This is a genomic window from Salipiger sp. CCB-MM3 (assembly GCF_001687105.1).
GTDB lineage: Bacteria > Pseudomonadota > Alphaproteobacteria > Rhodobacterales > Rhodobacteraceae > Salipiger.
Genome location: NZ_CP014595.1, coordinates 2,751,801 through 2,807,534 on the forward strand (window position 1 = coordinate 2,751,801; position 55,734 = coordinate 2,807,534).

Sequence of the window (55,734 nt, forward strand, 5' to 3'; positions counted from 1 at the left end):
ACCACGCCTTTGCGACGGCCTATGCGGTTGAGGCCTGCGTTCGGCCAGACGGTAGCTTTGACAAAGAGGCATGGGCCGGACACCGAAAGGACTTTGAGAGTCATGTGGTCGAAGACTGATTACACGCAAGCTGCCGCGCGGGGGGCCGACGTGGACATCCTCATGTATCACTCGATCTCCGGCGGTGGCGGCGCGACCAACATCGCGGTCGAGGTCTTTACCGCGCAGATGGAGGTTTTGGCGGCGAGCGATGTTCCGGTGATTTCGCTGGACGATCTGGTGGCCGCGCGCAGCGGTGGGCCGCCGGTTCCAAGCCGCTCGGTGATCATCACCTTTGACGACGCCTTCGATGATTTCGCGCGTTCGGCCTTTCCGGTGCTGGAGCGGTTGGGCCTTTCGTCCACGGTCTTTGTTCCGACGGGCCGGGTGGGCGCGTCGGAGACTTGGGCCGGTGCCTCCGACCCTCCGCGCCGCCTGATGGATTGGAGTACAATCCATGATCTCGCGGGGCGCGGGATTTGCTTTGGCGCGCATACGGTCACCCATCCCGATCTCATGGCGCTGTCGCTTGCAGACCAGAGGCGTGAGCTTGTTCAAAGCAAAGAGACACTTGAGGATCATCTGGGCCGGGCCGTGGATCATTTCGCGCCGCCCTATGGGCGCGCCAGTGCCGAGACCCGCCGCGCGATCGCGGCGCATTTCAAAAGCTCCTGCGGCACCCGCCTGGACCGGGCAGGGGCCGAAAGCGACCTGATGGACCTGCCGCGCCTTGAGATGTTCTATTACCAATCCCCCGCGCGCTTTGCCGCTTATCTGAGGGGGCGCGGGCAGGGCTATCTTCGCTGGCGGCAAACGCTGCGCGGCCTGCGCTCGGCGATGGTCAAACCTTGGGCGCAGGGGCCGGGCTCGCTGACAGCAAGGCCGCAAAGCGGCGCGCCCGAGGCCTGAGCTGCCTGATTTCGCTTTCACCTGTCGGGTTTCTGCGCATCAGTCGCACAGCGGCAAAGGCGGCGGGTTCTGCTGCTCTCCACATTTTCGGGTCAGTCCGCTAGATCGGACAAAGTGTCACCGTCTTGCCGTCGTCGCAGCGCGGTAGGCTGAGTTTGCAGGAAAGACGAGGCGACTGACGGTGGGTCTGGGCAAGGGTGGGGCGATGGTGAAACTGGGTATCGAGATTGCGCTGGCCTTGGCGATCCCCGTATCGCTTGCTGCGCCGTTTCTGGGAAACCTCTGGGTCACCGCGCTTCTGTCCAACTTCGTGCCGCAGCTTTTCTTGCTGGCTCTGGTCATCACGCTGATCGGCTGGGCGAGCGACCTGAGCACGATCCGTTGGCTGGCCCTGAGCTTGGCGCTGATCAATGGCGCTGTGCTGGCATCTGATATTGTGCTGCCGCGGCTTGCAAAGCCTGTGGCCAACCTGCCGGACGACGCCCCGCGCCTGCGGGTGATGACCCTGAACATGCTGTTTTCCAGTCGCGACGATGCCGCACTGGCCGAAAAGATCGACGCCGAAAAGCCCGATATTCTGCTGCTGCAGGAAATCACACCAGCGCGGGCGCGGCAAATGTCCGAGATTGCCAGCCGTTTCAGCGATTATGCCCCGCTGGGCAAAGTCTCGCGGATCGGCGACCGTCATGGCACCGTGCTTTTCGCCAATCATCCGATCCTGCAGCATCGCGAACTGACACTTGGCGGCGTGTCGGGGCGGGCCAATGCCGCGCAAGTGCAGGTCGGGCCGGAAACGCTATGGGTGGTCAGTTTCCATACGATCAAGCCGACAACCCCGAGCGGTGCCAAGGTTCAGACCCGCCAGCTCGAAGACCTCGCGCAGTGGGTCAAGGGGATTGAGGGGCCCGTTGTCGTTGGCGGCGATTTCAATGCGACGATCCACATGCCCTCGCTGCGGCACTTCCTGCGCGAGACTGGCATGACGTCCGACATGTGGGCGGACGTTCCGGCCAGCGCCTTCATCGGAACCTTTCCGACGCTGCTGCCGGTGTTTGGTGTCAAGATCGACCACCTGATGCTGCGGGAGGCGCAATTCGACCGTGTTGAGACGGTCGCCGTGCCGGACCGCGATCATCTTGGGCTGATGGCGGACATGTGGCTGGAGCCCAAGTAGGGCTGTCCGCCAATCGCGCTTGCCCGCCGTCAGCGTCAGATTTTGACGAAGGTCCGGTCCCCGTCGATCGCGATGCCCGCCCGATCAAACACGTTGCGCGTGTCAAAGATCATCGGCGCGTGGCGTGCGACGGCGGCGTAATCGACCTCGGTGTGATCGGTGGTCACCACGACCGCATCATAGGCCGCCAAAGTCTCGGCACTCAGGTGGACCGAGATGCGGCCTGCAAGGGTCGGATGGTCGCGCGTCTGCGGCAGCACGGGGAAGTACGGGTCGTGAAAATCGCAGACCGCGCCCATCGCCTCGAGGTGCTGCATCATGTAAAGCGCCGGGCTCTCGCGGGTGTCTTCGACGTCTTTCTTGTAGGCAACCCCCAAGAGCAGCACGCGCGCGCCTTGGATGGCGGTCTCGGCCTTCGTGTTCAGGTCAGAGGCGATGCGGACAGCAAGGTCAGAAGGCGCCGCGGCGGCCCGCACCCGAGCAAGATCGACGATGGGCAGTTCGGAACCAACATCGAGCGCTCGCCATGACAGATAGGCTGGCGACACCGGGATGCAGTCCCCGCCAATTCCGGGGCCGGGATAGAACGGCATAAACCCGAAGGGCTTGGTCGCTGCGGCATCAATCACCGTCCAGACGTCGATCCCCATGGCATCGAGGGCCACCTTCAACTCGTTCACCAGCGCGATGTTGACGGTCCGAAAGCTGTTTTCCACCAGCTTGACCGCCTCTGCGATGGCGCAGGACTCCACCGGAACGGTTTGCGTGACCACCTGCGAATAGAAGGTCTCGAGCAGGTCGCGCGAGACGGAATCGTCGGCGCCGACGATCTTGGGGATGGTGCGGGTCGAATGGGTCTGATTGCCCGGATCCTCGCGCTCGGGCGAGAAGCCAAGGAAGAAATCCTCGCCCGCCCGCAGTCCGCTACGTTCGAGGATCGGACGAAGCAGCGTCGATGTCGCCCCGGGCCAGACCGTGCTTTCCACGACGATCAATTGGCCGGGCCGCAGATGGGCGCTCATGCTTTCGGCGGCGCGGATGATCTGCGTCAGATCGGGCTCGCGTTTGTCCGAAAGCGGGGTCGGCACGCACAGCAAGATGACATCCGCGGCGGTGACAGAGGCGTAATCGTCGGTCGCGGAGAAGCTGCCGCTGGCCACAGCCTCGGCCACGCGGCCTTCCTCGAAATACGAGATCACCTGCGCGCCACCGTTGATGGCGGCCACCCGCGCTCGGTTCAGGTCCAGCCCGGAGACGGCGAAGCCGCTTTCATGGACGGTCAGGGCCAAGGGAAGGCCGACGTAGCCAAGGCCTATGACCTTGACCCGTGCGGTCCGCTCCTCGATTTTGGATTTCAGAAGGTCTGCAGGCGAACCGCAGCCCTCGAGTGCAATCTCAATGACGCTCATTGGCAATTCTTCATCGCAATAAATGAGAAAATTCTGGCTCAAATCGAAGTCAAAATACGTCAATAAATACTCAGACAGTATCGGGTCTCATCTTACGCGCGGCAAGCATTGATTCCGGCGCTGAAACTGTAGCGGGGGGCGTAGCCAAGCCGTGCTTGGGCCTTTTCGATGCTGACCGAAGGGTCCGATGCATAAAGTTCAAGCGCCGCGTGATCCGGTCGCACCGGTCCGGACGGGCCGCGCAATTGTTGTGCCCGCGCGACGAGGCTTTCGAACCTTTCATGCCCCAGCACCTTGCGTCCGGCGGCGCTGATGCGCGCGGCCAGCGGCGGGCGGGTGGTGGTCTGTAAGATCGGCGTTGAACCTGCTTCGGCTGTCAACTGACCGAGGGGCTCCAGAATGACCTCACCTTGACCTGCAAGACCGCAGATCGCGTGCCAGTAATCGGCCCATGATGGCGTGTCCGGACCCGAGATGAGAAACCGCTCGCGCCCCGGATCGGGCAGGATCGCGGCGCGCAGGGCTGCCTGAATCACATCGCCCACAAAGACCGCCGCACACCGCCCGACCGGCTCGGGCAGCACCACACCACCTTGGCGCATGGCGGCGATGGGGCGCTCGATCCAGAGGCTGCTTCCCGGGCCGTAAACGATTGCCGGCTGGAGGATAATGGCCGGTAGCATGCCGTTCATTAGGGTCTGGTCCATGCTGCGTTTGGCAATGCGATAAGGGTCATGAACTGGGTTGTCGCAACTGCCGGATTCGGTGACCGGCCCCTTGGGCCAAGCATCATAGACGACGGCGGATCCCGCATGAATGAAGCGCTCGATCCCGGCTGAAATTGCGGCGTCATGGAGCGCGTCGAATGCTTTGAGATTGTCCTCGGCACCGGCGCGGACGTCATAGGCGAAATTGAACAGCACCTGCTGCCCGCTCAGCGCGCCGGCAAGCGCGGCGCCTGCCTTCAAAGGCACGACGCGCGCGCGGGCACCAAGCGCCTCCATCGCGGCGCGGCCGTGTGACCCGCGGTGAAGCGTGGTGACCTTGGCTCCTGAGGCGAGGAGCGCCCGGACCAAAGCGCCGCCGATAAAGCCGGTGGCGCCGGTGACAACCACGGGCACTCCGACAAGTTCATGAGCAGGAAATGTCTCTGGGGGCAGGAAATTCGGCACGTGGTTCGATCTTCCTTTTCTGAAATTAGTTAATTTACTAGGATCGGGTTATTGGTTCCTTTTTGAGCAAATTTTAGAACGATCAAGCCACAGCTTGCGGGTTTTTTCAATTTCAACCCTCGGCACGCCGCCCGATTTCGAATCAGTCGCCCGGAGAATATGCGGCGCTGCAGCGAGCAGGGGGCTGCATCATTTGCCGTATCATTTCGCGGTACGTGCAGGCTCGGACTGATCGGATTTTCAGATGTGAATTTCCAGCGGCGGGGACGTCATGAAGCTTATCGATCAATTCATTGGACGACAAATTCGCAAACCCAGCGGGCTGCCGGGAAGGCTGCTGGGCCATCTGATGGCGAACGAGCATATGGCGCTTGTTGATTGGATGCTGGAACCGCTCGAAATTTCGGAGTCGGATCGTGTCCTCGACGTCGGCTGCGGCGGCGGCATGACACTTCGGAAACTCCAAAACTTGGTGCCAGAGGGGTTTGTTGCGGGGCTCGACTATGCGCCCGCGATGGTGGCGCAGGCCCGGGGCCGAAATAAATCAGCCATCGCTGCGGGAAAGATGGATGTGGTGCAGGGCGATGTCGCCGCGCTGCCCTTCGACAGCGCCTCTTTCGACATCGTTGTGGGGGTCGAGACGCTCTACTTCTGGCCCGACCCGTTGGCGGGGCTGATGGAGATACGCCGCGTCCTGAAACCCGGCGGGCGTGTCGCGCAGGTGATGGACATCAGCAAACCCTCGGCGGAGGCCGCAGTGCCGGAAAATGTCGCAGAGCGCATGGGCTTTCGCGTCTACGCCGGAGAGGAGCTTACCGCGCTGCTGACCGAGGCGGGCTTTGTGGAGACGCGCTTCACCGCCATCCCCGAGCGCGCCAAGGGCTGGCTCTGCGCCTATGGCACAGCCCCGGCGTTGTCCTGACCGCCCCTCAGACTTGGAAACAGTGAGTGAAGGCAGTGAAGATCTTACAGGTTGGAACGGAGTTCGGTGTCGGCGGGATTGCCCGCCATGTGATCGACCTGACCCATTGGCTGCGCGAGCAGGGGCACACCGTCTATATAGCGGGCGGCGCGGACGCATTGCTCGACAGCAGCAAGGACCCCGATTTCCTGACGGTCCCGCTGGCGACGGTTTCGGCCTCGGGGGGCGGGATGCTGTCGCGGGTGATGAACATGCTCCGCTGCGCCCGCGAGTTGCGCCGCTGCATCCAGAGCCATCCGGTTGATCTGATCCACTGCCACGAAAGCGCCCCCGCGCTCGTCACCCGATTGGCGACGCTGGGCATGGGGATCCCGGTGGCCGTCACCTATCACGGATCCGAGCCCGAGCGCGTGAAGGCCTTTGGCCGGATCGCCAACCAGAGCGCGAATATCGTCATCACCCCCAGTCGCCGCTGTGCGGATGAGCTGCACGACATCGCGGGCGTGCCAAGATCGAAGCTGCGGGTGGTCGGGCTTGGGGTGAAGTCCGCGCCGCCCTCTGACCCAAAGGCGGTGGAGCGCCTGCGCGCCGAGCTTTTGGGCCCGGACGGAAATGTCCTCGTGATCCTGCTCGCGCGGGCCTCGTATCAGAAGGGCCTCGATATTCTCATCGACGTGGCGAAGGCCGTAGCTCAGACCCGCAGCGATTTTCGCTTTGTGGTGGCAGGCATCGGGCCGCTTTTCGATGAGATGCGCGCCCGCGCCCGTGCCGAAGGGGTCGATCCCTATGTGACCTTTATCGGCGAGACCCACGAGCCCTATCTGTATCTTCGGGCGGCGGACATTGATCTGCTGACCTCGCGCTGGGAGGCCCTGCCGATCTCGATTGTCGAGGCGTTCCGCGTCGGGCTGCCGGTCATTGCATCAGACGCGGGCGGCGTGCGCGAGCTGCTGGATGACGAGGTGGGCGCGGTTGTGCGCATCGCCGATGTGCCCGAATTCACCCGCCAGTTGCTGCGTATCGGGTCGGACGCCGCGCTGAGATCACGCATGTCCGAGGCCGCACTTGCCCGCAGCCGGGAAGATCGCTTTGACCCGGCCTTTGTCCACGGAGAATTCGAAAAGCTCTATCGCGAAATGGTGGCCTGACCGCACCCGCGTCCTTCGCGCGCGGCGAGGGAACGCCGCCAAATCAAGGGAACTGCCCATGCTGCACCTGCTCAAGCCAGACCGATCTTTGCCGCGCTCTGCCGGGCGCAGGCCGCCTTGGATCGCGCGTGTTGCAGGGCTTGCGCTGGCGGCCTTTGGTTTGGGGGTGGCGGGGATGCTGGCCTCCTGCTCTGACGTGGTGGAGATCAGGATCGATCCGTCGGAACGGTTCCAGACCATGCGCGGATGGGAGGCGACAGCGGATCTGCCCGACGATCCGACCGACTGGCCGCTTGAGCCCTACCGGATGGATATCCTTGACAGGGCGGTCAATCAGGTCGGGATTGACCGCGTCCGCCTGGAAATTCGCGCGGGCGCGGAGAACCCGACGAACCGTATCGCAGAGTACATGGCGGGCAAGACCACCTATAAAGCGTGGAAGCCAACACAATACGACGCCCAGAACGACAATGACGATCCGCATGTGATCAACTGGGACGGTTTCGATTTTTCGGAACTGGACTGGCATGTGCAGACCTACGTGCTGCCGATGCAGCAGCTGCTATCGCAGCGCTCGGAGCGGCTTTTCGTCAATCTTTGCTATGTCTCCTTCCGCGATGCCGATTTCTTTCAAGCCGAGCCAGAGGAATACGCCGAACTGGTCGAGGCGACCTATAGGCATCTTCGAGACAAATACGGGCTGGTGCCCGACAGTTGGGAGGTCATTCTCGAGCCCGATCTGCCGCGCGGCGGATGGACCGGAACTCAGATCGGCGAAGCGATGGTGGCCAGCGCCCGGCGGCTGCAGGCAATGGGGATCGAGCCTGCCTTCGTGGTGCCCTCGGTCACCAATATGGCCAATGCGGTGCCTTACCTCGACGAGATCGGGGCCGTTCCCGGGGCGCTCGAGCATGTGGTGGAGGTCTCTTACCACCGCTACAAGGGCCGCAGCCCGCGCACGCTCGGGCGCATCGCGACGCGCGCCGCCGAACTGGGGATCGAGACCTCGATGCTCGAGTGGTGGTTCGGCAAGGGCACCCAGCAGGTGCTGCTCGAGGATCTGACCGTCGGCAATGCCGCGTCGTGGCAGGGGCGGGTGATCAATGGGCTCTTTGACTTCCCCGCCGCCGACTTGGGCGATTTCAGCATGCAGCCCGAGGTGCGCTACACCTCGCAGTATTTCCGGCACATCCGGCACGGCGCGGTGCGGATCGGCGCTGACACCAGCCAAGGGCGGGATTTCTCTCCGGTCGCCTTCATGGGTGCGGACGAACGGGTGACCGTGCTTGTGAACGCGGAGGTTGGCGGCGAGCTTTCGGTGCGCGGGCTGCCGCCGGGGGAGTACCGCACCTCCTATACCACGCAGGATGAACACAGAGAAAGCGAGGACCCCCTGAAGGTCGGCGACGATGGCACGCTTTCGGCGGCCATCCCGAACGCCGGAGTGCTGGTGATCCATGCGGTGCACTAGCCAAATGTTCGGGCCCGAAGGCACGGCGAAATCCCGACCCGGCGACGGAGGGTAGGGGGCAGCGATGTCGACAGAGCGGCAATTCAGCCAAGGCGTCGCATGGATGGCGATCGGCGGGTGGACCGAGCAGGCGTTCAACTTCGCCATTTTTGTCGTGCTCGCGCGCATTCTTGGCGCGGAGGCCTTTGGCCTGCTCGCCATGGCTGCCGCCTTTGTGGTGCTGTCGGAGTTTCTCGTGCGGGACACGCTGTCGGAGTACATCATCGCACACGATGCGCCTGACCCTGACGATCTCAACGCGGTGTTCTGGATGCTGGCGGGGCTGGGCATCGCTCTGGTCGCTGCGCTGGTCAGCGCCGCGCCATGGATTGCGCGGTTCTACGGAGACCCGCAGATCGGCGATCTCATGTCGGCGCTCTCGCCGACCGTGGCGCTTGTGGCCCTCACTGCGGTCCCCGTAGCGCTGCTGCGGCGCGAGATGCAGTTCCGGATTCTCGCGCTGCGTGCCGTGGCGGGCGTGGTCGCAGGCGGCATTGTGGGGCTGGGATTGGCCATAGCGGGGGCAGGGGTCTGGGCTCTGGTTGGCCAGCGGCTCACCGTTGTGGGGGTGAATGTCGTCTTGGCGTGGGGTGCCAGTGACTTCCGCCCGGGCTGGGTCAAACAGCCCGATCCGAACCGCCGCCGCCGCATCATGGCCTTCGGCTATCCGGTGCTGTCGCTGCGCGCTGCCGAGCTTGCCACGGTACAGGTTCCCACGTTGATCCTTGGGGCCGTGGCGGGGCCGCTCGCCACGGGCTATTACGCCTATTCGTGGCGGCTGGTCGAGGCGGCCTCGATGCTGATCGTCACGCCGTTGCGGATGGTGTCGCAACCGGCCTTCGCCAGTCTGCGCCGCGCTGAGGGCTCGGCCAACGCCTTGTTCGACGATCTTGCGCGTCTGGCGAGCCTCTTGGCCTTTCCCGCCTTCACCGGCCTCGCGGTTCTGTCGGCTGCCTTTCTCGCCGTCATCGGCGGCGCAAATTGGATCGCGGCAGCACCGCTGTTGTCGGCGCTTGCGATCGTCGGAGCCCGCAGCGTCGTCGTTCAGATCGAGCAGAGTTTCTGTCTGGCGCATGGCCGTGTCACGCCGCTTGCCGTCACCGCATGGGCCGAAGTGTGCCTGATCGCGCTCGCAATGGCGTTGGCGGCACCTTATGGGGCGGCGTCGATGACATGGGCGATGACGGGCGTGCTGCTGCTGATGTGGGGCGTGCGCATCGTTATCGTGGCGAGGGTCGCGGATCTGCGCCCTCAAATCCTGCTGCGGCGGTACATCGAAGCTGCCGCGCTTGCGGCGCTGGTCGGCGTAGCGCTTGCGCTTTGGTGCCGCGTCGCAACGGGGTGGAGCCCGCTTGCCGTGCTGCTCTCGGGGGTGCTCATCGGTGCGGCGGCGTGCGCCGCGCTCGCCCGCGTCCTGCTGCCGCAAAGCCTCGCCGTCGCGCGCCGCTATACCCTTCAGGCAAAAAGGCGCGGCCCGACCGCCCGCGCTGCGTCAAAACCTGACTTGCCTGCGCCTGACTTGCCTGCGCCCCCCACCACCTCTGGAGATGCCTCATGAGATCCTTGCGCGTTTTGATGTTCACCACCTTCTACCCGCCGTATTCCTTTGGCGGGGATGCGATCGGGGTGCAGCGGATGGCGCGCGCCTTGGTGCAGCGCGGCCATCGGGTGACGGTGGTGCATGACGAGGATGCCTTTCTCAATCTTGGGGGCAAAGCACCCGAAGGGAGCGGCGAGGACGACGGTGTGCAGACCATCGGGCTGCGCAGCGGCGCGGGCGTGCTGTCGAACCTGCTGACCCAGCAATCGGGCCGACCGGTGATGCATCGCGCGAAGCTCAGGCAGATCGCAGAGCAAGGCGCGTGGGACATCGTGTGGTACAACAACGTCTCGCTCGTGGGTGGGCCGGGGCTGCTGGATTACGGCGATGGGCTGAAGGTCTATGAGGCGCATGAGCATTGGCTGGTCTGCCCCTCGCACGTCCTTTGGCGGCATGGGCGCGAGCTGTGCGACGGGCGCGAATGCCTGCGCTGTGTTCTGTCGCACCGCCGCCCTCCGCAGGTCTGGCGCCAGACCGGCTACCTTGATCGTCAGCTTGATAAGATCGACCTGCTGATCGCCAAAAGCGCCTTCAGCCGCGACAAGCACCACGAGTTCGGGCTGCGGCAACAGATGGAGGTCTTGCCCTATTTTCTGCCCGACCTCGACCATGCCGCCACGCCGCCGTTCAAGGGGCATGACCGCCCGTATTTCCTGTTTGTGGGGCGGCTGGAAAAGATCAAAGGACTGCAGGACGTCATCCCGGCGATGGATCGCTATGAGGCGGCGGATCTGCTGATCCTCGGAGATGGGGATTACGCCGAACCGTTGAAGCAGTTGGCCGCCGGGCATCCGCGCGTCCATTTTCTGGGGCGGAAGTCACCGGATGAGCTGGCCGCTTATTACCGCGGTGCTTTGGGCCTGATCGTGCCGTCGGTCTGCTTCGAGACCTTCGGTATCATCCTTATCGAGAGTTTCCGGCTTGGAACGCCGGTGATCGCGCGCCGTCTTGGGCCGTTCCCGGAAATCGTCGAGACGGCGGGCGCGGGGGCGCTCTTCTCCAGCGAAGACGAGGTCATTGAGGCCATGAGCGCGCTTCAGGGCAATGCGGCGCATCGCGATGCGCTGTCTCGCGCGGCACGCAGCGCCTTCGTTGCGCATTGGCACGAAGATCGGGTCATGGCCGCCTATGGCGAGGCGCTTGCTGCGGCGGCACAGCGGGCGGGCCGCCATGAGCTTGCCCGTGCGCTTGAGGGCGGAGCCTTCGAAAACGGGGCGGCTGCGGCGTGATCTGCGGTCGTTACACCTGCGCCGCGCCAATCCGATGCGCATTGGCCATGACCGAGAAGGTAATCGTCGTCGACGGCACCGTCGGCAGCACGCTGGCATCGACGATATGGATGCGCTGCGCCCCCTCTGGCCGGCCCAGCAGATCCGAGGTCGAGGGCGCAGGGGCGTTGGTCATCGGCAGGCTGCTCCCGACGTGAAAACTTGATCCCGGCGGCCCGTCGCGGCGGGCAAAAGTCAGCGCATGCAGCCCGGCAAGGCGCATCGCCCGCGCGAACCGTCCCGAGGCGGCATCAAGCACCGCAGCAGCCTCGGCGCCGGGATGAACTTTGGTATCCAGACGGCCATCGGGCGCAAGGCGCAGGTTGATCCGCGCCGAATGGGTCGAGTGCAGGAATATCTGGGCCACGATCAGCCTGCGCGCCAGGGCTTTCCACAGCGGCGCGCTGCCCGGCAATCGGCGTCCATATGTGGCCTGCATCTCGCGGGCGTAGAAATCGTTCCAGCTGTAGAGCTGCGCGTGCACCAGATACGGAGAGATCGCCGGGTCCGAAAGCTCGGCGAAAAGCTGGGGCAACGTGGTGAAGGGCTGGGCATCGACGGGCTTGGGGGGTGCCCAGTGATGCAGCATCGGCATGAAGGCCTGCTGGCTGTCCTTCAGGGTCAGCGTTCGCCCCCGCATCAGCGGCGATGACAGCAAGATTTGCGATGTCCCAAGCACACCGGCGGCAAGATAGACCCGGTCGCCCTGCAGCGGATCGCACTGAGCGCCCTGCAGAACCACGCCATCTGCGTCTTCGCGGACGCTTTGCACGATCATGCCGGGACTATAGCGGAAATTGGGATGCAGCTTCAGCCCGTTCAGCGTCGCCGTCGCCGACCAGATGTAGCCATAGGGGCAGCCGTGCTGGCACAGACCACATTCGGTGCAATCAGACGAGACGGCCTGCCGGGCCGCGCCGATCCGTATGCCAAGATCGCTCAAGTGGCTTTGCCTGAGGCTGAGCCGGCTCATGATCGTGCGGGCCTGCGGTGTCGGAGGGATTTGCCGGGCGCTCTCGGGCAGAGCGTCGGGGAAGTCTGCGCTTAGCTGATCCCGGGTTCCGGACACGGTCAGCAACTGCGCGACTTTGCGGTAATGGGGCCGCAGGTCAGCCTCGGTGAGGGGCCAATCCGCGATATCCAGCGCGGCATAGGGCAAGACCGCGCTGCCCCAGACATTCGAAAGCCCGCCGACCGCCAGAGACGCCCGCAGATCAACGCCCGTTGGGTCGGAAAAGGTCTCGCGTCCGGGGACCATGGCAAAATCCGAGCCAAAGCGCCGGACCTGGCCATCGCGAGGCGCCTCGTAGCAGGGGGCCGTATAGGCCGCAATGTCTTCGCGGCTCCAACTGTCCCACTGCATGGCACCCAGCTTGTCGCGCGCGGCCAGCGCGGCGGCTTCGGGGCGCCGGCCGCCGTCGAGCATCAGCACTTTGCGGCCCCGCGCCAGCAGGGCCGTTGCCACGGCCACCCCAGAAGGGCCGGAACCGACAACGATATCAGCCATCTGCATGACGACGATAGACCAAGACAGTGCCATCCCCAAGCGTGCCCTTGAAGGCACCGAGCTGGGACAGGCGGCCGCTTTCTTCCTCGGCGGAGAAGGCGGGAAAGGCGCGGAAGACGCGTCCCGGAAAGACCACCACCATGAGCGCGGGGCCGGTGGCCATCGCCGCAGCGTAATCATCTGACGGCGCAAGCATCGTCCAATCGGTGCCGAAATAGCCGTTGAAGATCTGCCCGCCCGGCCCGAAGGTGAAGACCCGTTCCCCCGGGAGCCGTTCGGCGGCAACGAGCCTCACCGCCCCAGCCAGATCCTGTTTGGGGCCGAGGTAATTTCGCAAGGCAAGCGCGGTGGAGGCGGCGACGAGGACAGCCGCGGTGACAGGCATCACCCAAGTGCCGCCGCCCGGCAGCTTTTGGCCGACCCAACGGCAGAGGCTTTGGACCCCCAGCACCGCCAGCAGGACGAAAAAGGCGGAATCGACGAAAAAGAACCGCGGCCAGACCCGCATCCCAAGGCCCACGAGCAGCAGCACCGACAGCGCCACATGCAGGCCGACCGCCGGGGCAAAGAGCGGCGCGGGTCTGCGGCTGGCGGCAGCGCCGAGCAACAGCAGCGCGCTGAGCATCAGCCCGGCGAGCACCGTGACAGGTCCGGCCGCGCCAAGGCCGGTGCGCAGGGCTTCAGCGATGGACCAGAGTGGCGTCTGATACTCGTGCATGACATCGACCGCCGAGGTTTCGGACACCGCAGTCACCGTCTCCAGCAATCCCGGCAGAACGGGCAGGTACAAAAGCGCGCTCAGCGCTAGTCCCAGCCCGTAGCCCACAACCGGCCACAGAAAATCGGCGCCCCCAGCGCGCCCGCGGACAGCTTGCCAAAGCAGCATCGCCAAAAGCAGCAGGCCCTGTGCGGCGAACAGAAAGGCCCCGGTCAGATGGGTGTAAGTGGCGGCGGCCAGAACGATCCCATAGCCAATCCAGAGCCGCGGGCGAGGGGCCTTCACCGCGTGCAGGAACAAGCTCATGCCGACGGTGCCCCAGAACGCCAGTTCCGTATAGCCGCGGGCGTTTTGCGAGAACCATATGTGGTGGTAGGAGACGGCGAGAAGCAGCGCCGTAAGATGCGCGGCATTGGGTCCGCCAATCGGGCGCGCCAGAAACCATGCGGCGGCGATTGCGCCGACGCCAAAGATCATCGCCGGAAGGCGCACCACCCAGTTCGCCTCTCCCAGCGCCTCTGTCGCCAGCTTGACCTCGAGATTGTGCAGGTAGTGATGGTTCATCGAGTAGGAATTGACGAAGTCGCTCCACGGCAGGCTGACATGGGTCTCCATGGTGAGGATCTCGTCGAACCACAGTGGCGCGTCGAGGCCGATCACCCTGAGCGCCAAGGCAAGCGCAAGGATCAATCCGAGCACAGCCAGATCGTAGGAACTTGCGGGCGGGGTTCGGGCCATCTCAGCCCGCCTTCACGGCACGAACCAAGAGCAGCATCTCGTAGTTGGGATCATGCACCGCCAGCTCGTCGGGATCGAGTTCGCCAGCGCCCAGCCCATGCAGGTTGCAGATGCAGGTGAACACATTTCCAACGCTCGAAACCGTGACATTCTCGCGTCCGAAGACCGCCCCAAACAGCCGCCGTTTCGATTGCGAGGTGAAGTGCCAATACTCGCCCCAATCGTCGACACCTTCGCGCCGGGCCACGCGGCTCATGCCGTGCGAGGTGCAGAGCACAACGCCGCCCGGCTTCAGGATGCGGTGCAGCGTTGCGATCGCCTTGTCGACTTCGAAGATCATTTGCAGCGTCTGGGTGATGATGATGCAGTCAAACGTGTTGTCGGCGATCTGTGGCGCGTCGGTCAGATCAGCGACGATGGTGGCCTGCGGGTTGCCCTCGACGTAGTTCAGCACGTCTTCTTGGGTGACCCGGTCACCGCCGAATTTGCGGATATAGGCCGGGTCGCCCATCTCGAGCACGCGTCCGCGGATGTCCTCGGAATGGGCCGCAAGAAACTCTTCGATGTAGAAGCGTTCGATCGTCAGAAGGTCGCGATCCTGCCCAAAAATCGCAGAGATGGGCGAGAGCCGCCGCAAGCCGCCAAAGTTCACAGAGCCCACGGGGACGGATTGCAGCTTGTGCAGGCGCTGCTGCTTGCGCACCCATTTGCGCAGGCTTTCGGGCAGAACCGTCGTCGCGGTGTCGCGGACGGTTTTCTCGATCCATGCGCCCGGGGTCATGTGCGGCCAGTCGCGGTGATGTCGGCACCGATCTGCGAAGGGCCGGTCTTTGCGCTGTTGGAGCGCTTTTCGGCGATGATGTCCTCGATGATGGTCGCCAGAGACCGCTCGGGCCGGAAGCCGGTGACGGACTTCAGCCGCTGCACATCTGGCACCCGCCGCATCATGTCCTCAAAGCCATGAGGATAGACCTCCTCATAGGGGATAAAGCGGATCTCCGAGGAGGAGCCGGTCGCCTCGATCACCTGTTTGGCCAAAGCCTCGATGGTGATCTCGCGGTCATTGCCGATGTTGAAGACCTGACCAATCGCGTCGGGGGTGTTCATCAGCCGCACCAGCGCCTCGACCACATCGAGCGCATGGCCAAAACAGCGCGACTGCTGGCCGTCGCCGTGGATCAGCAAGGGCGCGCCTTCCAGCGCAGCCTGCACGAAATTCGGCAGCACCATCCCATAGCGGCCGGTCTGCCGCGGACCGGTGGTGTTGAAAAAGCGCAGCACGACGACCGGCAGGTCCGCCTCGCGGGCGTAGGCAAGCGCGAGAAATTCATCGAGCGTTTTCGCGCAGGCGTAGGACCAGCGCAGATTGCGCGTGGCACCGATGGTCAGGTCATCGTCTTCATGGAAGGGGATCTTGGCGGCCTTGCCATAGACCTCGGAGGTAGAGGCGATGAACACGGGTGTCTTGTCGATCAGCGCCGCCGTCAGCACGTTTTCGGTGCCGTTGATATTGGTCATCATGGACCGGCTGGGCTGCTCCATGATCACCTTGACGCCGACGGCGGCGGCGAGGTGAAAGACCAGATCGGCTTCGCAGACAAGCTGTTCGACCAGAGGTTTGTCCAGAACGCTGCCTTCGACAAAGCGGACCCGCGGGTCGGCGATCACAGCGTCCAGATTCTCGATCATCCCGGTGGAAAGGTCGTCAAGGATACTGACGTCATGCCCCTCGGCAATCAGCCGCTCCGTAAGGTGGGACCCGATAAAGCCAGCCCCACCGGTCACCAAAATGCGCATTATTCAAATATCCTGAAAGCGTCTAAATAAATCCACGGTAGCATGGCCGCCCGGCAAACGCATAGACCGGCGTTGCGTCTTGGCATCCGGCGGCGCTTTCGTGCGACGTTCCCTGTGAAATATTCAGCACTACCGCCGCGAACGGGTGCTACGGGCGCTATTGCGCGTGCCCCAAACTGCACGCAGCGGCAGCAGAATATCTTTCACGCTTCCCCAAAATGCCCTCACAGCTGCGCAATCCTCGCTGCAACTCTTGAATTTGTTCGAAAGGTGTTGGCAACATTTGGGTGATTAAATCCTGCGCCGCCCTTGGGAGCGACAGGCAAGAAGATTTTAAACAACCGATTTGAATACCGACGGGGGCTGAGTCATGTCAGGCGGCGGAAGGCTTCCCGATTTCCTCATCATCGGCGCAGCGCGCTCTGGCACAACCGCGCTCTATTCCCAGATGCGGCAGGCCCCGGACATCTTCATGCCTGCGCTGAAGGAGCCTAATTTCTTCTCTTACGAGGGCGAGGCGCTGACCTGCCAAGGGCCCGGCGCGGAGTATATCAACAGCTCGATCACCGAGGTGGACGCTTACAGGGCGCTCTTTGCCAAGGCGCCGGGCGGGGCGATCTGCGGCGAGGCGTCGCCGCTGTATCTTTATGCACCGCGCGCGCCCGAGCGCATCCTTCACCATGTGCCCAAGGTTCGCATGATCGTCGTGCTGCGCAATCCCATCGAGCAGGCCTTTTCGCATTTTCTCTACGCCACGCGCCACCGGATAGAGAGCGAGACCGATTTTCTTCGCGTGCTCGATCAGGAGGAGGCGCGTCTGCGCGCTGGCTGGCAGCCGCTCTTCGGCTATTCCTCCTTCCCGCGCTATGGTGAGCAATTGGCTAGATATTTCAGGCTTTTCCCGCGAGAGAGCTTCCTGATCCGAAGGTATGAAGCCTTTCGCAACACGCCCGATGCGGTTCTGCGCGATGCGCTGGCATTTGTCGGAGCCAATCCCGATTTTCAGCCGGTCCAGACCGAAGGGGTCAATGCTGGCGGCACGCCGCGCAATAGGGCGTTTCAGGATTTTCTCATGCGACCGAACCCGATCACCGGCGCGATCGGCCTGGTGGTGCCGCGCGAGACGCGCTGGAAAATCCGCGATTGGCTGGCCGGGTTCAACACGCGCCGCGGCCTTGAGATGCCGGACGCGGCGCGCGCGATCCTGATCGAAAGGCTGCGCGACGACATAGGACGCTTGTCAGATATCCTTGGGGAAGATTTCAGCGACTGGCTCATGTGAGGCATATTTCGCGGGTTTGGCCACGAAGCATGGCAAACCGGCGGGGCGGTTCCATGAAGATCGTAGAACATCAGTCTTTGACAGCGATCTCGACCGAACGGTGGGAGCGGAGTTGGCGAAATTCTGATGTAAGCCCCTTCATATTGTAGTGCCAGGCCTCTCAGCTTAGCACCTATTGAAACCAACCAGCGTCAGAGTTCCGGTCTCGCTGCTGTCACGTGACTTAAGGTAGTCTGCTGAGAAGCGCTCGCGCGACGACATGGTCGCTGTCCTAGCCTGCGATGACGGACAGGCGTAGCGGCGTCTTCGCCTTTCGCAGTTGGTCTACAGCATTGTGTTTACGCCGCCCTTGGTTCGAGCGATCGAGCGACCGGGCCGCCTTCCTTGGCCGTCACGCTGATCGTAGTACGGCGCGCTTTGAGCTGTGTGGCAGCAAGAGCGTCACATCATCACTTGCCACCGCTCCGATGAGTGACCAACGAAACAAGGTGTGAGCGCAAAATCAATGCATCTCAAGCCGAGGTCGAAAGTCTTTCTTCCCGAGTACGCCATCCGGCGGTTCAGCCTGCGATGCGCACGTTCAGCAGGGCGCAGCGCCGCTCGTCGCGGATGACCTGCAGCGCAGCGTCGAGGGCCGGGCGCAGATCGTCCGGCGTCTCGACCGCGCGGGCCCAGGCGTTGCTCGCTTCGGCCACCTTGCAGAAGTCGGGCGCGGGCGCGAGGCCGGTGAGCGGCATCTGGTTGGCGCGGCTCGCGGCACCCTCGGGGTAGAGCCCGGTGACCGAGGCGCGCACCGCGCCCCATTCGGCGTTGTTGAGGATCACGATCAGGATCGGCAGCGAAAGCGCCTCGGCGATCTGATGGCAGGCCACGGGGTTGGCGAACATATAGCTGCCATCGCCGAGCGTGGCGACGCAAAGCCGGTCAGGCTCGGCCAATTGCGCGCCGAGCGCCGCGGGGAAGGACCAGCCGAGGCCGCCCGAATGCGGCTCCTGAAACCACGAACGGTGGGCGCGGCGGGGCAGCGGGCCCAGCATCGTGCCAAGCTCCGAGAACACCGTGCTGGGCCCCTCCTGCGCGTCGAGCGCCTCGCCGAGGATACGGCTGACCGCGGGTTTGGTGAGGATCCCTGCCTTGGGCTGCGCCGCCTCGGTTTGCGCCTGCCGGGCGCGGGCGGTGGTCTCGGCCAGCCGGGCGCGGCGGGGGGCGATGTGATCGCCCTTGGCCAGCCCCTCCATGGCGGCGATCAGCGCCGGGATGCTGCGGGCGTTCTCGCCGGTGATCGACAGGTCCGAGCGGAAGTTGCGCACCGGGAAGCGCGAGAAGATCGGGTCGGGGCCCATATTGATCACCTTCGCGCCGGGCTTTGGCGCATGGGCGTCGGGCATCCACGGCGCGAGGCAGTCAAGGATCAGCACCACATCGGCTTGCTCCAGCCACGGGCCGGGGTCGGCGCCCACGTGGCAGGGGTGGTCGGTGGCGATCGCCAGATGCGTCGCCCACCACGAGCAGACGGCAATCCCCCACGCCTCGGCCCAGTCGGCGAAGGCGGCGAAGCTCTCGCCATCGCCCGCGCCGCGCTGCGCGATGACCATTGGGTGCTCGGCCTCGGCCAGCCAATGCGCCAGCGTGGCGATCGCCTCGGGGTCCGGCGCGGCCTGCGCGGGCGCCATGGAGGCGGGGGCCTCGAGCCCCTCGGTGGACACCTGCTCGCAGAGCACCTCGCGCGGGATCGACAGGTACACCGGGCCCTTGGGGGTGGAACTGGCGATGGCATGGGCGCGGTCGAGCAGGCCCGTCACCTGCTCGGGGAATTTCAGCTCATACTCCCATTTGCTCGCCTCGCGCACCAAGGCGGCCTGATCGCGCATCTCCTGCCCCCAGCCGATCGGCACGGTGCGGGCGCCGAAGCGGCCTTGCTCGGTGACCGGGGTGCGGCCCGACATGAGTATCATCGGGATATGCTCGCAGGCGGCGTTGATCGCGCCGATGGCGCCATTGGCGAGCCCCACATTGGTGTGCAGCATCACCGCCTGCGCCTTGCCGGTCATCAGCGTGTAGCCATGCGCCATGCCCATGGCCGCGTGCTCATGCGGCATGACCAGCGCTTTTGGCAGATCGATGCCCTCGGCGGCGGCCTGCGCCAGCCCCTCGATGATCGGCGGAAAGTCGGTGCCGGAATTGGCAAAGACATAGTCCACGCCGAGCGCCTTCAGCCGGGGGAAGATCGCGCCCCCGGCGGTGACGGTTGCTTTGTCTTTCATCTCAGCCTCCCAGCAGCGATGGCAGCCAGAGCGCCAGAGCGGGGAAGGCCAGAAGCAGCGCCACCCGCACGAGCTCGGCGCAGAAGAAGGGCGCGACGCCCTTGAAGGTTTCGATCATCGGCGTGTCCTTGGCCAGCGCCGAGATGATGAACACGTTCATCCCCACCGGCGGGGTGATCAGCCCCAGTTCCGCGACGATGAGCGCGAGGATGCCGAACCAGACCTTGAGGTCTTCGGTGCTCATGCCGAAGCCCGCGCCATCGGCGGTGGCGTAAAGCCCGCCGTTGATCTCCACCAGCATGGGCCAGAAGAAGGGGATCACCAGCAGGATCATCGACATGCTGTCCATCAGGCAGCCCAGCAGGATCAGCGCCACGAGGATCAGCACCATCACCGTCATCGGCGCCATGCCGCTTTCGGCGATCCATAGGGCGGCCTGCTGCGGCAGACCGATGCGCGACATGAAGATCTTCATCAGCTCGGCACCGAGCAGGATCACATAGATCATCCCCGAGGTGCGGGCGGTGGATTTCAGCGCGATGACCATCTGCGCCAGGGACAGGCGGCGCTTGGCCATGCCGTAGACCCAGACGAGGAACACGCCCACCGCCGCCGCCGGGGTGGGGTTGAAGAACCCCGCATAGATGCCGCCCAGCACCAGCCCAAAGATCACCATGACCGGCAGAAGGCCCAGCGTCGCCGAGATGAACTCGGAGCGGTTCGAGGCGCCGCCCGGCGGGCCTGCCTCGGGGCGGATCATGACGTAGAGCGCGATGGTCAGGATGAAGAAGATCACCGCTAGGATGCCGGGCAGCATGGCCGCGGCGAACATGGTGACGATATTGGCCTCGACGATCACCGCATAGACGATCAGCACCACCGAGGGCGGGATCAGGATGCCCAGCACGCCGCCCGCGGCGAGCGAGCCGGTGGCCAGCGATCCGGCGTAATTGTAGCGTTTGAGCTCGGGCAGGGCGACCTTGCCCATGGTCGAGGCGGTGGCCAGCGACGAGCCGCAGACCGCGCCAAAACCGGCACAGCCCGCGATGGCGGCCATGGCGGTGCCGCCGCGCATCCAGCCGAGCCATGCGTTGGCGCCGCGAAAGAGCGCCTGCGAGAGCCCCGCGACGGTGGCCAGCTCTCCCATCAGCACGAACATCGGCACGACCGACAGGTCGTAGATCGAGAACTGCCCGTAGGCGAGGGTCTTCAGTTGGCTCATCAGCAGCATCGGCCCGTTGACCAGCGCGATGCCGACGCCGCCGACAAGGATCATGCCGTAGGCGATGGGAATGCGGATGGCGATGAGCACCACAAGGATGACCAGCGACAGGATGCCAAGGGTGATGGGATCGCTCATGGCCGCACCTCCGACAGGCTTTCCTTGAAGGTCAGAGCGGCGGCGGCGATCAGCAGCACCAGCGAGACGAGGATCGGCACGAAGGCCCACCAGATCGGCAGCTGCAGGATCGTCGTCGTGTAATTATAGGCCTTCTGGTCGAGCATCCCGAGGTACATGCGCCACACCAGGATGCAGGCGAAGCCGAAGGCGATCAGCGAGGCGAGGGCGCGCAGCACCGCCAGCACGGGGCCGGGGGCGTTCGCGGTGAAAATGTCGGCGGTCACATTGGCGTCCGTCAATTGGCAGTAGGGCAGAAAGGCAAAGACCGCGACGGCCACGCCCATTTCGGTCAGTTCGAAATCGCCGGGGAAGGGTTTGGCCACCACGGCACCGACCACCGAAGCGATGTTGATCAGCACGATCACCAGCAAGAGCGCGCCGCCCAGCAGCGCCCACAGGGTGACGAGACGTGCGACCGCAGCGGAGATCCCGCTGCGGCCTTCGACTTCTGCGGCGAACATCAGTTGCTCATGCCCGCGTCGGCGTTTTCCTCGATCAGCGCGCGCGCTTTCTCGACCATCGCCTTGCCGTCGATGCCCTTGGCGGAGACATCTTCGATCCAATGGTCGACCACCGGCTCGAGCGCGGTCTGGAAGGCCGCGGTTTCTTCTTCGGTCAGCGTGACATGGGTGTTGCCCGCGTCGGTCGCGACCTTGATGCCGCGCTCGTCGATGTCGCGCCAGATCTGGCCGACCTTTGCCACCCAGTCACGATCCGAGGCGTCGCGGAAGGCTTTCTGCACATCTTCAGGCAGGCTGTCCCAGCGCGCCTTGTTCATCGAGACCTGGAAGGTGGTGGTGCCAAAGCGAGTCTTGTCGGCCCCTTCGATCTGATACTGGGTCTGGTCCTGAATCTTCAGCGCCGGGATGATCTCCCACGGGATGAAAGCGCCATCGACCACCTTCTTAGAAAGTGCCTGCGGCAGATCCGGCACCGGCATCGAGACCGGCGACGCGCCAAGCGCCTCGATCACCCATGCCCCGGTGCGGGTGGGGATGCGCAGCTTCAGCCCTTCCAGATCGGAGGGCATGTGCACCTCGGTGTCCACCGTCTGGATCGCCTGACCGGCGTGGACATGCAGGAACATCGGCTCGACGCCCTTGAAGTCGTCCTTCAGGTACTCGTCGTACATATCGTAAAGCGCGAGGTTCGCGGCCACCGGATCGTTCTTGTAGACGAAGGGCAGTTCCATCACCTCGGTGCGCGGGAAGAGACCCGGCGTATAGCCGTTCACCGTCCAGATCAGGTCGACGACACCGTCGCGCACTTGGTTGATCAGTTCGGGCGGACGCCCGCCGAGGGTCATCGAGGGGTAGATCTCGATCTTCACCTTGCCGCCGGAGTTCTCCTCCACGGCCTTGGCCCAAGGTTCCAGCATCTCGGTCTGCACCGGGGCCTTTGCGCCAAGGAAATGGTGCAGCTTGAAGACATGCTCCTGCGCCCATGCGCCGCTTGCGGCGGCGCTGAGGGCGAGGGCCGCGACAGCGGTTTTTGCCAGTCTCAGTTTCATGGTTTCTCCTCCCATTTATGGTCCGACTTGATCCCTCCCCGGATCAGATCGGGTAGTGCAGATCACCGTCCTGCGTCGTCAGCCAGCGCAATTCGGTGAACTCGGCGACTCCCCACGTGCCGCCAAAGCGACCGTAGCCTGAATCTTTCACGCCGCCGAAGGGCATTTGCGCCTCGTCATGAACCGTCGGGCCGTTGACGTGGCAAATACCACTCTCGATGCGCCGGGCGACGGCCATGGCGCGGGCCTGATCGCGGCCAAAGACCGCTGCCGACAGGCCAAATTCGCTTTCGTTCGCCACGCGCACCGCCTCGTCGACGCTGCCAACGCGGATGATCGAGGCGACGGGGCCAAAGCTCTCTTCGGTGTAGAGGCGCATCTGCGGGGTCACCCCGTCGAGCGCCGCGGCGTTGAGGATGGTGCGCGAGCCGCCGCCACCGATCAGCCGTGCGCCCTTCTGCACGGCGTCTTCGATGAGGTCGCGGATGCGGTCGGCAGCGCCCATGTTGACGAGGCTGCCAAGCGGCGCCTTGCCCTCGCGCGGGTCTCCGGCAGTGAGGCTTTCGACCTTTTCGGCAAAAGCCGAAACGAAGGCATCAGCGATCTCATCCATGACGATGATGCGCTCGGTCGACATGCAGATCTGGCCTTGGTTCATGTAAGCGCCAAAGCCAGCGGCGGCGACGGCGGCGGGGATGTCGGCGTCATCGAGAACGATGAAAGGCGCCTTGCCGCCCAGTTCCAGCAACGAGGGTTTGAGGTGCCGTGCCGAAAGCTCGGCGACGATCCGGCCCACGCGGGTCGAGCCGGTGAAGTTCACCCGGCGCACGGCGGGATGGGCGATCAGCGTCTCGACCAGATCCGGCGCATCTTCGGGCGCGTTCGAGATGGCGTTGACCACGCCCTTGGGCAGGCCCGCCTCCGAGACTGCCTCGAGGATCAGCGCATGGGTGCGCGGGCACAGCTCCGAGGTTTTCATCACCACGGTGTTGCCGCAGGCGAGCGGCGTTGCGATCGAGCGCACGCCAAGGATCACCGGCGCGTTCCACGGCGCCATGGCCAAGACCACGCCCGCCGGCTGGCGCACCGCGTAAGCGGTGGAGCCGGGGCGGTTCGAGGGGACGATCTCGCCTTTGATCTGGGTGGTCAGGCTGGCCGCTTCGAGCAGCATGTCGGCGGCGAGCATGACGTTGAACCGGGCCCATGCCTCGGTTGCGCCGATCTCGGATTTCATTGCGGCCACGATGTCGTCACCGCGCGCCGCCAGCGCTTCCGAGGCCTTGATCAGCAGCTTGCGGCGCTGGCCCGGCGGTACGGCGGCCCATTCGGGAAAGGCCGCGGCGGCGGCATCCACGGCGCGGATCGCGTCGGCCTTGCTGGCCGCTGCGGCGCGGGTGGCCAGCTCGCCCGTCACCGGGTTGGCGCGCTCGAACTGGCGCTCTTCCTCGGCGGGCACATGTTCGCCGTCGATAAACAGGTTGAGGCTGTCCATGCCTGTCTGTCTCCTTGTTAAATGAATTCGTTTTTAAGAGGTTCAGAGGTGCCGCCCAGAAAGGCGCGCTGCACCGCCGGATCGCTCTGCAACTCTGCCGCGCTGCCACCACCGACCACGCGCCCGGCTTCCAGCAGGTAGCCGCGGGTGGCGAGGGCGAGGCTGGCGCGCACGTTCTGTTCGACGATCAGCAGCGTCAGCCCGGTCTCGCGGATGCGCCCGAGCGCGGCAAAGACCTCCTTGGTGACGATGGGCGCAAGCCCGAGGCTGGGCTCGTCGAGCAGCAGCAGATCGGGGTTCGACATCAGCGCGCGGGCGATGGCGACCATCTGCTGCTCGCCGCCCGACATGGTGCCGGCAAGCTGTTTCTGCCGCTCCGCCAGGCGCGGGAACAGATCCAGCACCTCGCGGCGGCGTGCCTCGGCACCGCTGCGCGCGCGCGCCGGGTGGCAGCCAAGCGCGAGATTGTCGGCGACGCTCATCCGGGCGAAGATGCCGCGCCCTTCGGGGACCAGCGCGATGCCGCGCTCGACGATCTCATGCGCGGGCACCTGCGCCAGATCCTGCCCCTCGTGGCTGATGAGACCCGAGGCCGGGCGAACCACGCCGCCCACCGCCTTCAGCAGCGAGGATTTCCCCGCGCCATTGGCGCCGAGGATCACCACGCATTCGCCCTTGTCCACCGCCATGCTCACCCCGCCAAGCGCGGTGTGCTTGCCGTAGGTCAGACGCAGGTTGTTGATCTCAAGCATCCTCTTCTCCCAGATAAGCGGCGACCACATGCGGGTCCGACAGGACTTGATCCGTGGGGCCGTCGGCGATCAGTGTGCCGGAGTTCATCACCGCGCAGCGCGGGCAGAGCGCGCGCACCGCGTCCATGATGTGCTCGACCATGACGATGGTGATGCCGGTGCGCTCCAGCTCGCGGATCAGGTGGATGCCCTCGTGCAACTCGGTCGGGTTGAGCCCGGCGAGCCATTCGTCGAGCAGCAGCAGCTTGGGCGCGGCGGCCAGCGCGCGCGCCAGTTCCAGCCGCTTTTGGTCGATGTAGGTCAGTTCTGACGCCTGCTGCCCGGCGCGCGCGTGCAGCCCGACCAGATCGAGACACTCGGCCACCTGCGTCTTCAACGCGCGCCCCCAGAGCCGGTCCGGGCCAAAGGCGGCGGGCACCATGACGTTCTCTTCCAGCGTCAGAGAGGGCAGGATCTTCACCAGCTGGAAGGTCCGCGCCACGCCCGCTTTCGCGATGCGGTGGGGCGGGGCGCCGGTGTGGTCGCGCCCGTCGATGACCAGCGCGCCCTCGGTGGGTTTCAGCGCGCCCGAGATGAGGTTCATCAGCGTGGTCTTGCCCGAGCCGTTCGGCCCCAGCAGCCCCAGAACCTCGCCGCGCCGAACGGTGAGCGAGACCTCGTTCACCGCCGTCAGCCCGCCGAACCGCTTGGTGAGCCCTTGGGTTTCCAGCAGCACGCTCATGCGTTCACCTCCTTGCGCTCATCTTTCGGCGCGCCATTGCCGCGCGGGCCGCGGAACTTCTCCAGCGCCGCCAGCACGCCGTTCGGCAGCGCATAGACAACCGCCATGAACATCAGCCCCAACAGGATCGAGAAGTGATCCGGGAAGCGCGCCGAGAGCCATTCGAAGAGCAGGAACAGCGGCACCGCGCCACAGATCGGCCCCCAGAGCCGGGTCGCCCCGCCAAGCAGCGCCATGATCACCGTCAGGAAGCTGACCGTCGGGTTGAAGACGATCGAGGGCTCCACATAGACCCAGCGCGGCGCTTGGATCGCGCCCACCAGCGTGATGATCACCGACGAGGCGACGAAGAGCACCAGCTTGGTCCGCGCGAGGTTGATCCCCGAGTGCGCCGCCACGGTCTCGTCATCGCCGATCACCCGCAGCGCAAGGCCAAGGCGCGAGCGCCGGACCCATGCCGAGAGCGCCAGCGTCGCTGCGCCGAGCGCGAGCAGTTGCCAGTAGATGTGCTTGGCCTCCAGATCGAGGAAGATGTAGCGGCCCAGCGTGCCGGTCACATTGACCTCGAACCACGTGATCAACTGGCGCACCAATTCCGCAAGGCCGAAGGTGAAGATCACGAAGTAGATGCCCGCAAGGCGCAGGGTCGACAGGCCCACCAGTAGCGCCATGATCCCGCCGATCCCGGCGGCGCAGAGCAGCACCAGAGGGTAGGGCAGCACCTCGTTCAGCACCGCCACCGTATAGGCGCCGACGCCGAAGAAGGCGACCGTGGCGAGCGAGATATAGCGTGTCGGTCCCGAGAACATGGCCCAGGCGGTGGCCAGCGTCACATAGCCCGCAAGACCCACCAGCAGGCCGGTGCCATAGTCTCCAAGCCAGAACGGCAAGGCAGAGAGCAGCCCCAAGCAGACGGTTGCGATCAGATAGTGCATCGTCTCAACCCCCCGCCTTGCCGAACAGCCCCGTCGGCCGCCAGAGCAGCACGGCGAGGAACAATGTGTAGGTTGCGGCCAGCGTCAGGCCCGGATCGATGAAGGCGGCCACGAAGGTCTCGGCCAGCCCCAGCAGCAGCCCCGCGATGAGCGCGCCGAGGATATTGCCGACGCCGCCCATGATGACGACGATCAGCGCCTTCATGGTGAAGACCACGCCGTCAGTGGCCGAAAAGGTCTGGAACATCGAGATGAGCGCGCCACCGGCAGCGGCCAGCGCGCCGCCAAGAGCAAAGCCCTGCCGGCCCAGCTTGTTCACGTCGATGCCGACGAGATAGGCCGAGGCCGGAGCAAGCGCCACCGCGCGCAGCGCACGGCCCCAACGGGTGCGGATCATCATGGCGTAAAGGCCAAAGCCGATGATCAGCGACACCGCGAAGGCGATCAGCCGGTTGGCGGCGATGGTGGTGCCAAGGATGCCGACGCCTTGATCGAGATAGCTGTAGGAGGTGAAATCGCTGCCAAAGGTGATCAGCATCAGCCCCTGCACGACAAAGAGCAGGCCGAAGGTGGCCAGAATGGTGTCGACCTCAAGTCGTCCGCCGCCGCCCGAGCGGTTGATCAGCGGGCGCATCATCACCGCGTGGATGATCCAGCCGAGCGCATAGCCCAGCGGCACGACGACCAGCAGCCCCCAAAGCGGACCGAGACCCCAGCTGGTGAACATCATCGTCACCGCGAAACAGGCGAGCAGCATGAACTCGCCGTAGGCGAGGTTCATGATCCGGGCGATGCCGTATTGCAGCGACAGACCCAGCGCCAAAAGCGCATAGGTGCCGCCCAGCACCAGCCCGAGAAAGAGCGTGGAAAGAAACATTTATCGTCCCTGCTAGAGGGTTGGGGCAGGGCGGGCGCGGGGCCCGCCACCGCCGATTACCATTCGGGTTTCGGGATGACCGGGGCAGAGGCGCCGGTCTGGTCAGCGGGGCTCACGGCGACGAAGTGCTCGCCCTGCCACTGACCGACCCACCACAGCTTGCGCAGCTGGTTGTCTTCCAGCTTCACCTCGCCGATCACCGTCTCGAAGCTGCCGGTGGAAAGCTCTTGCGCCAGCGCCTCATGGTCGAGGCCGACGCGCTTCACCGCCTCTTCCAGCATCTCCAGCGAGGCATAGGTGATCGCGCTCGCCCAGCTGTCGGGCGCGGCGCCCTTGGCTTCGGTGTGCTTGGCGAAATACTCCTGAATGGCGGGGCTGGAGGCATCGACGCCGCCAATGGACATCACACCCTCTTGCTTGCCTTCGGTGATCTTGCCGTAGATCGGGAAGGCGCCGCCGACGCCGATGTAAAACACCTTGGGATTAAAGCCCGTGGTGATCGCCTGTTTGGTCACGCCAAAGCTGCCCGGCGGGTAGGAAAAGGCGACGAAACTGTCAGCGCCCGAGCCCTGCACCTCGTTGAGGATCGCGGCGAAATCGGAGGTGCCGAGTGGGTAGCTCTCGTCGTAGACCAGTTCGAACCCGGCTTCCTCAAATGCAGGGCGCGCGGCCTTCACCAGATCGATGCCAAAGCCGTCGGCGACCGAGATCATCGCGACCTTGTCGTTGATCGTCCCGGCCTCCTTGGCGGCGGCCAGCGTCTCGACCAGCGCGGTGGCGTAGTCATGCCCGCCGCCCAGCATCCAGAACGAGCGGTCCCAGCGCTTGGCAAACTCGGGCGCCTTGTCGGTCACCGAGGTGACGGCCAGTTGCGGATAGCCGAAACGGTCCATCAGCGGCGCGATGGCAAGATTGCCCCCCGTGCCCCACGGCGGCAGGATCAGATCGACCTTATCCTGCGTGGCAAGCCGTTCGATGGCGCGCACGAGGTCTTCGGCGCTGGAGCGGTCGTCATATTCGATCACTTCGATGGGGCGGCGGCTGCCGTCGGGCATCTCGAGCCCGCCTGCGGCATTCACCTCGCTCACCCAAAGTTCGTAATTGGGGATGGTGGTGATGCCCGCGCCGGTAGCGCTGGGGCCGGATTTCGACACGGCATAGCCGATGGTGACAGGGTCTTCCTGTGCCGCCAGCGGGGCGCTGAGCGCCAGCGCCGAGACCATGGCAAGCGGCAACGCGCGCAGCACGGCGCGCCTCGTGTTGTGTAACATGCAGTCCTCCCGTTGATGCATTTGCAGCATCCGATTGCGCCACACGCGTCCCCCTCCTCGAGGCGTCCTGTGACGGGTGACGAAGAAGGTATCTGAAAAAAACATTGATAAAATGCACTAGTGCGGGGAAGAATTGTACGCATAAGGACCAAAGCGCGCCCAAATCATGAGCATGATGAAAACTTACCCGCTGCGGCAGGCCACGCATCACGGCATTACCGCGCATGAAATCCGCAGCCCGCTGGCGGAAACCACCTACGGTCTGCGCGAGGAAAGCGCCTGCCTGCTGCTGCTCGAGGCCGGGCGCGCGCGGGTCGAGGGCGCGGCGCGCGACATGGCGGTGGAATCGCCGCGCTTCGTCTGGCTGGCACCGGGGCGGGCGGGGGCGCTGCGGCTATCTCCGGGCAGTCGCGGCGAGATGCTGCAACTCAGCAAGGGCGCGTTGGCCCGGGTGCTGCCCGCCTCGGCCTTTGGCGACGAGTTGAGCCAGGTTCTGCGCGGCGATCTGTCGGTGCCGGTGGGGACGGAGCGCGCGCAGATCGTGCGGTGGCTGGCGGAACTGCGCGAAGAACTGACCGGCGGCGCACCGGGGGCCGAGATGATGGCGGGCCACATCCTGTCGCTGCTGCTGATCCAGCTCTGGCGCGGGGTGAAGGCCGGGCGGCAGCGCCCCGATGTGGCCACCGGCGGCCTCGTGCAGGGGTTCGTGCAACTGGCCGGGCTGCATCTGCGCGAGCATTGGCAGGTGGGCGACTATGCCGCCGCGCTGGGGGTTTCGCGCGACCGGCTTTCGGACGCGGTGCGCCGCGCCACCGGGCGCGCACCGCAGGTCTGGCTGCATGAGGCGCTGCACCGAGAGGCGGCGGAACTGCTGACCAACTCCGGCCTGCAGGTGGCGCAGGTGGGGTTTCGGCTCGGGTTTTCGGATCCTGCCTATTTCAACAGGTTTTTCAAACGGATGGAGGGCGTTCCTCCGAGCCGGTTCCGACGCCGCGCGGCGCGGCGCAGCGCGCCGTCCACGTCTTATGCGGCGTGGCCGTGAGGGGGTGCCTGTGACCTGGGGTGGCGCGGGGCGACCAGCCCCGGGCCGCGCCCGACCCTTCCCCGGGAGGGCGCATTTGCGATCTCAGTCTCAGCTCACGCCGCGTCCGGGCTGGAGGGATAAAGCGCCTCGCACATGCGGTGCAAAGCGCCCACCCAGGCTCGGGCGCGTCCCTCATCGCGAGGGATGAGGGGTCAAGCCCGCCGCCGCCGTCCGCCGCGCCGCCCGCCGCGGGCCTCGGCACCGCTGTCTTCGCCCTTGTTCATGGCGATCCATGCCGCGCCGTGCGGGTCTTGGTTCACGAGGAAATTCGCCGCACGGATCGCGATCATCTCGGCGCCGGGACCGGCCTTCATCGCGCCCAGCCCGAAGAGCCGCACGAAACTTTCGTCGTCGATCTCGGGCAGGGCGATGCCCGCGGCGGCAACCTCGGCCTTCTTCGCGGCGATCTTCGCCTGCGTCACCGGCAGGGCGACGGGGTTCATGATTGCCGAGGTCATCCCCGCGCCGATCGCCATGGGCAGGAAGGCGGTGTTGATGCCGTGGCGGTTGGGCAGACCGAAAGAGATGTTCGACGCGCCGCAGGTGGTGTTCACTCCAAGCTCTTCGCGCAGACGCCGCACCAGCGCAAAGACCTGCTGGCCCGCCGTGGCCATGGCGCCCACCGGCATGACCAGCGGATCGACCACGATGTCATGCGCCGGGATGCCGTAATCCGCCGCGCGCTCGACAATCTTTTTCGCCACGGCAAAGCGTATTTCGGGGTCTTCCGAAATGCCGGTATCGTCGTTGGAAATGGCCACCACCGGCACGTTGTATTTCTTCACCAGCGGCAGCACGCGCTCCAGCCGCTCTTCCTCGCCGGTGACCGAGTTCAGCAAGGGGCGGCCCTGCGCCGCTGCCAGACCTGCCTCCAGCGCGCCGGGCACCGAGCTGTCGATGCAGAGCGGCACATCCACCAGATCCTGCACCAGTTCGATCAGGCTGCGCATCAGCGGCGGCTCGGTCTGGTTCGGATCGGGGTTGGAGTTGTAGACCACGCCCGCGTTCACATCGAGCACCATGGCCCCCGCCGCCACTTGGGCCAGCGCGTCGGCCTCGACGGTGGAGAAATTCCCGGCCTCCAGTTCCGCCGCCAGCTTCTTGCGGCCGGTAGGGTTGATCCTTTCGCCGATGACGCAGAACGGCTCATCAAAGCCGATGGTCACGGTGCGGGTCCGGGATTCCAGAACGGTGCGTGTCATGTGGGGCCTCCTCCCTGGTCGAATGCTATTCCAGCCGTGCGAGCAACTCCTCGAGGGCCGGGTCGGTGTAGTCGCGGATCACGGTCTGCGCGCCTGCAGCGCGAAGCTGGTCGGCGCTCAGGCCGGACGACAGGATGCCCACGGTGTGCGCGCCCGAAGCAGCGGCGGCGCGCATCCCCGAGGGGCTGTCCTCGAAGGCGATGCATTCCTGCGGCGGCACGCCAAAGGCGCGCATGGCCACGGCATAGGGCTCGGGGTCGGGCTTGGCGCGGGCGCATTCGTCGCCGATTACCAGCGTCTCGGCGAAGGCGCGCAGCCCGGTGGCACCGAGCATCGCCTCGGCATTGTCGCGCGGGGCATTGGTCACCACGGCGATGCGCCAGCCCTGCGCCTTGGCCCGCAGCATCAGCGCCTCGGCGCCCGGCATCGGCGCATGACCATCGCCCAGCTTGTCGCGGAAGCGCGCTTCTTTGTGGTTCGACAGCGCCTGCGCGTCCTCGCCGGGAAACAGCTCGGGAAAGCTCTCGAGATTGTGCCGCCCGTGGATGTCCGACAGGTAGCCCGCCTCGGTCAGCTCGCGCCCGCGTTCGGCGAAAAGATCGGCGAAGACCTCGAAATGCAGCGGATCGGAATGCAGCAGCGTGCCGTCGAGATCGAAGAGAAGTGCGCGGATCATGCGGTGTATGCCCTTTGCCTGCGGTGGGGGCCGCTGGCTCAGACTGCCCGCGCGGCCGGTTGCGCGGCGGCGCCCCCATGCCGGGCCGCCCATGCCGCAGCCGCAGGGATGCCCCCCAGCGGGAAGAGATGCAACTGCGCGATGGGCAGATCGGGCTCGGCGGTGCGGGCGCGGGTGATCTCGGCGATCAGATCGTTGGGCTCGTAGGGCAGCATCAGCTTGCTGACGTCGCGGGCGCGCTTCTGCAGCACCTTGAGCGACGGGCCGACACCGCAGGTGACGGCGAAGCGGATCAGCGTCTGAAGCTTCGCAGGCCCGGCGATGCCCAGATGCACCGGCAGATCAATGCCCTCGTCGCGCAGGCGGCGGCCCCATGCGAGGATCGGCGCGGCCTCAAAGGCAAACTGCGTGACCAGCGCCATCTGCGCATCGCTGCGCTGTGCGAAGTCTTTTTTCCAGCGCAGCGCCTGCATCACCGCGCGGTCCGAGCCGTCGGGGTCGATGTCGCGGCTTCCCTCGGGATGGCCCGCCACATGCAGCCGGGTGAAGCCTGCGCGGTCGAAGACCCCGGTCTCGAGCAGCTGCATCGAGCTGTGGAATGTGCCGCGCGGCTCGGGGATGCCGCCCGCGAGGATCAGCCCTTCGGTGACGCCCGCCTCGCCCTGATAGCGGGCGATCCAGTCGCCGAGGGTTGCGGCATCGGCGATCGAGCGGGCGGGGAAATGCGGCATCACGGCAAAGCCCTGCGCCGCGAGCCGGGCGGCAGTGGCCACCATGTCCTCGATCGGTGTGCCGTCGATATGGGCGATATAGACGCGGGTGCCCTCGGGCAGCAGGGCGCGGAAATCGGGGATCCCGGCGGCGGTGCGCGGCATCACCTCGATCGAAAAGCCGGCGAGCGCAGAGAGCGGCGTTACAGGGGCGGCGGCACGGGACTTGCGGAAGCTCAGCAGGGTCATCAGGGTCCTTTCACATCGGCGGTCTGCGCGGACCAGCCGCCGCGCTCGACGAGCGCGCGCAGGCGCTCGGGGTCATACTCGTGATCGAGCTTCGCGGCCAGCGCAGCGGCGCTCGGCGCGGCTGTGTCTTTGGCGGAGGCACGCCGCCACGCGGCGAGATAGGTGTCGGTGCCGCTGGCCCCGCTCTTCATCGCGGCGCGGTCGATGGCCGCCTCGAACCGCGGCGGCAGCACGCATTTCTCGGCGCGCCGACCGGTGCCCGCGATCACCTGCGCGGGAATATCGCGCCAATAGAGGATGGTCATCTCGGTCATGCCGCTGGGCTCCCTTGTGCCTGAACTTCAGTCTAGGGGCGGGCAGGCGCGTGCCATGGTCGGTTTTCGACCGCGTAGCGGCCTTGAGCGACAGGCGGGCCGGGCCAAAGACCCGATGCCGCGTTGCCGCGGGCGGGATGGGGCGGTAGGCTTGTCGGTGTTTGTTCGGCAGTTGGGGCGGCGCTTTATGGTCATTGCGGTGGAAACCCACAAGATCGCCTATATGGCGCTGCCGAAGGCTGGCTGTTCCACCGTCAAGGCCGCTCTGGCGCAAATCGACCCGCAGGCGAGCCTGCCGCCCGAGGCCGGGCGCGACGTGAACATCTGGCACGCGATCTATCCCACCCGCCGCTTTCGCCCGCACCGCTGGGAGAAGGTCGCGGATCATTGGCGCTTTTGCGTGGTGCGCGAGCCGCTGAAGCGGCTTCTTTCGGTCTACACCAACCGTGTCGTCGATCTGCGCGAGCTTCACAATTCGCGGCGGCTGCGGCGCGCGGAGGAGGGGCTGCCGCTGGATCCGGACCCGGATTTCTTTTTCCAGAACCTCGCCGCGTATCGTGACAGCGCATCGAGCGTGAAGCACCATGTGCTGCCCGCATGGCTGTTCCTTGGCCCCGACCTCGATGCATATGACAGGGTCTATACCACCGCCGAATTTCCGCAGCTTGCCGCCGATCTGTCCAAGCGCAGCGGAGAGAGTGTGGTGATGCCGCGCGAGAACCGCAGCGCCGCGCCGCTCGATCCCGAAAGCTTGCAGCCGCAGACGTTGCAGGCGCTGGGGGTCTTCCTCGAGGCAGAGTACGAATATTTGAACGCCTTCTACCCGAACCCGTTCAAACCGGGCGGAAGGTTCTCTTGCGCCTCGTCTTTGCGCCGCGTATCCTGAATACAACTACATATACGGAAAGGCGCAGAACATGGCGCCAAGGCGTCCCAGAGGTGCGGGCGCTTTCCCGAAACCGGTCGAGAGCCCCGCGCCGAACAAACCCGATCCGAATGCGCTGTATGCGGCGCTGGATCTGGGTACGAACAGTTGTCGCATGCTGATTGCCCAACCCAAGGGCAGCCAGTTTCATGTGGTCGACTCGTTTTCCAAATCCGTCCAGCTTGGGCATGGGCTCGAGCGGAGCGGCCGTTTGTCCCGTGCTTCGATGGGGCGAACGGTGGCGGCCCTGCGGGTCTGCCAGCAGAAGATTCGACGCCACGAGGTGTCGCGCATGCGCTTGGTGGCCACAGAGGCCTGCCGGCGGGCGAAGAACTCGCGCGAGTTCATTCGCCAGATCAAGCGCGAGACCGGCCTTGAAATGGAGATCATCCAGCCCGAGGAAGAAGCCCGGCTGGCGGTGATCTCCTGCGCGCCGCTGGTCTCGACCCGTACCGAGCAACTGCTGGTGGTGGACATCGGCGGCGGCTCGACGGAACTGGTGTGGATCGACCTGTCGTCGGTGCCGCACCGCGACCGTCCGCGCGCGATCATGCGGCTGCACTCGGGGTTCCACCCGCCCGAAAGCCCGTTTCCCGCCGCCAAAGTGGTCGACTGGATTTCCGTGCCGCTGGGGGTCGCGACGCTGCGCGATCAGTTCAACGACGTGCAGGACGACGCGGCGCGCTATGCGCTGATGAGTTGGTTCTTCGAAGAAAACCTTTCGGAATTCGCGCCTTACAAGGACGCGCAGAGCCGCGAGGGTTTTCAGATCATCGGCACCTCGGGCACGGTGACGACGGTGGCGGCCTCGCATCTTGGGCTGCGCCGCTATGATCGCACCAAGGTCGACGGGCTGCGCATGTCCTCGGACCAGATCGAGGCGGTGATCCGCAAATACCTCGAACTGGGCCCCGCCGGGCGGCGGCGCGATCCGCGCATCGGGCAGGACCGGCAGGCGCTGATCATGTCGGGCGCGGCAATCCTGCAGGCGCTTTTGCGCATCTGGCCCACCGACCGGCTGTCGGTGGCCGACCGCGGGCTGCGCGAGGGGCTGCTTTATGCGCAGATGTCGGTGGATGGCGTTCTGGAAGACGGGCCGTTATAGGGGCGGCTGAAACTCCGGCAGGGGGCGCTGCCCCCGTCCGCTGACGCGGACTCCCCCGGGATATTTGCATCTAGACGAAGAGCGGGACGATGGCGAAGAAACCTGACGGCAAGAACACATCGGGGCGCGGCCAGCGGGACCTCAAGGTCCAGGTGAAATCCGCGCGTGGCCGCAAGCTCAGTTCGACCCGCTGGCTGCAGCGCCAGCTTAACGATCCTTATGTGAAACGCGCGCAGACCGAGGGCTATCGCGGCCGGGCCGCGTTCAAGATCCTCGAGTTGGATGAGAAGTACCGCTTCCTCGTGCCCGGCGCGCGGGTGGTCGATCTGGGCTGCGCGCCCGGCGGCTGGTGTCAGGTGGCGGTGCCGCGGGTCAACGCGCTTGGCGAGAAGAAGGGCAAGGCCGTGGGCACGGTGCTGGGGGTCGACCTGCAGGAGGTGACGCCCATCGCAGGCGCCGAGATTCACCAGCTCGATTTCATGGAAGATGGCGCCGACGACAAGGTCAAGGAATGGCTCGGCGGCAAGGCCGATGTGGTCATGTCCGACATGGCGGCCTCGTCTTCGGGCCACAAGCAGACCGACCACCTGCGGATCATCGCGCTTTGCGAGGCGGCGGCCTATCTGGCGTTCGACGTGCTCGACGAGGGCGGCACCTTTGTCGCCAAAGTGCTGGCGGGCGGGGCCGAGGGTTCGCTGCAGCAGCTTCTCAAACAGCGCTTCGACAAGGTCGCCAACGTCAAGCCGCCGGCAAGCCGATCGGATTCCTCCGAGAAATTCGTCGTCGCCACCGGGTTCCGGGGCTGAGGCGCGCGCAGCACCCTGCCGCGGCTTGCGCCTGCGGGTGGGCTGCGAGAGGCTGGCGCTCGAAACCTCGGGAGCGTGCCGCAATGTCCATCCAAAAGCTGATACGGAATTTTGCCGCGCTGCCCGCGCTGGCGCTTGTGGCGGCCTGCGCTGCCAAGGCGCCGCCGCCGCCGGTGGAGATTCCCTTGCGCAACCCGACCGCCCCCGTGGGCTCGCAGGCCGATGCGCGGCTGGAGCGGCTGCAGGGCGGCTGGACGGTGACCGAAGGGGCGGGCATGGCACCCGGGGCGCGGATCGAGGTGTCGGGCTCTGAAATGCGCATCGATGGCGTGGCGCTGCCGCTGCAGGAAGAGGCGCCGGGCCGCCTGCAGGTCGCGGGCGAGACGCTTTGGGTGCATTGGATCGACGCCGACGACCGCACCGCGGCGCTTGGCGATCCCGCGGGCGGACGGGTGTGGATCATGGACCGGACCGGCCGCCCCGGCGAGCGGCGCACGGCGGCGCGCGAGATCCTGACGTGGTACGGCTACGATCTGTCGCGCATGGCGGGCGGCTGAGGGCTGCGCGCTGCCGGGTGGTCGCGGCAGCGCTATGCCGGAGATGTGACCGAAACACCCGCAGCCCATGAACAACCTGTGACCTGCGCTCGTTTTCCGCTCGCAACCCGCTGCGTTTTCATATGAAATCGGCGGAGTAAGACACCGGTAAGGCCGCATGACCCAGCGAGACAGCCGCATATTCGCCCCGCGCTCGATTGCGCTGATCGGCCCCGTCGCAGAGCTTGCGCCGGTGATCGAGGCGCAGCGCGCGCAGGGCTATCCCTGGACGATCTGGCCGGTGCCGACGGATGCGCAGGACGCGGGCGCAGCGGTGGCCGGGGTGCGCGGCTTTGCAGGCATCGCAGCGCTGCCGCAAGCGCCGGATCTGGCCTTTGTCGCGCTGCGGGACGGGGCCCTCGGCGCGGCGCTTGCGGACTTGGCGGCCAAGGGGGCGGGGGCTGCCGTCTGCCCGCATCTGGCTGCCGCACCCGAGGCGCCGCCGCTGCCGGTGTTTCCCGGCGGCTTGCTGATCCCCGCCGAGCGCGTGGCGCTCTGGCCAGGCGCGGAAGAACAGGCGCAGATGCGCCGGGGCGTGGCGCTGCTCTGCGCCGCTCCCGAACAGGCGGAGCGGGTGCTGGCGCGCGCGCGGGGCTTGCCGCTATCGTATGTTTTGCCCATGTCGGGCAGCGGCGCGACCGCGCTGCACAGCCTTGCGCCGCGGCTTTTGGCCGACGAGCGGGTGACCGCGCTGGCGGTGCAGACCGAGACCCTTGGCGATCCGGCGGCGCTGGTGGACCTTGGCCGTATCGCGCAGCAGCACGGCAAGGCGCTGATCTTTCTCAGCACCGGGCTGGGGCCGGGCCGCAAGGCGCTGCTGCGGCGCGCCGGGGCGGCGCATGTGGGCGGGCCGAAGGCTTTGGTCGAGGCGCTGTGGATCCTGCATATGGTGGGACCGCTGCCCGCGAATGCGCTTTCGGCCATGGCCTGCGCGCCCGGGCTGGCGGCGCAGATCGACGCCGTCGGGCGGCGCAGCGGGCTGCGCTTTGCCGCGCTCAGTGATCTGCAGCGCGAGGCGCTCTCGCGCGATCTTCAGGCGGGGGTGGCCGCGTCCAACCCGCTCGATTGTGCCGGGCTGCTGAACAGCGAAGATGGGCGGCTGGCGCGGGTGTTTGCCGAGATGATGACCGGCGAGGCGGTGCTGTCGCTGGCGGTGGTTCGCAGCGGTGCGCGGGGCGCAGGCGGCGTTTGGGGCCGGGCCGGGCTCGCGGCGGCGCAGGCACGGCAGCGCATCGGCATGCCGCTGGCGCTGCTGGCGCTGAACCGGGCCGAGATGACCCGCAGCCGCTCCGAGGCGCTGATGCAGGACGGGGTGATCCCGCTGGCCGGGCTCAAACCGGCGCTCGAGGCGCTGCATGCGGTGATCGAGATCGGCACGCTGCGGCCCGGCGGTGAGCCGCCGCTCATGCCGCGCCCGGGCGAAGAGGCACCGGTCACCGTGGATGGTCCCGAGGCGCGGGCGGTGCTGGGTGTCGGCGCAGCGCAGGCGGGGGATGAGACCGGCGCGGCGGTGACGCTGGATCTGCGCTCGGGCCCGTCGTTTGGCTATCTGCTGCGGCTGTCGCGCCCCGGCGGTGCCCGGGTGAGCGCGCTTTTGCCGCTGTCGCCGCGGGCGCGGCGCGATCTGGGGCTCGAACTGGGGCTGGAGACCGGCGCGCAAGAGGCTCTGGTCTCCGCGCTTGGCGCGGTGCAGGATCACGTGCGCGCCGCAGGCGGCGCCATTGCGGCGGTGGAGGCGGATCTGTCGCTGCCGGAGGGAGGAGAGCCTCGGGCCCATGCGGTGCGGATCAGCGCCTGGCCCGAGACAGACACGACACGGCGGAGGAGCCCGGAATGAACGAAGAGACGCGCTTTCTCAGTAGCCTGTTCGAGGCGGCTGTCGCGGCAGCGGACCCGGAACAGGCGCTGCGCACGGCATTGCCCGCAAAGCCCGAGGGGCGCACGGTGGTGATCGGCCTCGGCAAAGGGGCGGCACAGCTGGCGCAGGCGTTCGAGGCGCTCTGGGACGGGCCGCTCGAGGGCGTTATCGTCACCCGCTACGGCTATGCCGCGCCCTGCGCACAGCTCAAGGTGATGGAGGCCTCGCACCCGGTGCCCGACGCGGCGGGGCTCGAGGCCAGCGCGGCGCTGTTCAAGGCGGTCGAGGGGCTTACTGAAGAGGATCTGGTGGTGGCGCTGGTCTGCGGCGGGGGCTCGGCGCTGCTGCCGTCGCCGCCCGACGGGCTGACGCTGGAGGATGAGCAGGCGCTCAACCGCGCGCTGCTGGCGTCGGGCGCGCCGATCGGTGTGATGAACGCCATTCGCAAACACGCCAGCGGCATCAAGGGCGGGCGGCTCGCGGCGGCCTGCGCACCGGCGAAAGTGGTCAGCCTGATCGTCTCGGACGTGCCGGGGGATGATCCGGCGCAGGTGGCCTCGGGGCCGACCGTGCCCGACGCGGTGGATGCGGCGGCGGCGCTGGCGATGATCGAGGCGTGGAACATCGCGCTGCCCGACAACATCCTTGCGCATATCCGCAGCCCCGCCGCGGCGGCGCCAAAGCCCGATGACGCCTGTTTCGCCCGCAACGAGGTGCATGTGGTGGCCTCGGCGCGGCTGTCGCTCGAGGCGGCGGCGGCCCGCGCCGAAGCCGAGGGGGTGCCAGCGGTGATCCTGTCGGACGCGATGGAAGGCGAGGCGCGCGACGTGGGCCGGGTGCATGCGGCGATGGCGCGCGAGGTGGTGCTGCACGGGCGGCCCTTCACCGCGCCGGTGGTGATGCTCTCGGGCGGTGAGACCACTGTTACCTTGCGCGGCAGCGGCGGACGCGGCGGGCGCAACACCGAGTTTCTGCTGTCCTTTGCCCATGCGATCGACGGTCTGCCGGGGATCCACGCGCTGGCGGCGGACACCGACGGAATCGATGGCAGCGAGGACAACGCTGGCGCCTTCGCCGATGGCAGCAGCGCGGCGCGGCTGCGCGCGGCGGGCGGCGATGCCATGGCCGCGCTGTCGCGCAACGACGCTTGGGGGGCCTTCGATCTCTTGGGCGACCTTTTTGTGCCGGGGCCGACGGGCACCAATGTGAATGATTTCCGCGCTATCTTCATAAAAAGCTGAGCGCCGGGGCCGGGCCAACGTCCTTCGAAGGACGTTGCAAAAGCCTTCGAAGGCTTTTGGCCCCAGCCCTCGGCGCACTTCCGGCGTCATTGCAACGTCATGGCGGCGTCACGAATCCGTGACGGCGAGGCGGCAGATTTACCGCGACCGGCACGAGGGTCGCGCCGGCGCTGCTGCATTCCGGGGACATTACGCCATGATGGTCATCAATCCTCTGCGCTTCGTGCTGATCTGCTGCTTCCTGCCCGCGCCCAACGGGCTTTTGGCACATCTGATGCGCCGTTTGCGCGGCTGACGGGCCGCACAAGGACGTTGAAGAGGGGCCCCGTGCCCTCATCCATGCGCGGTTCGGTGCCATTGCGCACGGGCCGGGCGCTCAAACCGCTTGCGAAGCCTTCAAGATGGTGGAGAATTGCCTGAACCGCGCTGGCCTTTGGTCCGCGCCTTCAGGTGAGCCGATCCACGGAGGGAATGCAGCGATGATCCCCGTGCTCGATTATGACGATCTGAACGACGATCCCGAGGGCTTTGCCTTCGCGCTGGGGCAGGCCTGCCGCGAGGATGGGTTCTTCCTTCTCGCCAATCCGCCGCTGCCGCCCGAGCTTTTGCCCGCCGTTTTCGACCGCGCCGCCGCGTTCTTCGACATGCCCGAGGCGCTGAAAGCGCCGCTGTCGATCGCCGGCAACGCGCGCAACCGGGGCTGGGCGCGGATCGGCTCGGAGCAGGCCGGGGGCGCCGGACTTCCCGACCGCAAAGAGGCGTTCAACGTCGGGCTCGACCTGCCGGAAAACGATCCGAGGGTTCTGGCCGGAGAGCCGTTTCGCGGCAGCAATCTCTGGCCCGACCTGCCGGGCTTCCGCGAGGCGATGCTGGCCTGCTACGGCCATATGCTGTCGCTGGGGATAAAGCTGCATGAGGCGATCGCCATGGATCTCGGCCAGCCGCCGGAGTTCTTCGCGCCGCATTTCACCCAGCCGATGGCGACGCTGCGGCTGCTGAGCTACCCGCCCGGCACCGGGGCCGCCGATGAGCATGGGGCTGCGGCGCATACGGATTACGGCGCGCTGACGCTGCTGGCCACCGATGGCGAGCCGGGACTGCAGGTGCTGCCGCGCGGCGGGCACTGGATGGATGTGCCGCAGCTTCCGGGGGCGTTGATCGTCAATATCGGCGATTGCCTGATGCGCTGGACCAATGACATCTATGTCTCGACCACCCACCGCGTGCTGCCGCCCGCGCGGCGCAGGCAGTCGGTGGCCTTCTTCCTCGATCCGAACCCCGAGAGCATGATCGCCGCGCTGCCCGGCACCGGCACGCCGGTCTATCCTCCGGTGCGAGCCGCCGATTATCTGCGCTCGCGGCTCGAGAGCACCGGCGCCCTGCGCCCGCAGGAGCAGGAGCTGCTGGAAGAGGACAGGGCGCGCGACATCGCGTCCTGAGCGTTTGCGGAGGGGCTCAGTCCTCGAGCGGGCGTTCGCGCAGCATCAGGCCAATGGCGCAGGCCAGCAGACCACCGCAAGACGCAATCCAGAACACCGGATGCAGCGCCGCGCTGAAGCCTTCGATGATCTGCGCCTGCTGCTCGGGCGGCAGTCCTGCGATCATCTCGGCGCTCATGCTGCGGATGCCGCCGCTTGCGCCTTCGGGCAGGGCACCGTCGAGATTGCGCGCAAGGCCAAGGCCGAAGATCGCGCCAAAGGCGGCGGTGCCGATCGAGCCGCCGATCAGCCGGAACATATTGGCGCTGGCGGTGCCGATGCCGATCATGCTGCGCGGGATCGAGTTCTGGATCGCCGCCACGCCGACGCTGAACACCGGCCCGAGGCCGAGCCCGACGCCGACCATGCTCAGCGCGATGCGCCAGAGCGGCGTCTCGCCCGAAACCTGCGTCATCGTCAGCATCGCCAACGCAAGAAGCGCCGTGGCGGCCACCGGCAGCGCCTTGTAACGGCCGGTTTTCGACATCACCCGCCCGGCACCGATCGAGGCGGCCAGCAGCCCGCCCATCATCGGCACAAGGAAAAGCCCCGACTGGGTGGGCGAGATGCCCTTGGCCACCTGCAGGAAGAGCGGCAGGAAGGTGATCGTGCCGAACATCGCCATGCCCACCAGAAAGCCCATGGAATTGACCACCAGAAAGGCGTTGTTGCGGAACAGCGAGAGCGGCAGGATCGGCTCGGGCGCACGGCGCTCCACCGCGATGAAACCGACCAGCGCCCCAAGGCAGAGCGCCGCCAGCGCCAGCACGCCCGGATGGCTCCACGCCAGCACGCTACCGCCCATGTTGGAGATCAGCACGGCGCTTGCCAGCAGCGTGGTCAGCAGCAGCGCGCCTAGATAGTCGATGGGCTTGTGGCTGTGGTCGGTGCGGCTCGGCAGGGCGATGCCCAGCACGACGAAGGCCAGCGCGCCGACGGGGAAGTTGACGAAGAAAATCCAGTGCCACGACCAGTGCTGCACGATGAAGCCGCCGAGCAGCGGGCCGACCACCGTCGAGATGCCGAAGGCCGCGCCCATCAGGCCCTGCGCCTGTCCGCGCTGCCGCGCTGGCACCAGATCGCCGACCACCGCCATGGAGGTGACGATCAGCGTGCCCGCCCCGGCGCCCTGCACCAGCCGCCCGGCGATGACCATGCCCATGTTCGTGGCAAAGCCGCAGAGCACCGCGCCCACGAGGAAGACGCCAATGCCGGTCTGCAGCACCGCCTTGCGCCCAAACAGATCCGACAGTTTGCCCGCGATCGGCGCGCCAATGGTCGAGGCCATCAGATAGGCGGTGATCACCCATGTGATATGCTCCATCCCGCCCAGATCGGCCACCATGGTGGGCATCGCGGTCGAAACGATCGTCTGCCCCAGCGACGCAAAGAGCAGCGTCGAGGCCACGGCGATCAGCGCCAGCCGGATCACCGCCGGATCGGTGTCGGAGCGGGCAGGGGCCATGGGCTCGGGGCTGTCCAGCGGGTCGGCGCGATGGGTCATGCGGGGGCTCCTCGGTGGCGGTGATCGGGGCAGGCAGTCGTCTGGTCAGTCTGCAGCTGGGGCAGGCAGAGGGCATACACACGCAAGGCGCCGCGCGCCGGTCTGGCTCGGGTCGCTTCGGACCGGCCACGGCGGGGCACCTTGCGATTGGTAGCTGTCGACGGCATATATGTGACAAGAGCAAATACATGTCAACAGCACGTAATTCGGAGGGCCTGACCTTGCCCGACAAAGACGCCCGGATCAGGGATCACCTTCGCCGCGCGGGGATCGACGATGCCTCGGCGCAGGCGGCGATCGACATCGACGTCGCGCTGCAGAAGTGGCGGCGGCGCGTGATGAAGCGCGAATTGGGTGAGCGGGCGCTGGCCGATCTGGGGCTGTCGATTGATCTTGCTCAGCTTGACGTGCTGCTGGCGGTGCGCGCGCCCGAAGGCGAATTCGAAGACGCGCGCGGCGAGGAAACAATGGTATCGACCGTGGCGGCGCGGCTGCGGATCGACCCTTCGCGCGCCAGCCGCATCGCTTCGGAGTTGATCCGCATGGGGCTGGTGCGCCGCGCGGTCAGCCAGAAAGACGCGCGCCGCACGGTGCTGGAACTGACCACATCGGGCGCCGAGATCGTCTCGGCGGTGCGCAGCTACAAGTTTCTGGTTCTGGGAAGTTTTCTCAAGGACTGGGACCCGGAGGAGATCGCGCTTTTCCTGCCGCTGCTCGACCGGTTCAGCGCGTGGTCGGACCGCGCCGGGCAGCACAGCGCACCGGTGGCCGAGCGGATCGCCGATCTTCGCGCGGCGCTTGCCGAACTGCCGGAACCGCCCGAGGCGTGACCGCGCAGAACGGCGGATTGTCTTCACATTGCGAATAATGCAGGCGTTCGCGCTCTGCCACTGGCGGGAAGCTGCCGGTGGCCGCCGCGGCGCGGCATGCCGGGGCATCAAGCCCTTTGGCTGCGTTGACCAAATCCGCGAGATTTGTCCTGATTGAAGGGATCGGCCCCCGCGTACGACGCTTGGGCGAAGCGCCTTGATGCGGCGCTTGTGCCATGGCCCCGCGGGACGGCCGTCTGAGCTGACCCAGGCTAGCTGACCGAAACCAGGAGCGCCCACCCATGCCCGCCGAGCCCGTGATTGACTATTATTTCGCGCCAATGTCGGGCTACGCCTATCTTGGGCATCACGATCTCATGGCGCTGGCGCGGCACTCCGGGGCGCGGGTGCGCTTTCTGCCGCTCGACATGGCGCGGGTCTATGCCGCCGCCGGGGTCACGCCGCCCTATGAGCATGGCGAGGCCCGCCGCAGCTACAGGATCGAGCAGCAGGCCCGGCTCGCGCGGCTGCGCGGTCTGAGGATGGAGGCGATGCCGCCAAGCTGGCCCACCGATCCGCGGCTCTCCTGTCGCTGCATTCTGGCCGCCGGCGTGCTTGGCCTCGATCAGGATGCGGTGACCTTCGCCTGCCTGCGCGGGGTCTGGGCCGAGCACCGCAATATCGCCGATCCGGGCGATCTGCAGGAAGCCTTCGAAGCCGCCGATCTGCCCGGCGGGCGCATCCTTGCGCGGGCGCAGACCGAAGAGATGCGCGATGCGGTCACCGCCGTGACCGACGCTGCGATCGACGCGGGGGTCTTTGGCTCGCCAACCTATGTGCTGCACGGCAGACGCTATTACGGGCAGGATCAGATCGACTGCCTGCGCGCGGCGCTGCAGCGCGACGCGGCCTAACGCGCCTCCTCGGGCAGCTCACCGGGCGCATAGGTCAGCATCTGGCCGCCAAGGTCGCGGAAGGCGCGCTGGCGGCAGGTGAGCACGAGGATCTGCTGATCGCCCGACTGCCGGTGCAGCGCGTCGAACATGCGCTCGATCCGCGCATCATCGGTATAGACGAGCGCATCGTCGAGGATCACCGGCGCATGCCGCCCGCCGCGCGCCAGAAGCCGCGCGAAAGCCAGCCTCACCAGCAGCGCGATCTGCTCGCGCGTGCCGCCCGAGAGCACCTCCATCGGCTCTTCGAGCCCGTCGCGCGCCAGCGCACGGGGCAGGGCGCTGTCTTCGTCGAACACCAGTTCGGCCTCGGGCCAGAGCAGCCGCAGAAGCGGTGTCAGCTCGCGCGTGACCGGCTCAAAGTAGTGCTCGCGGGCCTCCGAGCGGGCGGTCTCCAGCGTTTCTTTCAGCAGCAGCAGCGTGTCGCGCTCGAACCCATAGCGCTCGGCGCGGGCGCGGGCGCGGGTCAGTTGCTCTTCGGTTGCGGCCAGTTCCTCCTCGACGCCCTCACCGGCGCGCAGGCTGATCTCGGTGTCGAGCGCGGCCTGCCGCTCGGCCAGTTCGCGCTGGCGCTTGGCGGCCTGATCGAGCACCGCCTGCGCGCGGGCAAGCGTCGCCTCGGCGCTCTGCAGATCCGGAGCCTCGCCGGCCAGCGCAGCGGCGGCATCGCGGGCTGCGGTCAGCGCGTCTTCGGCCTGCTGTAGTGCTTCGGCCAGCGGGGCGGCGGCGGCTTCCGGGTCCTCGGGCAGCGTGGCCTGCAGATCCGCGAGCCGGGCCTCGGCGGCCTCGCGCGCGGTCAGGGCGCGGACCTCGGACATGCGCGCCTGCTCATCGCGGCTGCGCGCCGCTTCGAGCTTTGTCTCGGCGGCGGTGAGCGCGTCTTCGGCGGCCTGCAGCGCAGCGGCGGCGGCTTCGGGATCGGGGGCGGCGGGTGTGTCTGCGCTCTCGCTCGGGTCATCGGGCAGCGCCGCCAGCGCCGCCTCGATGGCGCGCAGGCCGTCGGGCGCCACACCGCGCAGGGCGGCGCGGGTCTCTTGCAGGCTGGCCTCGGCCTTGCGCCGGGCGCGGGCGGCATCGCGGGCGGCTTCGGGCGAGGCGCATTGGGTCGCGGCCAGAGCCGCCTCGAACGCCTCGCGGGCGCGCTCGAGCGCATCGCCTTGCTGCACCGCGCCGGGGCTCAGATGCAGGGTGCCAAGGCCCGGCAGATCAAGCGCGGTGTCGCCCTGCAGCGGGCGGTCTTCGCCGCCGGGCAGCGGGCAGCCGTCCAGCAAGACCTCAGGCGCGCCGGGCAGGTAGTCGAGCCGCAGCCGCGGTGCGCTGCGCGCGTGCAACTCGCGCTGGACGCGCAGTTCCGAGGCGGCGGCCTCGAGTCGCTCCAAGGCGGTGTCGTCCGGGCCGTGACGGGCGGCGCTCAGCGCGTCCTGTTCGGCCTTTGCCAGCGCCCGAGCCTCGCTCAGACGCTTTTGCAGCGCGGCGCGGTCGGCGCGGGTGCGGGCACGCAGCGCGGCCTGCTGCGCCGCCGCCTGATCCTTCTGCGCGGTCTGGAAGGTCTGTCGCGCGGCCTCGCGGGCCTCGCGCGCGCCTTGCAAGGCCTGTTTGGCGGTCAGCGCGGCGGCGGCCTGCACCTCTTCTTCCTCGCGCAGCGCCTTGAGGCGCGCCTCGGCCTCGGTGGCGGCGGCGCGGGCGCGGGCGAGGGCGGCGGATTTCTCGGCGGCGCTGTCGCGCTGCGCCTGCCGCACGGCCACCTGCTCTTCGGCGCGGTGCTGGCGGTCGGCATGGGCGCGGGCGGCATCATAGGCGGCGCGCGCCTCGGCGAGACGGGTTTCGCGGGCCTCCTGCGCTTCGGGGTCCTGTAGCTCGGCCAATTCGCCGCGCAGACGCCGCCGCTCGTCGATCGCCCGTTCCAGCGCCTGCGCGGTGCGCGAAAGCTCGGCCTGCTGCTCGGTGAGCGTGGCCAGATCATCCTCTGCGGCCTTCAGCGGGCCGCCCGCCTTGGATTTGCCCGAGGCGGTGACCAGTTCGGCCAGCGCGGCCTCGGCGGCCGCCAGCGCGCGGTCCATCCGGCGCCCGCCGGTCAGCGCCTCGACCTCACCGGCGACCGAGGCGAGCAGATCGCGGCGCGCGCGCTGCGCATTGTCCTGCTCGCGCTTTTCGCCCTGATCGAGCGCCACCAGCCCTTGCCGCACCCACAGCAGCCCCGCCGGGCCGCCCTGTTCCGGCGCCTCGGTGAGCGCGGCGATCCATTCCTCGGCAGCCTCGCCCTTGGCGATCAGCTTGGCACCCTCATGGACCTCGGCCATGGCGCGCGAGAACCAGCGTTTGGTGAGGCGGAAGACCGTGCCGTCGCGCTCGATCTCCGCCGACACCGTGGGCGCGCCGCCCGCATGGGGGCGCAGCGCGGTGACCTCTTTGGCGCGGCTGCGGTGGGGCACGAAGAACAGCGCTTGCAGCGCGTCGAACAGCGTCGACTTGCCGTCCTCATTGGGCGCCGAAAGCACGTTGAGCCCCGGACCGAAGCCCTGCAGCGTGACCGGGCGGGAAAAGCGGCGGATGTCGGAAAGCGTGACCGAGCGCAGCTTCATGCCTCACCCTCCTGCAAGAGCCCATAGAGCCGGTTGAGCGCGGCGCTGGCGACCTGCCGGTCGCGCTCGGTGGTGGCGGTGTCTTCGGCTGCCTCTGCGAGGCGCTCGGCGGCGATGCGCAGCGCCCCGGCGCGGTCGATGGCGTCGAGATCCGACAGCTCGTGTTCGGTGCCGAGGCCGGAAGTGTCGAGTTCGAAATAGCCGAAGTCGGGGCTCGCCTGCGCCGCAGCGCCCTCGAGCGCGGCGCGTCCGGCGAGCGTGGTGCGGCCGGTGGCGCGCAGGCGCAGCAGATGATCGCGGCGGCGCGCGCGGCCCTCGGGCAGCGCTTCGGTCAGGGCCTCGGCTGCGTCTTGGCCGGGCAGCAGGCTCAACTCGGTGTCGGCCCAATGGTAAAGCCCGGTGTCGACGGCAGCGACCTGTGGTGCCGCACCGGGGCCGGGCAGGGTGACCGCAAGACAGGCGCCGCGCCCCTCGTGTCGAAAGCCGTCACGCTCGGGCGTGCCCGCGTACCATGTGCGCGGCCCCAGCGACATCTGCCCGTGCCAGTCGCCAAGCGCGAGATAGTCGAGACGCGCCGTCTCGGCCCGGTCGGGCGGGATCACCTCGTCGACCCGCGCATCCTCTTCGTCGAAGCTGCGCACGGCGCCATGGGCAAGCCCGATGCGCAGCGCGCCCTCGGGCGTCTCGGCGCCGGTCATCCAGCCGGTCAGATCATAGCCAGGAAACTTGCGCGGCAGCGGCGCGGGCAGCAGCCAGACCCCGGCGGCCATCTCTACCGGCTCGGCGCGGTCGAGCAGCCGCAGATTCGCCGGAGCGCGCGCGGCGACCTCGGCCCAGAGCGCCTCGGCACCGAGGCTGTCGTGGTTGCCGGGCAGTACCCACCACGTCAGCGCCTCTTCGGCCCCAAAGGCGTTGAGCGCCTGCACCAGAACCCGCGGGCTGGGCGTGGGCGTGTCGAAGACATCCCCGGCGAGCAGGACATGCGCCGCGCCATGCGCGCGGGCGGCCTCGGCCAGACGGGCGATGGCGCCGTGGCGGGCCTCGGCGAGATGCGGGCGGATCTCTTCGGGCATGGCGGCAAAGCGCCGGCCCAAGTGAAGGTCCGAGCTGTGGATGAAGCGGAATTCGGCCATTGTCTCCCCTTTGCGCAAGTGATCGCGCATCTGCACAGCGAACGCAACGCGAACAGGGCGGGAATCCGCACGGTGTTGCGCGGGTTTGTGAATTCTGACGGAATTTGTCGGATTGACAAATCCGATTCATTTGCTCAGTTTTGACCACAAGCCAGCCACTCCGCGGATCCTGCGGGGAAGCCGATACCGGGAACGCAGGGACGAGGATTCCAGAATGCACAGCGACATCGGCACCCCCGAAGCAGCATCGGCGCGCGGTATGCGCGCTGAGCTTCTGGATATGGTCTTTGGCGGTCTCTGGCCGATCGACGCGACTTTCGAGGCGCTGTTCGACCGGGTCGAGGCATCCCGGGACGGGGACAAGGCACGTACCGCACGAGGAGTGAGATAATGATGATCGACAGGTTGAAGGCCGATGCCGTGCAGCCCGCAATTCCGCGCCACGACGCGCGTCAGCTGACCGAAGCCGGAAATCTGGCCGAGATCGAGCTCGACGGGCAGATCTACACGCTGCGCATCACCAAGGCCGGCAAGCTGATCCTGACCAAGTGATCCACCCCCGCTAGCCGCATCAAAAATAACAAGCCACGAGGGAAGAGACCGAGATGAAATTCCTGACCACATCCGTACTTGCGCTGACCATTGCCGCACCGGCGCTGGCCGCCACCGACAAGGCAGAGGTCATCGACACCTACGCCGACATCGCGCAGGCAGGCTATGAGGACAGCCTGACCACCGCCAAGGCGCTGCAAGAGGCGGTTGCCGCGCTGGTGGCCGAGCCGTCGGAAGAGACGCTGGCCGCCGCCCGCGAAGCATGGCTCGCGTCGCGCAACCCCTACCAGCAGACCGAAGTGTTCCGCTTCGGCAACCCGATCGTGGATGACTGGGAAGGCAAGGTGAACGCATGGCCGCTCGACGAGGGTCTGATCGACTATGTCGACGAGACCTACGGCGGTGCCACCGACGAGAATCCCTTTGCCGCATCCAACGTCATCGCCAATTCGACGCTGGAACTGGCAGGTGCCGAGGTGGACGCGTCGGAGATCACTCCCGAACTGATCGCCGACACGCTGAACGAGGCCGACGGCATCGAAACCAATGTGGCGCGCGGCTATCACGCCATCGAGTTCCTGCTCTGGGGACAGGATCTCAACGGCACCGAGCATGGCGCGGGTGAGCGTCCCTACACCGATTACGTCACCGGCGATGCCTGCACCGGCGGCAACTGCGACCGCCGCGCGGATTATCTGACCGCCGCGACCGACCTGCTGGTGTCCGACCTCGAAGAAATGGCTGCCAACTGGGCCGAGGGCGGCGCCGCGCGCGAGGCGGTGTCGGAGAATGCCGATCAGGGCATCGTCATGATGCTGACCGGCATGGGCTCGCTCTCCTATGGCGAGCAGGCGGGTGAGCGTATGCGCCTTGGCCTGATGCTCAACGATCCCGAGGAAGAGCATGACTGCTTCTCGGACAACACCCACAACTCGCATTTCTATGACGGCAAGGGCATCCAGAACGTCTACCTCGGCCAGTACGAGCGGGTTGACGGCTCGGTCGTCTCGGGCCCGTCGCTGAGCGATCTGGTGGCCGAAACTTCGGGAGACCTCGACACCGAGATGAAAGCCAAGCTCGACGCGACCATGGTGGCGCTCGGCGAGATCAAGACCGCGGCCGAGGGCGGCTTCAGCTACGACCAGATGCTCGAGGCCGGCAACGAGAAGGGCGAGGCGCTGATCATGGGCGGCGTCGACGGTCTCATCGACCAGACCCGCACCATCGAGCGTATCGTCACCGCGCTCGAACTTGAGGACATGGAGTTCGAAGGCTCCGACAGCCTCGACAACCCCAACGCCGTCTTCCAGTAAGAAGGACTGAAGCGATGATCGTCTGCCACTGCATGGGTATCTCTGACCGCGACATTCACGCCGCGATCGACTGGATGCGACAAGCTGATGCGCAGACGATCATCACGCCCGGAAAGATCTACCACGCGCTGGGAAAAGCAGCCGATTGTGGAGGTTGCATGCCGCTCTTCTTGCAAACCATGCGACGCAACGACAATCTGGAGGTACCCATGCACCTGCGCGGCCTCCGGCGTCGCGCGCAACCACAGGAAGACGGATATGAAGGGCGACGAGAAGGTCATCGAGTATCTCAACAAGGCACTCCGGTCTGAGCTGACGGCGGTCAGCCAGTATTGGCTGCACTACCGGCTGCAGGAAGACTGGGGCCTTGGTCACATGGCCAAGAAAAGCCGCGAGGAAAGCATCGAAGAGATGAACCACGCCGACAAGCTGATCACCCGGATCATCTTCCTCGGCGGGCACCCGAATCTGCAGAAGCTCGACCCGCTGCGGATCGGTCAGGATCCGAAAGAAACCCTTGAATGCGACCTCGCTGCCGAGCATGAGGCACGGGCGCTTTACAAAGAAGCCCGCGAGCATTGCGAGTCGGTGGGCGACTATGTGAGCAAGAACCTGTTCGAGGAACTGATGACCGACGAAGAAGGTCATATCGACTTCCTCGAGACGCAACTGGAACTCTACGACCGGGTCGGTGCCGAACGCTATGCGGTCATCAACGCCATGCCGATGGATGAAGCCGAGTAACCTCGTGCTCTGCGCCGCCCTTCTGGGCGGCGCATCCGCTGCAGCCGCTGCCGACACGCCGGGCCCCGGCGCAGCGCTGCGCGATCTGCACCTCAACATCATTCCCCGCACCGAGGCCGAGGCCGCCCGCATCGCCGCCGTGACGGCTCTGCCGCAGGATTTCAGCGCGCCCGAGAAGTTCGAGGATCTGCCCGGCGGTGCCGCCACCGTGCGCGTCCGGCGCAACGCCGATGCCTTCTCGCAGCCTTCGGGCAATATGGAGTTCGACCGCGAGCTCGACTTCAAGGTCGGCAATGGGCTGTTCCGCAAACTCTGGGTGTCCTCGCCCTCGTCGACGCTGGCCTCGGACGGGCTGGGGCCGCTCTACAACGCGCGCGGCTGCCAGAACTGCCATCTGAAGGACGGGCGGGGCCATCCGCCTGCAGGGCCAAATGACGGCGCGGTGTCGATCTTCTTGCGGGTCTCGGTTCCTGCCGCGCCCGAGGCGGAGATGCCCGCCATCGAAGAGTGGATCGCCACGGCCCCCGATCCGGTCTACGGCACGCAGATACAGGATTTCGGCACGGTCGGGCAGGGCGCCGAGGCGCGGTTCTCGGTCACCTACGAAGAGGTCGAGGTGCCGCTTTCGGGCGGCGAGACCGCCGCGCTGCGCGCGCCCAGCTATGCCGCCGAAGACCTTGCCTATGGCCCGCTGGCGAAAGGCGCGATGCTCAGCCCGCGCGTGGCGCCGCAGATGATCGGGCTTGGCCTGCTCGAGGCGATCCCGGCAGAGGACATCCTCGCGCTGGCCGACCCTGAGGATGCGGATGGCGACGGCATCTCTGGCCGCGCCGCCATCGTCTGGTCGCAGGAATATGACGCAGCCATGCTGGGCCGCTTCGGGCACAAAGCGGGCATGCCGACGCTACGCGAGCAGTCGGCCTCGGCCTTTGCCCATGATATCGGCATCTCGACGCCGCTCTTTCCCGAGGTCTGGGGCGATTGCACCGCCGCGCAGGAGGTCTGCCGCGCCGCGCCCGGCGGCGACAGCGAGGCGCATGGCGGCTTCGAGGCGGATCAGCAGGCGCTCGATCTCGTCACTTTCTACAGTCGCAACCTTGCCGTGCCCGCGCGGCGCGATGCGGACGATCCGCAGGTGCTGCGCGGCAAGCAGGTCTTTTACGAGACCGGCTGCCCGGCCTGCCACACCCCGAAATTCGTCACCCACCGGCTCGACGCCCGACCCGAGCAGAGCTTTCAGCTGATCTGGCCCTATTCGGACATGCTGCTGCACGACATGGGCGAGGGGCTGGCCGACCACCGGCCCGAGGGCCGCGCCACGGGGCGCGAGTGGCGCACCGCGCCGCTCTGGGGCATCGGCCTGACCGAACGGGTGAGCGGTCATACCACCTTCCTGCACGACGGACGGGCCCGCAGCCTGCTGGAGGCGATCCTCTGGCATGGCGGCGAGGCCGAAACGCAGCGCGCGCGGGTGGTGTCCATGGCGCCGCCGGACCGCGCGGCCTTGATCCGATATCTGGAGAGTTTGTGAATGAAACACCGTCTGACCCTCTGCGCCGTGCTGGCCGCAGGTCCGCTTTGTGGCCCGCTTCACGCCGGGGTGCCCGAGGCGCTCTCCGAGCAGATCCTGCCCAGCTTCATGGCCTTCGCCGAGGCCACTGGGACGCTGGCCGAGGCTGCCGAGCAAGATTGCACCGCCGCAAGCCTGCGCGATCCGTGGAACCACGCCTTCGATCGCTGGAACGCGCTGGCCGACATTCACATCGGCCCGTCGGAGACCGGTGCGTTGCCGGTGGCCTTCTGGCCCGACAGCCGCGGCTTCACCCCCAAGACGCTGTCGCGCTTCATCGCGTCCGAAGACCCGGTGGGCACCGACCCTGCCGCCTTTGCCGATGCCTCGATCGCGGTGCGCGGGCTCTACCCGCTGGAGTTCATGCTCTATGATGAGGAGTTCTCTGGCTACGCGCAGGGCAGCTACGCCTGCACGCTGGTGCAGACCATGACCCGGGATCTGGCGCGGCAGGCGGCAGCGCTCGAAACCGGCTGGACCGAGAGCTTTGCCAATGTGCTGCTGACCGCCGGGGAAGAGGGCAACGCGACCTATCTCGCCGAGGATGAGGCGATGCGCGCGCTCTTCACGCAGGTGGTCTCGGGGCTCGAGTTCACCGCCGACACCCGCCTTGGCCGTCCCTTGGGCAGTTTCGAGCGCCCGCGTCCGACCCGCGCCGAGGCGTGGCGCTCGGGGCGCAGCCTGCGCAACGTGCTGCGCGATGCCGAAGGCGCCTATGCGCTCGCCAAGGCGCTGGCCGATTGGGAGATGCCGGTGACCGATGCCGCCATGGAGCAATTGCGCGAGGTGGCGAGCCGGGTCGAGGACCCCTCGTTCCAGCAGGTGGGCGATCCGTCGGAGCGTCTGCATGTGGAGATCGTCCAGCAGCAGGTGCGCGCGCTGAAGGACGCCATCGAGGCCGAACTGGGCGCGCCGCTCGGCATCGCCGCCGGGTTCAATTCCGCAGACGGAGACTGACGCCATGACCACACGCCGCAGCTTTCTTGCCAGCCTGCTTGCCGTCTCTGCCGCGCCCGCGACGGGCTGGGCGGCGGTGGGTGATCCGGCCTATCTGGCCGCCGCGAAACAGGGTGACGGCAGCTTTACCCTGATCGGCCTGCGCGACGATGGGGCCGAGGCCTTTCGTGTGCCGCTGCCGGCGCGCGGCCATGCCGCCTGCGCCCACCCCAGCCGCGCCGAGGCCGTGGGCTTTGCCCGTCGTCCGGGCACCTATGCGCTGGTCATCGACTGCATCACCGGCGCGCTGCTGCACGAGCTGAGCGCCCCCGAGGGCCACAGTTTCAACGGCCATGGCGCGTTTTCCGCCGATGGCACCGTGCTTTTCACCTCCGAGCAGGAGGCCGAAGGCAGCGCCGGGCGGATCGGTATCTGGGACGTCGAGGCGGGCTACAAACGCGTCTCGGATTTCCCCACGCACGGCCTTGGTCCGCATGAGATGCGCCTGATGCCGGACGGGCAGAGCCTTGTGGTGGCCAATGGCGGCATTCAGACCGACGCATGGGACCGCACCAAGCTCAACATCGACAGCATGAAGCCGAACCTGTCGTATGTCGGCTTGAATGGCACGCTGATGGAGATGGTCGAACTGGAGGAGGACCTGCACCAGAACTCCATCCGCCACCTTGCGCTGCGCGCTGACGGGCTGGTGGGATTCTGTATGCAATGGCAGGGCGAGCCCGGCGCGGCGACGCCGCTTCTGGGGCTGCACCGCCGTGGTGAGGCGCCAGTGCTCTGCGAGGCACCGCTGGCCGACGAGCTGGCGATGAACGGCTATGCGGGCAGCGTCGCTTTCTCGGGAGACGGGCAGGAGATCGCCATCACCTCGCCGCGCGGCGGGCGCATCCACCGGTTCTCGGAGGCGGGCGCTTTCCTTGGCGCCGTGTCGCGGACCGATGTCTGCGGTCTGGCCACGCATGAGGGCGGCTATATCGCCAGCGACGGGCTTGGCGGGCTCATCGAACTGCGCGGAGATGCCCCGAGGGCGCTGCGCCGCGCCGAGGTGGCGTGGGACAATCATCTGGTGCGCATCGCGGGCTGAACCCGGGCACCGGCATCGCAGGGTGCCGGTGCTTCGTGCGGTATACAAAGGTATTCCGCTAATATACTGAAAACGCTTGCGTAATTTCTTTACTTCGCGGGGTGTGTGGCTACTGTCGGGAAAAAGACTCCCGGAGCCTGCACTATGCCGCCGATCCAAGACCACCCGCTGCGCTATCAGCTTGCCAATGAGTTGCATGCAAGGCCGTTCCCGGCGCTAGAGGCGCCATGCCGCGCCATCTATCTGGCAATCAAACGGCCCAGCGATGCCGCCTCGCGCGATCGCAGCGCGGATCTGGCGCATCTCATCGACCTGCTTGATCGTCACGGCGCGCCGCATCCGCAGCCCGACGCCAAGCATTACTCGGGCAAGATCGGCAAGGCCGAGATCAAATGGGAACTGCACACCGAGTTCGTCACCTACACCGCCTTTCTGCCGGGGCTGGGCGACACGCCCTTTGATCCGCGCGACTTTGGCATCTTCCCCGAGGACTGGCTCGAGAAAGCCCCGGGCGTGCGGATGACCTCGGCAATGATCCGCATCGCGCCGCGTCCCGCCGATCCCAACCAGATGAACGATGTCTTCAGCGATTGGTTCGTCGCCGACAGCGTGGCGGTCAGCCGAATGCTGGACGATGCGCTGGTGGTGGGCGGCGATTTCCGCATCGACCCGGCTGGGCATCAGCGCTTTGGCATCTTCGTCAGTCCCGGCGTCGGAGAGCGGCGGGTGGGCCGCGTGGTGCAGCGGATTTGCGAGATCGAGGTGTATAAGACCATGGCTATGCTCGGGTTTACCCGTGTCACCGCCATCCGCTCGGACCTGATCCGCATCGACGAGGATCTGACACGGCTGTCGACCCAGATGACCCATGGCGACACCCCCGAAGAGGACACATTGCGCGCGCTCCTGCGGGTGTCTTCCGAGCTAGAGACCGTGGCGGCGCAGAGCGCTTTCCGCCTCTCGGCCACGGCGGCCTATGAGGCGCTGGTGGGCCAGCGCATCGCGGTGCTGCGCGAAGAGCGCTTCGAGGGGCGGCAGACCTTCCGCGAGTTCATGGCGCGGCGCTTCGATCCCGCCATGCGCACGGTGAAAAGCAGCGAAAAGCAGCTTTCGGACATGTCGGCTCGCGCCATGCGCGCCGCCGAGCTTCTGCGCACGAGTGTGGAGGTCAAACGCTCCGCCCAGAACCAGGACATCCTTGCCAGCATGGACAAACGCGCCGACCAGCAGCTGCAACTGCAAACCACGGTCGAGGGGCTGTCGGTGGTCGCGATCTCTTACTACGCGGTCTCGCTGGTGGGCTATCTGCTCTATCCCGTCGCCGATGCGGTGGGCATCTCGAAGGGTATGCTGACCGCCATGTCGGTGCTGCCGGTGGTGCTGCTGGTCTGGCTGGGGATCCACCGCATCCGGCATAAGGTCGAAGGGCACTAGCGCGCCGCCGCGGGCGGTTTTTCCTCGAAAGGTTGGCACTTTCCCGCGCCTTGCGATAAAGCGCGGGAAAGACCGTTCGGAGGGCACCATGCGCGCCAATATCTTCTGCATCAAATGGGGCACCGCCTTTGGGCCGGAATACGTCAACCGGCTGTATTCCGGCGTGCGGCGGCATATGGATCGCCCGGTGCGCTTCTTTTGCATGACCGAACACGCCGAGGGGCTGCACCCGGATATCGAGATTATCGACCTGCCGGTCGAACCCTTTGCCGAGCCCATGGCCGCCGCGCTGGCCGTCGCCAACCGGCAGGGCGCTATGCGCAAGGTCTCGCTGTTCCGGCCCGGCCTCGTGCCCGATCTGGAAGGGCCGGTTCTGGGCTTTGATCTCGACGTCGTGATCACCGGCCCGCTGGGCGAAATTCACGATCTCGCGCCCGGCAC

General features: G+C 66.6%; 52 protein-coding genes (2 of these 52 running past the window's edge). 29 read left to right on the top strand and 23 right to left on the bottom strand.

Annotated features, from left to right (window positions below; all coding sequences use genetic code 11):
- The 3 genes from AYJ57_RS13210 to AYJ57_RS13220 all read left to right on the top strand — a co-directional run.
- Window positions 1–119, top strand: the final stretch of a protein-coding gene (locus AYJ57_RS13210; protein WP_083191248.1) for a protoporphyrinogen/coproporphyrinogen oxidase. Its footprint begins 1,354 nt before the window's first position; the window shows 119 of its 1,473 coding nt (coding positions 1,355–1,473); its start codon lies beyond the left edge, outside the window; its stop codon occupies window positions 117–119.
- The gene (locus AYJ57_RS13215; protein ID WP_066106089.1) at window positions 103–948 is read left to right on the top strand and encodes a polysaccharide deacetylase family protein; all 846 of its coding nucleotides are present in this window, start codon (window positions 103–105) and stop codon (window positions 946–948) included. The genes AYJ57_RS13210 and AYJ57_RS13215 overlap by 17 nt, the downstream gene beginning before the upstream one ends.
- A gap of 181 nt (window positions 949–1,129) precedes the next feature.
- Window positions 1,130–2,122 (top strand): endonuclease/exonuclease/phosphatase family protein, encoded by a 993-nt coding sequence (locus AYJ57_RS13220; RefSeq protein ID WP_157374085.1) that lies wholly within the window; start codon window positions 1,130–1,132, stop codon window positions 2,120–2,122.
- 35 nt (window positions 2,123–2,157) lie between these two features.
- On the opposite strand, the gene AYJ57_RS13225 is transcribed toward AYJ57_RS13220, so the two are convergent.
- Both AYJ57_RS13225 and AYJ57_RS13230 read right to left on the bottom strand, forming a co-directional pair.
- A complete protein-coding gene (locus AYJ57_RS13225; RefSeq protein WP_066106095.1) occupies window positions 2,158–3,531 on the bottom strand; it encodes a nucleotide sugar dehydrogenase in 1,374 nt (457 codons plus the stop codon).
- A gap of 92 nt (window positions 3,532–3,623) precedes the next feature.
- The gene (locus AYJ57_RS13230; protein ID WP_193789493.1) at window positions 3,624–4,646 is read right to left on the bottom strand and encodes an NAD-dependent epimerase/dehydratase family protein; all 1,023 of its coding nucleotides are present in this window, start codon (window positions 4,644–4,646) and stop codon (window positions 3,624–3,626) included.
- 328 nt (window positions 4,647–4,974) lie between these two features.
- Between AYJ57_RS13230 and AYJ57_RS13235 the strand changes: the two genes are divergently transcribed.
- The 5 genes from AYJ57_RS13235 to AYJ57_RS13255 all read left to right on the top strand — a co-directional run bounded on the left by AYJ57_RS13235 (window position 4,975) and on the right by AYJ57_RS13255 (window position 11,112).
- Entirely contained in the window at window positions 4,975–5,625 is a 651-nt protein-coding gene (locus tag AYJ57_RS13235) for a class I SAM-dependent methyltransferase (RefSeq protein WP_066106100.1), read from the top strand.
- 26 nt (window positions 5,626–5,651) lie between these two features.
- A complete protein-coding gene (locus AYJ57_RS13240; RefSeq protein ID WP_083191251.1) occupies window positions 5,652–6,773 on the top strand; it encodes a glycosyltransferase family 4 protein in 1,122 nt (373 codons plus the stop codon).
- A 58-nt stretch (window positions 6,774–6,831) separates the two neighbouring features.
- Window positions 6,832–8,244 carry a hypothetical protein gene (locus AYJ57_RS13245; protein ID WP_066106106.1) on the top strand — a complete coding sequence of 471 codons (1,413 nt, stop codon included), beginning with the start codon at window positions 6,832–6,834 and terminating at the stop codon, window positions 8,242–8,244.
- A 64-nt stretch (window positions 8,245–8,308) separates the two neighbouring features.
- Complete coding sequence (locus AYJ57_RS13250; RefSeq protein WP_066106109.1) at window positions 8,309–9,841, top strand: oligosaccharide flippase family protein; 1,533 nt, start codon at window positions 8,309–8,311, stop codon at window positions 9,839–9,841.
- A complete protein-coding gene (locus AYJ57_RS13255) occupies window positions 9,838–11,112 on the top strand; it encodes a glycosyltransferase family 4 protein (protein WP_083191252.1) in 1,275 nt (424 codons plus the stop codon). The genes AYJ57_RS13250 and AYJ57_RS13255 overlap by 4 nt, the downstream gene beginning before the upstream one ends.
- A gap of 10 nt (window positions 11,113–11,122) precedes the next feature.
- Here AYJ57_RS13255 and AYJ57_RS13260 read toward each other — a convergent pair whose 3' ends face one another.
- From AYJ57_RS13260 to AYJ57_RS13275, 4 genes are read right to left on the bottom strand one after another with little or no spacing between them, the layout of a single operon-like run.
- Window positions 11,123–12,658, bottom strand: a complete 1,536-nt coding sequence (locus AYJ57_RS13260) for a GMC oxidoreductase (protein WP_193789494.1) — start codon at window positions 12,656–12,658, stop codon at window positions 11,123–11,125.
- Window positions 12,651–14,114, bottom strand: a complete 1,464-nt coding sequence (locus tag AYJ57_RS13265; protein ID WP_066106118.1) for a glycosyltransferase family 39 protein — start codon at window positions 14,112–14,114, stop codon at window positions 12,651–12,653. The genes AYJ57_RS13260 and AYJ57_RS13265 overlap by 8 nt, the downstream gene beginning before the upstream one ends.
- A gap of 1 nt (window position 14,115) precedes the next feature.
- Window positions 14,116–14,895 carry a class I SAM-dependent methyltransferase gene (locus tag AYJ57_RS13270; RefSeq protein WP_066106121.1) on the bottom strand — a complete coding sequence of 260 codons (780 nt, stop codon included), beginning with the start codon at window positions 14,893–14,895 and terminating at the stop codon, window positions 14,116–14,118.
- Window positions 14,892–15,911, bottom strand: a complete 1,020-nt coding sequence (locus tag AYJ57_RS13275) for an NAD-dependent epimerase/dehydratase family protein (RefSeq protein WP_066106125.1) — start codon at window positions 15,909–15,911, stop codon at window positions 14,892–14,894. Before AYJ57_RS13275 ends, AYJ57_RS13270 begins: the two co-directional genes overlap by 4 nt.
- A gap of 370 nt (window positions 15,912–16,281) precedes the next feature.
- On the opposite strand from AYJ57_RS13275, the gene AYJ57_RS13280 reads away from it, so the two are divergent.
- Entirely contained in the window at window positions 16,282–17,193 is a 912-nt protein-coding gene (locus AYJ57_RS13280) for a sulfotransferase (RefSeq protein ID WP_066106128.1), read from the top strand.
- Between the two features lie 560 nt (window positions 17,194–17,753).
- On the opposite strand, the gene AYJ57_RS13285 is transcribed toward AYJ57_RS13280, so the two are convergent.
- Genes AYJ57_RS13285 through AYJ57_RS13330 form a run of 10 tightly spaced genes read right to left on the bottom strand, consistent with a single transcriptional unit; the run spans window position 17,754 to window position 28,417 of the window.
- A complete protein-coding gene (locus AYJ57_RS13285; protein WP_066106131.1) occupies window positions 17,754–19,457 on the bottom strand; it encodes a thiamine pyrophosphate-requiring protein in 1,704 nt (567 codons plus the stop codon).
- A 1-nt stretch (window position 19,458) separates the two neighbouring features.
- A complete protein-coding gene (locus tag AYJ57_RS13290) occupies window positions 19,459–20,817 on the bottom strand; it encodes a TRAP transporter large permease (protein WP_066106137.1) in 1,359 nt (452 codons plus the stop codon).
- Window positions 20,814–21,320 carry a TRAP transporter small permease gene (locus AYJ57_RS13295; protein ID WP_066106140.1) on the bottom strand — a complete coding sequence of 169 codons (507 nt, stop codon included), beginning with the start codon at window positions 21,318–21,320 and terminating at the stop codon, window positions 20,814–20,816. The genes AYJ57_RS13290 and AYJ57_RS13295 overlap by 4 nt, the downstream gene beginning before the upstream one ends.
- Complete coding sequence (locus AYJ57_RS13300; protein WP_157374087.1) at window positions 21,320–22,369, bottom strand: TRAP transporter substrate-binding protein; 1,050 nt, start codon at window positions 22,367–22,369, stop codon at window positions 21,320–21,322. The genes AYJ57_RS13295 and AYJ57_RS13300 overlap by 1 nt, the downstream gene beginning before the upstream one ends.
- A gap of 43 nt (window positions 22,370–22,412) precedes the next feature.
- Window positions 22,413–23,861 carry an aldehyde dehydrogenase gene (locus AYJ57_RS13305; RefSeq protein WP_066106145.1) on the bottom strand — a complete coding sequence of 483 codons (1,449 nt, stop codon included), beginning with the start codon at window positions 23,859–23,861 and terminating at the stop codon, window positions 22,413–22,415.
- A 17-nt stretch (window positions 23,862–23,878) separates the two neighbouring features.
- Window positions 23,879–24,613, bottom strand: coding sequence for an ABC transporter ATP-binding protein (locus tag AYJ57_RS13310; RefSeq protein WP_066106147.1), 735 nt, complete (start codon window positions 24,611–24,613; stop codon window positions 23,879–23,881).
- Entirely contained in the window at window positions 24,606–25,334 is a 729-nt protein-coding gene (locus AYJ57_RS13315; RefSeq protein ID WP_066106150.1) for an ABC transporter ATP-binding protein, read from the bottom strand. The genes AYJ57_RS13310 and AYJ57_RS13315 overlap by 8 nt, the downstream gene beginning before the upstream one ends.
- A complete protein-coding gene (locus tag AYJ57_RS13320; protein WP_066106153.1) occupies window positions 25,331–26,269 on the bottom strand; it encodes a branched-chain amino acid ABC transporter permease in 939 nt (312 codons plus the stop codon). The genes AYJ57_RS13315 and AYJ57_RS13320 overlap by 4 nt, the downstream gene beginning before the upstream one ends.
- Window positions 26,270–26,273: 4 nt before the next feature.
- Window positions 26,274–27,146 (bottom strand): branched-chain amino acid ABC transporter permease, encoded by an 873-nt coding sequence (locus tag AYJ57_RS13325; RefSeq protein WP_066106156.1) that lies wholly within the window; start codon window positions 27,144–27,146, stop codon window positions 26,274–26,276.
- A 56-nt stretch (window positions 27,147–27,202) separates the two neighbouring features.
- Window positions 27,203–28,417, bottom strand: a complete 1,215-nt coding sequence (locus AYJ57_RS13330; protein ID WP_066107096.1) for an amino acid ABC transporter substrate-binding protein — start codon at window positions 28,415–28,417, stop codon at window positions 27,203–27,205.
- Between the two features lie 166 nt (window positions 28,418–28,583).
- Here AYJ57_RS13330 and AYJ57_RS13335 point away from each other — a divergent pair, with 166 nt between their 5' ends.
- Window positions 28,584–29,459, top strand: coding sequence for a helix-turn-helix domain-containing protein (locus AYJ57_RS13335; RefSeq protein ID WP_083191254.1), 876 nt, complete (start codon window positions 28,584–28,586; stop codon window positions 29,457–29,459).
- 194 nt (window positions 29,460–29,653) lie between these two features.
- Here AYJ57_RS13335 and AYJ57_RS13340 read toward each other — a convergent pair whose 3' ends face one another.
- The 4 genes from AYJ57_RS13340 to AYJ57_RS13355 are packed head-to-tail and all read right to left on the bottom strand — an operon-like array spanning window position 29,654 to window position 32,652.
- Complete coding sequence (locus tag AYJ57_RS13340; RefSeq protein ID WP_066106159.1) at window positions 29,654–30,703, bottom strand: dihydropteroate synthase; 1,050 nt, start codon at window positions 30,701–30,703, stop codon at window positions 29,654–29,656.
- Between the two features lie 25 nt (window positions 30,704–30,728).
- A complete protein-coding gene (locus AYJ57_RS13345) occupies window positions 30,729–31,379 on the bottom strand; it encodes an HAD family hydrolase (RefSeq protein ID WP_066106162.1) in 651 nt (216 codons plus the stop codon).
- A gap of 38 nt (window positions 31,380–31,417) precedes the next feature.
- Entirely contained in the window at window positions 31,418–32,338 is a 921-nt protein-coding gene (locus tag AYJ57_RS13350; RefSeq protein ID WP_066106164.1) for a 5,10-methylenetetrahydrofolate reductase, read from the bottom strand.
- Window positions 32,338–32,652 carry a virulence factor gene (locus AYJ57_RS13355; protein ID WP_066106167.1) on the bottom strand — a complete coding sequence of 105 codons (315 nt, stop codon included), beginning with the start codon at window positions 32,650–32,652 and terminating at the stop codon, window positions 32,338–32,340. The genes AYJ57_RS13350 and AYJ57_RS13355 overlap by 1 nt, the downstream gene beginning before the upstream one ends.
- Window positions 32,653–32,809: 157 nt before the next feature.
- Between AYJ57_RS13355 and AYJ57_RS13360 the strand changes: the two genes are divergently transcribed.
- From AYJ57_RS13360 to AYJ57_RS13390, 7 genes are all read left to right on the top strand, one after another.
- Window positions 32,810–33,538 (top strand): sulfotransferase family 2 domain-containing protein, encoded by a 729-nt coding sequence (locus AYJ57_RS13360; RefSeq protein WP_237220216.1) that lies wholly within the window; start codon window positions 32,810–32,812, stop codon window positions 33,536–33,538.
- 31 nt (window positions 33,539–33,569) lie between these two features.
- A complete protein-coding gene (locus AYJ57_RS13365) occupies window positions 33,570–34,682 on the top strand; it encodes a Ppx/GppA phosphatase family protein (protein WP_066106173.1) in 1,113 nt (370 codons plus the stop codon).
- An 89-nt stretch (window positions 34,683–34,771) separates the two neighbouring features.
- On the top strand, window positions 34,772–35,488 hold the full coding sequence (locus AYJ57_RS13370) for an RlmE family RNA methyltransferase (protein WP_066106176.1): 717 nt from the start codon (window positions 34,772–34,774) through the stop codon (window positions 35,486–35,488).
- A gap of 83 nt (window positions 35,489–35,571) precedes the next feature.
- Window positions 35,572–36,045 carry a lipocalin family protein gene (locus AYJ57_RS13375; RefSeq protein WP_066106178.1) on the top strand — a complete coding sequence of 158 codons (474 nt, stop codon included), beginning with the start codon at window positions 35,572–35,574 and terminating at the stop codon, window positions 36,043–36,045.
- Window positions 36,046–36,202: 157 nt separating this feature from the next.
- Window positions 36,203–37,921, top strand: a complete 1,719-nt coding sequence (locus tag AYJ57_RS13380; protein ID WP_066106180.1) for a hypothetical protein — start codon at window positions 36,203–36,205, stop codon at window positions 37,919–37,921.
- Complete coding sequence (locus tag AYJ57_RS13385) at window positions 37,918–39,183, top strand: glycerate kinase type-2 family protein (RefSeq protein WP_066106183.1); 1,266 nt, start codon at window positions 37,918–37,920, stop codon at window positions 39,181–39,183. Before AYJ57_RS13380 ends, AYJ57_RS13385 begins: the two co-directional genes overlap by 4 nt.
- Window positions 39,184–39,662: 479 nt before the next feature.
- A complete protein-coding gene (locus AYJ57_RS13390) occupies window positions 39,663–40,622 on the top strand; it encodes an isopenicillin N synthase family dioxygenase (RefSeq protein WP_066106185.1) in 960 nt (319 codons plus the stop codon).
- Window positions 40,623–40,638: 16 nt separating this feature from the next.
- On the opposite strand, the gene AYJ57_RS13395 is transcribed toward AYJ57_RS13390, so the two are convergent.
- On the bottom strand, window positions 40,639–42,165 hold the full coding sequence (locus AYJ57_RS13395) for an MDR family MFS transporter (protein ID WP_237220158.1): 1,527 nt from the start codon (window positions 42,163–42,165) through the stop codon (window positions 40,639–40,641).
- A gap of 188 nt (window positions 42,166–42,353) precedes the next feature.
- Here AYJ57_RS13395 and AYJ57_RS13400 point away from each other — a divergent pair, with 188 nt between their 5' ends.
- Both AYJ57_RS13400 and AYJ57_RS13405 read left to right on the top strand, forming a co-directional pair.
- Window positions 42,354–42,995: a MarR family winged helix-turn-helix transcriptional regulator gene (locus tag AYJ57_RS13400; RefSeq protein ID WP_066106188.1), complete on the top strand. Its 642-nt coding sequence runs from the start codon at window positions 42,354–42,356 to the stop codon at window positions 42,993–42,995.
- A gap of 281 nt (window positions 42,996–43,276) precedes the next feature.
- Window positions 43,277–43,888 carry a 2-hydroxychromene-2-carboxylate isomerase gene (locus AYJ57_RS13405; protein ID WP_066106191.1) on the top strand — a complete coding sequence of 204 codons (612 nt, stop codon included), beginning with the start codon at window positions 43,277–43,279 and terminating at the stop codon, window positions 43,886–43,888.
- Here AYJ57_RS13405 and AYJ57_RS13410 read toward each other — a convergent pair.
- Together AYJ57_RS13410 and AYJ57_RS13415 are read right to left on the bottom strand one after the other, a co-directional pair.
- Window positions 43,885–46,509, bottom strand: a complete 2,625-nt coding sequence (locus AYJ57_RS13410) for an AAA family ATPase (RefSeq protein ID WP_066106194.1) — start codon at window positions 46,507–46,509, stop codon at window positions 43,885–43,887. The genes AYJ57_RS13405 and AYJ57_RS13410 overlap by 4 nt on opposite strands.
- A complete protein-coding gene (locus tag AYJ57_RS13415; RefSeq protein ID WP_066106197.1) occupies window positions 46,506–47,642 on the bottom strand; it encodes a metallophosphoesterase family protein in 1,137 nt (378 codons plus the stop codon). Before AYJ57_RS13415 ends, AYJ57_RS13410 begins: the two co-directional genes overlap by 4 nt.
- Window positions 47,643–47,856: 214 nt before the next feature.
- Between AYJ57_RS13415 and AYJ57_RS26225 the strand changes: the two genes are divergently transcribed.
- From AYJ57_RS26225 to AYJ57_RS13450, 10 genes are all read left to right on the top strand, one after another.
- Entirely contained in the window at window positions 47,857–48,033 is a 177-nt protein-coding gene (locus AYJ57_RS26225) for a hypothetical protein (protein ID WP_193789495.1), read from the top strand.
- A 2-nt stretch (window positions 48,034–48,035) separates the two neighbouring features.
- Complete coding sequence (gene hemP, locus AYJ57_RS25495) at window positions 48,036–48,194, top strand: hemin uptake protein HemP (protein WP_412094009.1); 159 nt, start codon at window positions 48,036–48,038, stop codon at window positions 48,192–48,194.
- 53 nt (window positions 48,195–48,247) lie between these two features.
- Window positions 48,248–49,507 carry an imelysin family protein gene (locus AYJ57_RS13420; protein WP_066106199.1) on the top strand — a complete coding sequence of 420 codons (1,260 nt, stop codon included), beginning with the start codon at window positions 48,248–48,250 and terminating at the stop codon, window positions 49,505–49,507.
- Between the two features lie 14 nt (window positions 49,508–49,521).
- Entirely contained in the window at window positions 49,522–49,818 is a 297-nt protein-coding gene (locus AYJ57_RS25500) for a (2Fe-2S)-binding protein (protein WP_083191256.1), read from the top strand.
- Window positions 49,766–50,251 carry a bacterioferritin gene (bfr, locus tag AYJ57_RS13425; protein ID WP_066106201.1) on the top strand — a complete coding sequence of 162 codons (486 nt, stop codon included), beginning with the start codon at window positions 49,766–49,768 and terminating at the stop codon, window positions 50,249–50,251. Before AYJ57_RS25500 ends, bfr begins: the two co-directional genes overlap by 53 nt.
- The gene (locus AYJ57_RS13430; RefSeq protein WP_066106204.1) at window positions 50,238–51,782 is read left to right on the top strand and encodes a di-heme oxidoreductase family protein; all 1,545 of its coding nucleotides are present in this window, start codon (window positions 50,238–50,240) and stop codon (window positions 51,780–51,782) included. The genes bfr and AYJ57_RS13430 overlap by 14 nt, the downstream gene beginning before the upstream one ends.
- Window positions 51,783–52,778, top strand: coding sequence for an imelysin family protein (locus AYJ57_RS13435; RefSeq protein WP_066106207.1), 996 nt, complete (start codon window positions 51,783–51,785; stop codon window positions 52,776–52,778).
- 4 nt (window positions 52,779–52,782) lie between these two features.
- The gene (locus AYJ57_RS13440; protein WP_066106210.1) at window positions 52,783–53,859 is read left to right on the top strand and encodes a DUF1513 domain-containing protein; all 1,077 of its coding nucleotides are present in this window, start codon (window positions 52,783–52,785) and stop codon (window positions 53,857–53,859) included.
- Between the two features lie 144 nt (window positions 53,860–54,003).
- Window positions 54,004–55,293, top strand: coding sequence for a DUF3422 family protein (locus tag AYJ57_RS13445; RefSeq protein WP_066106213.1), 1,290 nt, complete (start codon window positions 54,004–54,006; stop codon window positions 55,291–55,293).
- 88 nt (window positions 55,294–55,381) lie between these two features.
- Window positions 55,382–55,734, top strand: partial view of a glycosyl transferase gene (locus AYJ57_RS13450; RefSeq protein ID WP_066106215.1) — the 5' end (the start) only. 442 nt of this gene lie beyond the right edge of the window; 353 of the gene's 795 nt are visible here — the first part of the coding sequence; it begins with the start codon at window positions 55,382–55,384; its stop codon lies off the right edge, out of view.

What these genes read in the sequence shown, in the direction of transcription:
- AYJ57_RS13215 (WP_066106089.1), top strand. Translation starts at nt 103, where the DNA reads ATGTGGTCGAAGACTGATTACACGCAAGCTGCCGCGCGGGGGGCCGAC.
- AYJ57_RS13225 (WP_066106095.1), bottom strand. Translation starts at nt 3,531, where the DNA reads ATGAGCGTCATTGAGATTGCACTCGAGGGCTGCGGTTCGCCTGCAGAC.
- AYJ57_RS13235 (WP_066106100.1), top strand. Translation starts at nt 4,975, where the DNA reads ATGAAGCTTATCGATCAATTCATTGGACGACAAATTCGCAAACCCAGC.
- AYJ57_RS13245 (WP_066106106.1), top strand. Translation starts at nt 6,832, where the DNA reads ATGCTGCACCTGCTCAAGCCAGACCGATCTTTGCCGCGCTCTGCCGGG.
- AYJ57_RS13250 (WP_066106109.1), top strand. Translation starts at nt 8,309, where the DNA reads ATGTCGACAGAGCGGCAATTCAGCCAAGGCGTCGCATGGATGGCGATC.
- AYJ57_RS13255 (WP_083191252.1), top strand. Translation starts at nt 9,838, where the DNA reads ATGAGATCCTTGCGCGTTTTGATGTTCACCACCTTCTACCCGCCGTAT.
- AYJ57_RS13260 (WP_193789494.1), bottom strand. Translation starts at nt 12,658, where the DNA reads ATGGCTGATATCGTTGTCGGTTCCGGCCCTTCTGGGGTGGCCGTGGCA.
- AYJ57_RS13265 (WP_066106118.1), bottom strand. Translation starts at nt 14,114, where the DNA reads ATGGCCCGAACCCCGCCCGCAAGTTCCTACGATCTGGCTGTGCTCGGA.
- AYJ57_RS13270 (WP_066106121.1), bottom strand. Translation starts at nt 14,895, where the DNA reads ATGACCCCGGGCGCATGGATCGAGAAAACCGTCCGCGACACCGCGACG.
- AYJ57_RS13275 (WP_066106125.1), bottom strand. Translation starts at nt 15,911, where the DNA reads ATGCGCATTTTGGTGACCGGTGGGGCTGGCTTTATCGGGTCCCACCTT.
- AYJ57_RS13280 (WP_066106128.1), top strand. Translation starts at nt 16,282, where the DNA reads ATGTCAGGCGGCGGAAGGCTTCCCGATTTCCTCATCATCGGCGCAGCG.
- AYJ57_RS13285 (WP_066106131.1), bottom strand. Translation starts at nt 19,457, where the DNA reads ATGAAAGACAAAGCAACCGTCACCGCCGGGGGCGCGATCTTCCCCCGG.
- AYJ57_RS13290 (WP_066106137.1), bottom strand. Translation starts at nt 20,817, where the DNA reads ATGAGCGATCCCATCACCCTTGGCATCCTGTCGCTGGTCATCCTTGTG.
- AYJ57_RS13295 (WP_066106140.1), bottom strand. Translation starts at nt 21,320, where the DNA reads ATGTTCGCCGCAGAAGTCGAAGGCCGCAGCGGGATCTCCGCTGCGGTC.
- AYJ57_RS13300 (WP_157374087.1), bottom strand. Translation starts at nt 22,369, where the DNA reads ATGAAACTGAGACTGGCAAAAACCGCTGTCGCGGCCCTCGCCCTCAGC.
- AYJ57_RS13305 (WP_066106145.1), bottom strand. Translation starts at nt 23,861, where the DNA reads ATGGACAGCCTCAACCTGTTTATCGACGGCGAACATGTGCCCGCCGAG.
- AYJ57_RS13310 (WP_066106147.1), bottom strand. Translation starts at nt 24,613, where the DNA reads ATGCTTGAGATCAACAACCTGCGTCTGACCTACGGCAAGCACACCGCG.
- AYJ57_RS13315 (WP_066106150.1), bottom strand. Translation starts at nt 25,334, where the DNA reads ATGAGCGTGCTGCTGGAAACCCAAGGGCTCACCAAGCGGTTCGGCGGG.
- AYJ57_RS13320 (WP_066106153.1), bottom strand. Translation starts at nt 26,269, where the DNA reads ATGCACTATCTGATCGCAACCGTCTGCTTGGGGCTGCTCTCTGCCTTG.
- AYJ57_RS13325 (WP_066106156.1), bottom strand. Translation starts at nt 27,146, where the DNA reads ATGTTTCTTTCCACGCTCTTTCTCGGGCTGGTGCTGGGCGGCACCTAT.
- AYJ57_RS13330 (WP_066107096.1), bottom strand. Translation starts at nt 28,417, where the DNA reads ATGTTACACAACACGAGGCGCGCCGTGCTGCGCGCGTTGCCGCTTGCC.
- AYJ57_RS13335 (WP_083191254.1), top strand. Translation starts at nt 28,584, where the DNA reads ATGAGCATGATGAAAACTTACCCGCTGCGGCAGGCCACGCATCACGGC.
- AYJ57_RS13340 (WP_066106159.1), bottom strand. Translation starts at nt 30,703, where the DNA reads ATGACACGCACCGTTCTGGAATCCCGGACCCGCACCGTGACCATCGGC.
- AYJ57_RS13345 (WP_066106162.1), bottom strand. Translation starts at nt 31,379, where the DNA reads ATGATCCGCGCACTTCTCTTCGATCTCGACGGCACGCTGCTGCATTCC.
- AYJ57_RS13350 (WP_066106164.1), bottom strand. Translation starts at nt 32,338, where the DNA reads ATGACCCTGCTGAGCTTCCGCAAGTCCCGTGCCGCCGCCCCTGTAACG.
- AYJ57_RS13355 (WP_066106167.1), bottom strand. Translation starts at nt 32,652, where the DNA reads ATGACCGAGATGACCATCCTCTATTGGCGCGATATTCCCGCGCAGGTG.
- AYJ57_RS13365 (WP_066106173.1), top strand. Translation starts at nt 33,570, where the DNA reads ATGGCGCCAAGGCGTCCCAGAGGTGCGGGCGCTTTCCCGAAACCGGTC.
- AYJ57_RS13370 (WP_066106176.1), top strand. Translation starts at nt 34,772, where the DNA reads ATGGCGAAGAAACCTGACGGCAAGAACACATCGGGGCGCGGCCAGCGG.
- AYJ57_RS13375 (WP_066106178.1), top strand. Translation starts at nt 35,572, where the DNA reads ATGTCCATCCAAAAGCTGATACGGAATTTTGCCGCGCTGCCCGCGCTG.
- AYJ57_RS13380 (WP_066106180.1), top strand. Translation starts at nt 36,203, where the DNA reads ATGACCCAGCGAGACAGCCGCATATTCGCCCCGCGCTCGATTGCGCTG.
- AYJ57_RS13385 (WP_066106183.1), top strand. Translation starts at nt 37,918, where the DNA reads ATGAACGAAGAGACGCGCTTTCTCAGTAGCCTGTTCGAGGCGGCTGTC.
- AYJ57_RS13390 (WP_066106185.1), top strand. Translation starts at nt 39,663, where the DNA reads ATGATCCCCGTGCTCGATTATGACGATCTGAACGACGATCCCGAGGGC.
- AYJ57_RS13395 (WP_237220158.1), bottom strand. Translation starts at nt 42,165, where the DNA reads ATGACCCATCGCGCCGACCCGCTGGACAGCCCCGAGCCCATGGCCCCT.
- AYJ57_RS13400 (WP_066106188.1), top strand. Translation starts at nt 42,354, where the DNA reads ATGTCAACAGCACGTAATTCGGAGGGCCTGACCTTGCCCGACAAAGAC.
- AYJ57_RS13405 (WP_066106191.1), top strand. Translation starts at nt 43,277, where the DNA reads ATGCCCGCCGAGCCCGTGATTGACTATTATTTCGCGCCAATGTCGGGC.
- AYJ57_RS13410 (WP_066106194.1), bottom strand. Translation starts at nt 46,509, where the DNA reads ATGAAGCTGCGCTCGGTCACGCTTTCCGACATCCGCCGCTTTTCCCGC.
- AYJ57_RS13415 (WP_066106197.1), bottom strand. Translation starts at nt 47,642, where the DNA reads ATGGCCGAATTCCGCTTCATCCACAGCTCGGACCTTCACTTGGGCCGG.
- AYJ57_RS26225 (WP_193789495.1), top strand. Translation starts at nt 47,857, where the DNA reads ATGCACAGCGACATCGGCACCCCCGAAGCAGCATCGGCGCGCGGTATG.
- hemP (WP_412094009.1), top strand. Translation starts at nt 48,036, where the DNA reads ATGATCGACAGGTTGAAGGCCGATGCCGTGCAGCCCGCAATTCCGCGC.
- AYJ57_RS13420 (WP_066106199.1), top strand. Translation starts at nt 48,248, where the DNA reads ATGAAATTCCTGACCACATCCGTACTTGCGCTGACCATTGCCGCACCG.
- AYJ57_RS25500 (WP_083191256.1), top strand. Translation starts at nt 49,522, where the DNA reads ATGATCGTCTGCCACTGCATGGGTATCTCTGACCGCGACATTCACGCC.
- bfr (WP_066106201.1), top strand. Translation starts at nt 49,766, where the DNA reads ATGAAGGGCGACGAGAAGGTCATCGAGTATCTCAACAAGGCACTCCGG.
- AYJ57_RS13430 (WP_066106204.1), top strand. Translation starts at nt 50,238, where the DNA reads ATGAAGCCGAGTAACCTCGTGCTCTGCGCCGCCCTTCTGGGCGGCGCA.
- AYJ57_RS13435 (WP_066106207.1), top strand. Translation starts at nt 51,783, where the DNA reads ATGAAACACCGTCTGACCCTCTGCGCCGTGCTGGCCGCAGGTCCGCTT.
- AYJ57_RS13440 (WP_066106210.1), top strand. Translation starts at nt 52,783, where the DNA reads ATGACCACACGCCGCAGCTTTCTTGCCAGCCTGCTTGCCGTCTCTGCC.
- AYJ57_RS13445 (WP_066106213.1), top strand. Translation starts at nt 54,004, where the DNA reads ATGCCGCCGATCCAAGACCACCCGCTGCGCTATCAGCTTGCCAATGAG.